Genomic DNA, 57,671 nt, shown 5'->3' with positions numbered 1-57,671 from the left:
AGATGATCGAAGGTGGTGCGTGACAAGTGAATTGGGAAGCTTTTCTTGCTCCGTATGTGCAAGTTGTTGAGGAATTAAAGGTAAAACTAAAAGGGATGCGGGCCCAATTTGAATTCGAATCCCGGCATTCGCCGATTGAATTCATTACTGGAAGGGTAAAACCTGTACCAAGCATCCTGGAAAAAGTTCACCGTAAAAAAACGGATTTGCCTCGTTTGGAAGATGAAATACAGGACATCGCCGGTGTCAGGGTGGTATGCCAGTTCGTTGATGATATCTATACCATTATCGATATGCTTCGAAGCAGGAATGATTTTTCGATAATCGAGGAGAAGGATTATATATCGGAGAAAAAAGATAGTGGTTACCGTTCGTATCACATGATCATTCGGTATCCGGTGGAGACCATTCATGGAGAAAAAATGGTAATGGCCGAGATCCAAATACGGACACTGGCCATGAATTTCTGGGCGACAAATGAGCATTCATTAAATTATAAATATGACGGGCAAATCCCGTCTGACATTAAAGCGCGACTTCAGGGAGCTGCTGAAGCAGCATTCAAACTGGATGAGGAAATGGCTAAAATAAAAGACGAAGTCCAGGAAGCACAGCGAATTTTCCATAAAAACAAAAGCAATCGCTAAAAGGAGGGCGAGAGCCGTCATGAAATTTGCAATCACTTCAAAAGGGGATACAAAATCTGAAGAATTAAAAGCTGTAATTAAGCAATACCTAGTTGATTTTGAACTGGTCTACGATGAAGAGGAACCAGATCTGGTCGTTTCTGTCGGGGGCGATGGAACGTTTCTGGAAGCATTTCATACATACATCAATCGCTTGGATAAAACGGCATTTATCGGGATACATACCGGCCATCTAGGCTTTTATGCTGACTGGGTTCCCGATGAAGTGGAAAAACTGATCATCGAAATAGCTAAAAATCCGTTCCAGGTAGTGGAATATCCACTGTTGGAAGTCACGATTTGCCCCAAAGAAGGTGGAGAAACCGACCGCTTCTTGGCGTTGAATGAATGCTCTATTAAAACAGCGGAAGGATCGGTTGTGTTGGATGTGGAAATCAAAGGGGAACACTTCGAAACATTCCGCGGGGACGGCCTGTGTATTTCTACTCCATCCGGGAGTACGGCATACAATAAAGCATTGGGCGGCGGTATTATCCATCCCTCATTGGAATCCATTCAAATAACTGAAATGGCATCGATCAATAACCGGGTGTTTCGTACGATTGGCTCTCCGCTGATCCTGCCAAAACACCATGCCTGTGATTTTCGGCCGATTTATGACAAAAGTTTTTTGATTACAATCGACCATATTACCAAAACGTATGCAAATGTCGAAAGGATTATTTGTAAAGTAGCGGAAGAGAAAATCCGTTTCGCCCGATTCCGTTCTTTCCCGTTTTGGAAAAGAGTACATGATTCCTTTGTTGCGGATGAACGATAATTTTAATGATGAAAAGGTGAGAAACTTGAATTGGAAAATAACAGCCGAGCATGAGGGCATGCTCATTAAAGAATACCTGCAACAAATTCAAGGCTTTTCACGGCGGATATTGCGATCCGTAAAGTTTAGCGGAGGTGCGATTTTGAAAAATGGACAGCCTGTAACTGTCCGGCAGGTTCTGGCTGCAGGGGATGAGCTTACAGTGGTGTTCCCGCCGGAAAAACGCGGCAGTCATTTGACAGGCGAAGACATCCCGCTTGATATTGTTCACGAGGATGAAGATATCATGGTCTTGAACAAGCCTGCAGGGATGGTTACGATCCCATCCATGCTGCATCCAACCGGAACTATGGCCAATGCGTTGATCGGTTATTATGAACGTCAGGGCCTTACCTATACGGTTCATGTTGTCACACGGCTGGACCGGGATACATCTGGGTTGTTGCTAGTGGCGAAGCATCGATTCAGCCACTCCCTACTGTTTGAAAAACAAAAGGAAGGTAACGTGAATCGAAGCTATTATGCGCTGGTAGAGGGGAAACTCAAAACAGATGTTGCGACAATCGAGGCTCCGATTGCCAAAAAAGAGACCTCGATGATTGAACGGGAGGTAGTCGCTGGCGGAAAGCGTGCCGTGACCCATTATCAGGTGATCCGGCAAACGGACGGTGGCAGCCTGGTCGATGTCCGACTGGAAACGGGAAGGACGCATCAAATCCGCGTGCACTTTTCCCATATCGGCCATCCTTTGATGGGGGATGATTTGTACGGCGGTCATAAAGATAAAATCGGGAGGCAGGCCCTTCATTGCAAGACGCTTGCCTTTCAGCACCCGGCTACGGGAGAATACCTGGAGTTTTATGCTCCCATGCCGGAGGATATGAAAAAACTTTTAGAAGAGTAATATAAGCCCTGGAACAAAGCACAGTGGCTAAAACAAAAACCAGACGGTGATTCGAAATACTCTACATCCGAACTCGTTTGGTTTTCTTTATATGCTGTTTCGTTTACTAGCGTATTTGCTAAAAACTGCGGGGAAGTTCCATTGCCTATTCAAAAAGCGTGTTACCCACCGCTTCGGTAGCATACTTCGCTTTCCGCGGGCGCGGCTTCAGCTAACTTGGTAAAGAAAGAACGCTTTACCAAGTGGATCTTCAGCTCGTGCTGTTCCCGCAGGAGTCTGCGTATGCTACCTACGCTAAGGAGCAGGCTGATTAACGGAATCGTAGACTTTTACCTTGAGAACCAACAAGCCATCTTACAAACGTTTGTCAGGAAATAGGTATTTCTTTACATAAAAGACAGTTGGAGTTCCGTCTTTTCACCTTGGACTTTCCGCTTGTTTTTCTAGCAATGTCATTTGATGATACGGTGCATGGAGTACGATGAATAAAAAAAGTCTAGTACACGCGTTTCTAAACAGAAAGCTGTTCCTAGCGAAGAAAATACCCGGAGACTCCCGCGGGAGGAAAGGCCTCGGTGAGATCCCGCAGAGCGTCAGCTCGAGGAAGCTCACCAGCCGCCCGCGGAAAGCGCAGGGTATTTTCGCAGCGTCGAACTCCAACTCAACAAATGTAAGAAGTTAGGAAGACAAAATCAAACTATGTCGCAATTAATCGAAGGAACGGAATTTTTCTTCCGCGAAGGGTTGTTGTGATGGTACGGACACGGTTTTTTCCTCAGGGAGTCTGAATGCAGTCAGCTTGTTGCCGAATACGCATCCGGTGTCAATGTTGATCGTACGGTTGACGATTCTCGGTTCCCGGACGGGCGTATGTCCGTAAACAATCCAATCCTCTCCCTGGTACTGCTGAGCCCAGTCACGTCTGACAGGACGGCCGTCTTCATGCGTTTCGCCCGTAATATCCCCATAAAGGACGAAGGTCTTTACTTTTTTGCCTGACTTACCGATCAAGTCCTGCCGGATGCCTGCATGGGCAACGACTGTACTGGCTTCCGGCAATTGCAAGTATAACGGAGCGGCTTCATACAAATCGATAAAATGGTGTCGCATTACTTTTTGCTGCTTGCTATCCAGCGATTTATATTCTGCCACAGTTGTTTCCAGTCCGTGTTGTTGTTTCACGTTGTTTCCTAAAAAATAACGGTAAAGCTTGTTGCAATGGTTTCCTGGTACATATTTTGCCGATTTCTTAACGCGAACCATTTCATAAACCAGCTTGATAACCGAAACCGAGTCTGGCCCGCGATCGGTCAAATCCCCGATAAACACTGGCACTCTTCCCTCAGGATGCACAGGAACGCCTTCTATCATCTTGTAGCCAAGCTCTTTGAATAAGTGCTGCAGTTCTTGATAGCAGCCATGGATATCGCCGATGATGTCCAATTTCACCATTATCTCTCCTGTTCCGAGTTTATTTATCCATAACGAAAAGGGCGGATGCTACCTTCTAGCATTCCACCCCGATGGTTAATCAAACATATATTGTTTTGTCCGCGATCGGATATTCAAGGCAAGCCCGATTGCGATCATATAGGTAAGCGTCGAGCTTCCCCCGTAGCTTAAGAACGGAAGCGGCAGGCCGGTGATCGGAAGGAGCTGGACCGACATCCCGATGTTTTGGAAGATTTGAAAAGCAAACATTCCGATCAAGCCGGTGATTATAAAGCTGCCATATTCATCATTGCTTTGCAAAGCGATGTAAATCAGCCGGTAAATCAATAAGAACAATAAAGTAATGACGATGCTGGCACCTACAAAGCCGAATTGTTCTGCGATGGCAGTGAAAATCATGTCCGTTTGCCGTTCTGGGACATCCACTTCGAAATCCTGCAGCCCTTTACCAGTCAGTTGGCCAGAACCTATAGCGAGCATCGCTTTTTTTAACTGGTATCCAGACTCTGCGTATTTTTCAGGGTCAAGCCATCCATAGAAACGGCTTTCTACGTGCTTGAAGACACTTTCTTCCAAAGTTGTTCCTACGGTGTCCGGAAACATGACCGACAAACCAATAACTGCCGCTATCAACATGAGCCCAAGCAGTGATACTGCCAGCAACACGCGCCAGCGGATGCCGGATACAAGCACCATACAGGCAACAATCGCGGCCAGTACAAGAAAACCGCCTAAATCAGGTTGTACGGCAATAAGCCCCATTGGAAGCAGACTGACTGCTGCTATTTTTGCTATTAGCCATAGGTCACTTTTATTGGTGCGTGTTTTGAATTTTTCATTATGGCTGACCATGACTTGCGCTAACGCGATGATTAAAAACACTTTGAAAAACTCCGCAGGCTGGATGGTCCCTATCCCTGGAAATATGAACCAGCTAGTCGCGTTATTGGCAGTATGGATAATTTGCGGCGGGAAACGGAAGAACAGCATCAGCAGCGTGACCATCCCTGCTCCATATAAATACCACGAAATATGGCGGAAGCGATCGTAATCGATCCACATGATCCCGCCCACTACTATGCCACCTGCGATGTACCAGGCTATCTGTTTTATAAAGTAGTTATCTTGCGCTTCACTGCCCAAGTACGGTTGCACAGAATACAGCGTAAAACAGCTGACGATTCCAAGCAAAAGCACGATAAATATCAATGTATAATCGATTGTAGAATTGTTGTTTGAATTCATAAGGTTCCCTTTCTTTCCTGACTGCTTACGGAGTTAAACAGTCAGCCATTTTACATCCGGTTCAAAGATTTCATTCAATATATTGAAACAATCAAGTCTTTCTTGTACATTTAGATGAGGTTTTCTGTCCAATGAGACATGCCTTAATGCAAAAAAGTATCTGTAATGGTTTTTTTTCGATAAAATATAGAATAAATTACTTTCTTGTTTATGGAAAGTAAAAAGAAGCCGAAGTCATACATAGTTCAGTTTACATCAAATTGGTTATAATTTTAAGCGTTGTTTTGGCATTCCAAACAAAAAATACGAAAACAACATCATATGTTCACGTTTCTGTCGTTGACAAAAAGTCGGCCGGCACTTACGATAATACTTTCTAAAGGTAAGGGGGTTGTATGGATGGAGCATTTAGATGAACAAGAAAGAGAACAATATTGGGAAAAAATACAGACTGCTTTATTCAACAAGCAAATCGACCAGTTTCGTGCAGAGTTTCTCGAGCTGCATCCTTACGATCAGGCAAAAATCTTCGAAACACAATCGGAGCAGGTGCGCCAACAGATTTATTCCTATCTGGCATCGGAAGAAATTGCCGAGGTAATGGAAAACATTGATATAGAAGAAATCGAGCCGTTTTTCACCGAAATGACAACTGCTTTTGCAGCGAATGTCCTCGCCGAAATGTCCACGGATGATGCGGTGGATATATTAAACCAGCTTGAAAAAAACAAGGTAGCAAGCTATTTGACGATAATGGACAAAGAAGCTGCTGAAGAAATCAAGCAGCTGCTGCATTACGAAGAAAAGACGGCAGGGAGCATCATGACGACGGAATTCGTTGTCCTTAATGCCAATCAGACCATCAAAGAGGCAATGAAGCATTTGCGCAAGGAAGCGCCAGATGCCGAAACGATTTACTATACCTATGTGATCGACGATCAAAAACGGCTTGTCGGTGTATTGTCGCTTCGTGACTTGATAATCGCAGAGGGAGATTGGCTCATTTCCGATGTCATGAGCGAAAGGGTGGTTTCTGTTCCTGTCGGAGAAGACCAGGAGGATATTGCACAAATGATGCGGGACTATGATTTCCTGGCGCTGCCGGTAGTCGATTTTCAGAACCATTTACTTGGAATCATCACGGTGGATGATATTATGGATGTCATGGAAGAAGAGGCAAGTGACGACTACTCCAAGCTTGCAGGTATTTCCGACGTAGACAGTCCGGACGACAGTGCACTTGCATCTGCGAAAAAACGTCTCCCCTGGTTAATTATCCTGCTGTTTCTCGGATTGCTGACGGCAAGTTTGATTGGCAGATTTGAAGAGACCCTCGACAAGGTAGCCATCTTGGCGATTTTTATTCCCTTGATTGGCGGTATGGCGGGGAATACTGGTACACAGGCTCTGGCAGTTGCCGTCCGAGGCATTGCCACTGGAGAATTTGAAAAACAGGGAAAGTGGAAAATGATTGCCCGTGAGGCCGGTACAGGACTGATTACCGGTTTATGTTGCGGGACAGTGATCACCCTGGTTGTTTATATCTGGCAGGGAGACATCTTCCTCGGCTTGTTAGTCGGAATTTCTATCATGGCCACGCTGATTGTGGCCACCATCGCCGGTTCTTTGATTCCTATCATGATGCACCGGCTCAATATTGACCCAGCAGTAGCTTCCGGGCCATTTATCACGACAATCAACGATATCATCTCGGTCTTGATATATTTTGGAATGGCTACAGCATTTATGAATTTACTAATACATGGTTAGGAGGTTGTAACACATGGAGCATGGAGAATCAGTAACCTCCCTGGTGATTGTCATTTTAGCGGCATTTTTCACCCCGATATTAATGCATCGCCTACGTTTGAAAGCCATTCCTGTAGTCGTAGCTGAAATCATCGTCGGGCTGATCATTGGACATAGCGGCTTTAACATTGTAGATGACAGCACCTGGCTGGAGACACTTTCCACGTTGGGATTCATTTTTCTCATGTTTTTAAGCGGTTTGGAAATAGACTTTACGATATTTGCTAAGAAGGGCAGAAACAAACGCAACAACAGCCAAGCAAATAAACAGCCTAGCGCTGTATGGATTGCCATCATCGTGTTCCTGGCCATATTGGCGTTTTCCCTTCTGTTGTCCTACTTGTTCGTGCTGGGCGGCTTTATCGACAATATGTTCTTGATGACATTGATCATTTCCACTATTTCACTCGGTGTTGTCGTTCCTACTTTGAAAGAAGCACAGGCAATGAAGACGACTGTCGGTCAGACAATCCTGTTGATTGCCGTGATCGCCGACCTTGTGACAATGATTTTATTGGCGGTGTTTGTTTCGTTTTATGGTGAAGAGGCAGGCAATATGTGGCTTCTGCTCATACTATTCGGTGCCGGGGTTTTGTTGTATTTTGTCGGCAAACGTTTCCGGAACCAGACATTTTTGGAGACGATGTCGAAAGGAACCATCCAAATCGGTACACGCGCCGTATTTACACTGATCATTTTCCTGGTTGCCTTGTCGGAAACAGTAGGTGCTGAAAACATCCTCGGAGCGTTTTTGGCCGGTGCTTTGGTTTCCTTGTTATCTCCCAATCAGGATTTAGTCCAAAAACTGGACAGCTTCGGTTATGGCTTTTTAATTCCGATATTTTTTGTCATGGTCGGTGTCGATATCGACTTATGGTCTTTGTTCAGCAATCCGAAAGTGCTGGCATTGATTCCGCTGCTATTTATCGCACTGCTGGTATCTAAATTGGTGCCAGTGCTGATTATGAGGAAGTGGTATGATTGGCGGACGGTTATTAGTTCCGGAATGATTCTGACGACAACCTTATCTTTGGTAATCGCTGCTGCCACGATTGGAGAAAGAATGGGCATCATCGACAACCAGATGGAAGGTGCATTGATTTTGGTGGCAGTTCTGACTTGTCTGGTAACTCCGCCGGTTTTCAAAAAATTATATGTGAATAATGTGGAACCGGAACATAAGCAAGTCGTTTCATTCATCGGCACGAACCAGGCAACATTGCCGGTTGTCCGTGAGTTGGATAACAATATGTTTGAAATCTATATGTACCATACGAAAATGGAAAAGCTCGATGAGAAAATCACCAGATCGATTTTCGATATCACCCAGTTGGACAGTTATGATATTGGGTTAATGGAAAAAAAGAACGTTTTCGATGTGGACATTCTGGTCGTATCCACCGGGAATGAAGAGAAGAATGCCGAAATTGCTTCCTATGCGAAAGAAAAGGGCGTCGAGCGTGTCATCGCCCGTGTGGAAAAACCTGGACTCGATAAAGAATTGAAAGAAATGGGAATCGATGTTTTCTCTGTATTGCTTTCCAGCAAGGCGTTGCTCAAAGCGTTGATCGTAGCGCCGAGCGTCGTGGATATTTTGACTGAACAGGAGAGCGCACTGTACGAAATTAATATGAATAACCCTGTGTATGATGAAACGCTAATCAGAGAGTTTCCGTTCACTGGCGATGTCATCATGGTGCGGATATTCCGAGGAAAAGACTCCATCGTCCCTCATGGGGATACGGAGCTGCGGTTGGGGGATCATCTTATCGTGACAGGTTCTTCTGAATATGTGGAAGAATTGCAGTCATTATTGGAATACGGCTTTTAAAAAAATCCTGTCCGGCATTTATGTCGGGCAGGATTATTGTATTTATAGAGAGAATGAAAAGAATGGATGGAAATGAAGAAAAGGAGTGGATGTTCATGCAAAGGATCATTCCGCATATCACCGTGGAAAATTGCAAAGAGGCGTTAATGTTTTATAAGCAGGTTTTCGGTGGAGAAATCAAAAATACACAACTGGCTGATGGGATAGAAATGTTTAACGGGCACGAAGGAAAGTACATACACGCCGAGCTGCACGTCGATGATCGGAATGTTTTTTACTTTGTCGATGTGTTCGGGGAAGCACCGGTCAAAGGAAATCAGATCGATATAAGCTTAGCGCTTGAAAGTGAGGATGAAATCCAGCATGTTTATCAGACTTTAGCCGACGAAGGTCAAGTTACCATGGAACTGCAGGATACATTCTGGAACGCTCGATATGCGAAAGTGATAGACAAGTATGGTGTACCTTGGGAATTGAACGTGCCAAAAGCATAGGCAGGGCTGATTTCGGTAAATCAGTTGTGTTTAGCGGAAAGTTTCGATAAGATAATAATAGTATCAGGTACTAATAACTAGTATTAAAAAGCAAGCAACCTCAAGGAGGAAAAAAGAATGAAGTTTTCACTGGAAGGCCGTACATATGTAGTGATGGGTGTGGCCAATAAAAGGAGTATTGCCTGGGGAATTGCAAGGTCCCTGCATGAAGCCGGGGCAAGACTGATTTTCACTTATGCCAATGAACGGTTTGAAAAGCCGGTAAAAGAGTTAGTATCCACATTGGAAGGACAGGATGCACTGTTTTATGAATGTGATGTCACCAATGATGAAGCGGTCAACGCCACGTTCCAGCAAATTGGTGAAGATGTCGGCACGATTCACGGACTAGCCCACTGTATTGCATTCGCTGATAAAGAAGATTTGAAGGGCGAGTTTGTCGAAACGAGCAGGGACGGCTTCTTGTTATCACAAAACATAAGTGCTTTTTCACTGGTCGCTGTTACAAGAGCTGCAGAAAAACTGATGACAGAGGGCGGAAGCATCGTGACCATGACGTATCTAGGTGGAGAACGTGTCGTGCAAAATTACAATGTCATGGGAGTCGCAAAGGCCAGTCTTGATGCGAGTGTGAAGTATTTGGCCAATGACTTAGGAAAGCGCAACATACGAGTCAATGCCATTTCTGCAGGTCCGATCCGCACCCTGTCAGCAAAAGGTATCGGCGAGTTCAACAGTGTACTGAAGCAAATCGAGGAAAAAGCTCCGTTGCGCCGGACAGTAACCCAGGAAGAAGTTGGCGATACGGCCTATTATCTGATGAGCGATCTTTCCCGGGGAGTGACTGGGGAAACTATCCATGTCGATTCCGGCTTTAGCATTCTCGGTATTTAAACAAAAAAATACAGAGTGAAAACCGCACGCCCATTGGTGTGCGGTTTTTGCAATAGCTCCTTTTTTATATTTGTGTGGCCTTGAAGGTTGGAGTGGACCTAAACTGCGGACTAACTGTAGCGGGGAGTTCCATTGCCTATTCAAAAAGCGTGTTACCCACCGCTTCGGTAGCATACTTCGCTTTCCGCGGGCACGGCTTCAGCTAACTTGGTAAAGAAAAGCGATTTACCAAGTGGATCTTCAGCTCGTGCTGTTCCCGCAGGAGTCTTCGTATGCTACCTACGCTAAGGAGCAGGCTGATTAACGGAATCGTAGACTTTTACCTTGAGAACCAACAAGCCATCTTACAAACGTTTGTCAGGAAATAGGTATTTCTTTTCATAAAAGACAGTTGGAGTTCCGTCTTTTTACCTTGGACTTTCCGCTTGTTTTTCTAGCAATGTTATTTGATGATACGGTGCATGGAGTACGATGAATAAAAAAAGTCTAGTACACGCGTTTCTAAACAGAAAGCTGTTCCTAGCGAAGAAAATACCCGGAGACTCCTCGAAAATACAAAACAATTTTCTTCGTGCGATGCATCGCTGCCGCAGCCTTCCTTGGGACTGCGATTACTCGTCCCACCGAAAACACCTGTCCTGCGGGAGGAAAGGCCTCGGTGAGATCCCGCAGAGCGTCAGCTCGAGGAAGCTCACCAGCCGCCCGCGGAAAGCGCAGGGTATTTTCCCAGCGTCGAACTCCAACTTAACAAAAGTAGGAAGTCAGGAAGACGCATTCAAACTATGTCGTAGTTTATACTTATTGCAACACAAGCAACTCCTTTTCCAATGATAGTGTTTATAAAAATAGGCACATCCCTAGGAAATACTCATATAATGTGGGGAAGAGTTTTGAAGAATGGGAGGAAGCCGTTTTTATGAAGGGAAACAAAAACACCGCCCGTGAACCGATGCTGTATATCACACAGCCCAAAATGGAAAAGCCAACTGCCTCCATGCAAACCGACTACCGTACACCGAGAAAAAAGAAACGGAAACCAGATCGTGGAAGCTCCATAAAGGAGAAAGAAATTAGGAAGCGAAGTAACGGGAAAGAATCGGAAGAGGAAGAGAAAGAAAATGCCTTGCAACAATCAGAGCATTCCCCTGCTGAAACGGAGGGCACAGCAAAAGAAAAGACAGAAGAAAATACAGAGCCGGCGGAAGTTTCAGGGAATGAACAAGAAGCGAAAGAAACAGCTATAACCCAAAGAACGAGCCGCAAACGGTTTCGGGACATGACAAACGAAGAGAAAATCGACTACTTTGTCGGACTGCCGAGGACGGTACCCCGCATGAAATGCGAAGTTGTCACAGATAAAGATACACATCGGGGAATCATCTACGACTATCAAGAAGGAACTGTGTACATGAAGACGATCAAGCGTCCGTTCAAAGCAAAAATCGATCAGGAAACAATCAAAAGTATTAAACTACTGGGATTTTAAGCAAGAAAAAGTCCGGCCGTCCATGGCCGGACTTCTTTCGATGAAATGTTTATTGCTGTGAAAATTACAGAGCACTGATGGCTGGCAGACAAGTAACATGGCAGAAGCAGTTCAAATCTACTGTGATGCAAATGCCAGTCACTTCTAGATGACTGGTGTCCTGGTCAACTGGAGATTTTGGATCGTCGTCATGATCGTTTGGCTCACGCAGCAATTCCAATACTGCACAACAGTCGTCGTCCACAGTTTTCACCCGGAAATAGAAACTGCTGGTTGCGTCGCCCAAGTCGTCGGATGGCACACCAAATCCTTTGAAAGGCTTGCAGCTTCCTTTGCAGTATAGAATAACTGGTACTGTGTCCAAACCATTGTTGCTAGGATCGTTACCGCCTAACAGGTCGCTGATGGATTGCTCACAGCTGGTGGTACAATCAGAAAGTACATCTGACTGCGCATCGGAGATTTCCCTCAGGATATCGCATACGCAGCTGCCAGTTTTATAATCACTTCCACAACTCATTCTATCTAACCCCTTTCCAATGATGATTGACTTTTGTCCTTAATAGAATATGTTCGCAAGGGGTTAGTGTGTGGGCAAATACCATATATATCGTTTTGCCTTTCAGGAATTTTTTTTCTGTACATCCCTGGGAACAGGGCGGATGTCTATACCCGAAATGAGACATTCACATAGGATAGTAGCGATCAATACTTTACTAAAAAGGAGCGCTCATTGGAGAACGCTCAGCTTTTCGTCCTCACCGCCTGTAGCCTTGTGGTGGTGACCGGGTAAGACGAAAGCTGGGATCAGCCTTTCCTTGCCAACTGAGCAGCATTAATAAGGGAGTGAAAGGAAATGTCAGAAAAGAAAAAGGTCATTTACGTGAAAGATTTGGTAATCAAAGCGGATAATGTCACTTTTGAACCGCCACGACAACCACGGCGACATGTGGATCCATTTTTCGGACCAAGAAGGGTAGAAGCGGAGGAAGTGGAAGAAAAGGAACAAGTAGAAGCAGTGGAAACGAAAGACGATGAACAAGAAGAGGCTCATCATGAAGAGGATGGGAGAAAAGGGTTCTCCTGGATTTAGTATCAGAGGGACAGCTGACTTGCTGTCTCTTTTTGCATCCAAACGATTTTTTCATAAAAGAGGTGAAGATATGGCTGACAAGTCCGACGTCTTTCCCCTAAAAAAGAATTTGCAAATAATCGAAAAGCATTTACACAAAAACGAAAAGTGGCTGCGCCTGCCGGAAAAGCACATTGCTGAATTGGAAAGCAAAGCCAGTGCCTGGAATACGCAATTCCAGAAAGAAATAGCTCAGCTGGAAGCCGTCATGAAGGAATTGGAAGGATTTATAAATAAGGAGTAAGCACTAGAATAATTTGTGGGAAAAGCGGGTATAGATGAATAATCAAAGGTAGGAAAAAGGGGTGAATTAGATGGGGTATATGCTGCCAGTCCCGCTTTATCAATATCAGGATTACCAAGAGCGTGTCACCAGAAGTGCACCTAGTCCGTTTTATATCGAAGGTGTTTATAAGGCTAACCTGGACACCAAGCACAAACAAATCGAAAAAGAAGAGGACAGTAATTCGGAAGCTGATCGTAAACCTAACGAAATGAAAAAATCTCTTTATACTCCAAGGACCGTCCATAAATCCTATTTAGCAGAAAAAGTTTACGCTGATGTGACAGGAAAAGGACGCCATTTTAGCGAAACCATATAACGAAAGCAGGCCCGCTGAATCGGCAGACGTAACTGCCGGCAAGGCGGGCTGTTCAATTAGTAGAAAAGGAGCAGGTATGATGGAATTTCAAACATTGAAAGAAGATACATGCTTTTATTTTCACGGTCCTGTCAATATTGGTTATTTACGGAACGGGGAGGAAGGTATGCTGATTGACGCGGGGATTGACGCATCCACCATGAAAAAGGTGTTGAAACGGTTGATGCAGGAGGAATTGCCCCTGACGCATTTGTTTATCACCCATGCTCATTCAGACCACTACGGAGGTGCCCACTATCTGCAGAATCAACGCACTGTGCATACAGCGGCACCCATTTTGGAAGAAGCGATTTTGCAATATCCAATCCTCGAACCGCTGTATTTGTTTGGTGGAAACGACCCGCTGTCCGAGCTGCGAAACAAGTTTTTGGAAGGTACTCCGATTAAAATAGACCAAACGATCGAGGAAGGGTTTTGCCAAATCGGCAGTTTTTCTATCGAAGCGATTCTTTTACCCGGTCACAGTTATCATCAACTCGGGCTCCTTTACCAGGAGATTTTCTATGCTGGGGATAGCTACTTTGGTGAAAAACAATTGGAAAAGCATGGAATACCTTATCTTACCGATGCACAGACTGCTATGGATAGCTTACATAAATTGCTGACAGTCACATGTCGGGGCTCGGTTCCCGGCCACGGTACTTTTGAAGAGAATTTCCAATCCACTGTTCAGGCGAATCTCGACTATCACAAGCAGCTGCTTGATTGGCTTGAGGAGGAAATCGGCAAAAAAAAGGATGGTATGACGCATGAAGATGTGATTGCATCGATGTGCGCCCATTATCAAGTCCGGACTCCTCAGTTATCACAATGGCTATTGTTCCGTACTGCTGTTACTGCTTATTTGATCGCACTTCTAAAGCAAAATCGGGTAACGAGCGAGATAAAGGATTACCGTTGGGTCTTCAAGATAATCAACTAAAATGGAAAACATACTCTATTCGGTACGTGTCAGTCCAGTCTAAGTTTATACAGGTCATCAATCTTGTCTCCTGTGCCAAGACAACGGCTCCGTCAAAAGTGATTGTATCCATGAACCGCCTCTCTTTCTCCTTCCTTACTCCGTCTAAAGTAATGGATTTTTATCCGAGCAGTTCCCCACGGAATAGAAAATCCAAATAACTGGAAAGCTTTAAGGACTAACTTGATCAATACGGTTGGACATGCAGCGGATGGCCCTCTTTCCATTCTGCAAAAAATACCTCTTTCGGTGACTGGACCTCTTGCTTGGAAAGTTCCGTATGCAGCCACTTTTCATCTAGGTCGGCTTCTGCTAGATTGTCATAAAGTATTTCACCGTCTGATATGAGGGTGAAGGCCAACAGTGGTTCCTCCGGCTGAAGATTCATATCCTGGCGTGTCGGGGGCTGGGCCTGGGACTTTTTCATGACTGAAATGGATCCATCTGTTTCCAGGATGGCAAAGGCTACCTCGTTAACAGAAAAAGCCCCCTTAGCACGCAGCAGATGCTGCAACTGGTTGATATCAAGTTTGCTTTTTTTCATTTGTTCACGTTGCAGATGCCCCTTGTTGATAATGATTGCCGGCATTCCTTCCAGCAGCCTGCGTGATTTTTTGAACTTTTGGGTCATAATCTCTGTCACATAGAGTAAAACGCCCCATAACAACACCGCGTAGCCGATTTCAAACAATCCTGCTTGATCATCGAACAAAGCATTTCCGACCAGTTCACCGAGAATGAGTGCAGCGATAAAATCGAAAGCAGTTAACTGGGTAATTTGGGTTTTGCCCAAAAATTTCGTAATCAAAAACAATGCGAAGAATCCAAAAATCGTCTCCACTAATATAGAAACGGCGTTATCCATTTTCACAACCCCCTTGCCATTCTTTTTTATCCTTGCCCATTACTTCTGGCTTCATACAAAAAACGGATGAATGACGTATCGGACTTTCGAGGGCTGAGGAGGGTGTAGGCAATAAAAAAACCTTGCCGGAAAGACAAGGTTTCGATTTTCTTCTTTATAATTCTTTTATCATGGTAACATGAGGGATCCCGGCGTCCATAAATTCCCCGGAAACGGTTTGATAACCGAGTGATTTATAAAACTCCTCCGCGTGCGTTTGGGCATTCAGTTTGGACTTTTGAAATCCGTTCTCCCGAATTGCAGCTTCCATTTCTTTGATTATCTGGGAACCGAAAGAACGGCCTCGATACTCCTTGAGAACACAAATTCTTTCCAGCTTTCCATACGAATCGACGAATCGGAGCCGGCTTGCTGCCACTGGCTTTTCATTTTCATAGCCGACAAAATGGACAGCTTTCTCTTCCAAATCATCGATTTCCAGTTCCGCAGGGACGTTTTGCTCCTCGACAAAAACAGTATTCCTTACTTGGTATGCTTGTTTTTGTTCTGCTTCTGTTGCTACTTGTTTGACTTGCATTGTTTAATTCTGCTCCTCGTCGAACGTAAAGGTTTCAAAAACAGTCCAGGCGCCATTTTCCAGCTGGTACATCAATTGAAAACGATCGACTGTCTGTTCCAGGTCGAAGTTTTGCATTTTTAAACTGCCGAATACATCCGAGTATTCATCATGCGAAAGCTTTTGGGCGATGGTTATATGCGGGACGAAAGTGTACGTTTTTTCTTGCGGCAAGTTACCGGTATGCAATCTTTCATTCAATTTAAGCAATTCGTCGACAGGTTCGACTTTTAAGTATATCGTGTTAGTCACGGGAGAAAAGGAGCTTACTTTGTGAATCTGCAACGGAAAGGGCTTGGTTTCCGCAGCCACTTTACGTAGTTCTCCCACTATCTGTTTTAAATCATCTTCATTGGCCTCGAACGGCTCTTTTAATGTAAGATGCGGCGGAATGAGTGCATAATGCGGATCATACCGCTTTCTGTATGAATTAGCCGTATCTTGAATTTTCTTCTCTGGGAAAATAGCAATACCATATCTCATGAATATTCCTCCTGTATGATTGGTTTACGTTAGGCAATATTGAATAGCTTGGTATTTTGATTGATCATGTAGCTAATTCCAATTCGGTTACCAACCATTATATCAAAAATTGGTAAAACGGGCGTAGCCAAAATTGATGAAAATGCACAAATTTAAAAAAACTCTGCTTGAAGGAATGTCTACGGGTGAACGTTTAAAATATCAACAGTAAGGTTGTTTTTTCGTCAGCCATTAAACATCGTGACAAGCGCCCGTTTCAAATCCTTTTGCCAGTACTTCCACGTATGATTTCCTTCCAGCTCGTGATATACATAGTTGGTATTCTGTCGTTCGATAAGATTACGAAGCTTTCGGTTCGGTTCCAAAAAATTTTTGCGATCCCCTGCTGTTGTCGGGACATCTGTCTCTTCGTCCCCGATTGTGTGATAAATGGCAAGGGTGTCGACCGACTTGGCGGATTGAACAGCATGGAAGACTTTTTCATCTACATAAGGCGACTGCATGATTACCTTTCCGAAAGTGTTCGGATATTTCAAAGCAGTCATCAAAGCCAATGTCCCAGCCAGTGAGTCGCCTATCAGTGCACGGCTGCCACCCACGTGATATGTCGGCAGTTCTTCATCTAACAGTGGAACCACCTCGTGTAGAAGGAACTGCATATAAGCGGTCTGCTTAGTTCCGTCTGGATGATATTTATCCTGGCGGTCGTATTTATCATTATAATGAATCCCTACAAAAACAGTATTTTCAATCTCTCCGTCGCTATGCAGCCGATCGCTCAATGTCGCTATCCGCCCGAGCTGAAAGTAATCATTTCCGTCCTGCATGATACAGACATGGTACTTGTACAAAGGAGAGAAAGACTCCGGCAGATACCATTTGATCGTCATGGTTTCATCTAAGTACGTGCTGTCGATTTGTCGATCAAGCATCTTTCCTTTTCTACCCATTGTGACTCACTCCTCTAAACATGCAGCGAAGAAGTATCCTATAAGATTCCCCCTGTCGCCCCCAACTAAACAAATCTAAGCCCAGTTTAACATAAAACCACCAAAAAAGAACATATGAGTGCAGGGAAGAGGACACGGGGACAGTCCCTCCGTGAATTAATTCACAATAAACAGCGATAACGAAAAGGTTCGGGGGACAGTCCCCAGTCACGCAGTCCCCAGTCACGATTTATCTTTGAATTTGCCGGGTATAGACTTGTAAAACCTTAAAAAGGAGGCGGACTTATATGGAAAGCAAAGTGATCGGCGGGGTTTTTAAAACACAGGAAGATGCCGTCAAAGCGATTAAAGAGCTACAGGAAAAAGGTTATAAAAAAGAAGATATATCTGTATTTGCCAAGGATAGCGATGATGCAGAAGCGATTGGCGATGAAACGGATACCAGTATAAGCAAAGACAAGAGTGGACGTGGCAAAAATGCCGGAAAAGGACTCGGTATCGGGATAGGTACCGGTGGCGTTCTCGGAGGGATTACCGGTTTGATAGCCGAAGTCGGTCTTTTGGCAATCCCTGGTGTCGGGGCAATCGCTGCCGCAGGGCCGATTGCTGCAGCATTGACGGGTGCAGGCATCGGAGCGGGCGGTGGCGGTATCGTCGGTGCGCTCGTGGGCGCAGGTATCCCGGAAGAACATGCCAAGGAATATGAACGCCATCTGAAAAACGGAAATATCGTTGTTTTAGTCGAGACAGGGGAAAATGATCGAGAAGTTTATAAAACCTTCCTGGCCAATAAAACGGAAAACCATACCATTTATCCAGACGAAGTAGTGGTTAACGAACCGAGAAGCCATCAGCAACCATAATGAGGAAAAAGGAAAAAGGGGGAAAAGGGGGACAGTCCCTCTGGGGAAATATACCCAGAGGGACTGTCCCCCCTAACATTTAATGTGCCATTTTGACAATGGGTTTTACAGTGGTGCCTTGTTTTGAATCAGCAAAAGCTTGATTGATGTCTTTTAGTTCATAGAAATCGATGAGCTTATCGAATGGGAACTGTCCATTTTTGTAATACTCTATCAACTTAGGAATGAACAGTTGGGGGATAGCATTTCCTTCAATGGCTCCCACAAGCCCTTTACCCAATGCCATGATATCTTCAAAAACGTTGAACTCCGTTTCCTGAGTGACTCCTACAACTGCAGAAATCCCCAATGGCTTCAATGCTTGTAAGGATTGGCGTGCCAAAGCAGGTACGCTGGTCGTTTCAACCGCATAGTTCGTGCCCCCGCCGGTCAGCTTGCGGATTTCCTCTACTGTATCGACTTCTTTGCCATTAAGGACGTGGCTGGCCCCCAATTCTCTCGCCAATTCTAAGCGGCTATCATGCACATCGATTGCGATGATTTGGGAACAGCCGACAATTTTAGCTGCCATCACAGCACTAAGACCGACAGCTCCGCAGCCGAAAATAGCAATGGTTTCACCAAATTTCGGCTGTAACTTGTTCAATACAGTACCGCTCCCGGTTTGTATGCCGCAGCCGAGCGGTCCGAGCAAAGCAAGGTCGACATCTTTATCTACCTTCACCACATTTCGTTCGTTGGCGATGGCAAAAGTTCCAAAAGAGGATTGGCCGAAAAAGCTGGAAACAGACTCTCCGTCCTGCTTAATCCGAGTGGTGTTGTCATTCATTTTCCCACCAAAATTCAAATCGTTAAAGTACAGGCAATAAGCCGGATGGCCGGATAAACAGTTCTCACAATGCCCACAAGATGAAAAGGACAGTACAACGTGATCTCCTTTTTCGACCGTATGGACATTGGAACCGACTTTCTCAATAATACCGGAGCCTTCATGACCGAGAACTGCCGGTAGCGGGACAGGGACCTCCTGATCCCTGGCGACCGCATCCGTATGACAAACCCCGGAAGCAACCACTTTAACCAAGACTTCATTGTCGGTTGGTTCCGCCAATTCCACTTCTTCTATTTGAAAATCTTCCCCTTTACCATGAATTACAGCAGCTTTCACTTTCATGCCCATTCTCCTTTTATCGTCATTTCCTTGTAGCTTTCCCAAAAAAAATGAAGATAAACCACGAGCGGGGTCAGTCCCTCTGTGAATAATTCACATAGGGACTGACCCCAAAATGTCTCGAAAAGCAATACCAATCAACTCACATGATTTGTCTGTTTTCATCCATACTAACACCGGAGGTATCCATATGAAAACGTTTCTTGTATCTATTTTATTAACGTCGATTATACCGATTCAGGAGCATCCGTCCGATCCGCCAAAGCACCCGGTCCTGCCAGAAGTACAACAACCGCCGGCGTTCACGGTCACCCATGAAGGTAAAACCATCCATCAGATAACAGGTAAAGATGTGAGTCTTCCTTATATAGATGGAGTGTGGCTTGATATGGCAAAATACAATCAATTCCAGGAAGAAGTCGCTTCACAGGTATATCGTGAACCAGTCAATGCCAAAATTGATGAAAATGGACAAATAAAGCCGGCAAAACCTGGCCGTGAACTTGATCGGGAACAGTTCAACCACCAATTTGCGAGCTACTTTTATGGGGGTGAAGCTTCCAAGGTGGAGACACCGCTCCGGGTCGTCCACCCACGTGTCGATGAAGAATTGCTTGCTTCTATCCGTGAGCGAAAAATCGGCCAGTATGTCACTTATTATAATGAAAGCAATAAAGAACGATCAAAAAACGTAGCATTAGCTGCCGAGGCAATTGACAACCATGTCGTGTTTCCAAACGAAACCTTCTCTTTTAATGGTGTAGTAGGAAAACGTACGAAGGAAAAGGGCTACCTGCCGGCCCCGGTGATTGTAAAAGGGGAATTGGCGGAAGATATCGGCGGGGGAATCTGCCAAATTTCCTCCACTCTGTATAACGCAGTCGACCAGGCAGGCGTGAAAATAATTGAAAGATATTCCCACAGTCGCCGCGTTCCTTATGTACCGCCCGGAAGAGACGCTACAGTCAGTTGGTATGGGCCGGATTTCACCTTCGAAAATGATTATAACCAACCTATATTAATTCGCGCAAAAGCAGTAAATGGGAGAGTATTGATCAATATCTTTTCATCGGAAACCATTAAAAATCAGAAACGTGAAGTACCGGAAGCGGATGCGGAACCACCAAAAGAGGTGCCTGCTGATTAGAGGGGCTCAATCGGTTCCATGCACCCCGAGATCATCAAGCAAAATTTTCAACTCTTCCGCTGCCCGGTCCGTACCTTTGTAATAATCCTCGATGCTGCAGTTTTGTAAGTATTGGTAGCGATCAATAATATCATCGAGCGCCACTCGTTCTTCATCGGCTGCATTCAAGTAATAGGGAGCCAGGGCGGCACATAAAACGGTGAACGCGCCCTGGCTGTTTTCTATATAATCGACCGTAATAATCCCGGCCATCGAATTTTTCTTTTTGATATTCAATGCCCGCTTTGCAGCAATTTCAAGCTTGATCGCGATTTGTTGACTGAACACACAAACAGTCCCTTCTTTTCCGGTTTCATTTATACCATCTTACCAGAAGAGAAAGCGCTTTAAAAAGATAAAGCCCTTTTTTGTAGATATACCATGTTATAATAAGCGTAAAAGACGGCAGGGAGATTAGAAAAGATGAACATTGTGTTTGATTTGGATGGAACAATTTGTTTCAAAGGAAACCCCGTATCAGAAACCATTCTGCAAGTGTTGGAACAGGCCCAGGAACAGGGCAACAAGATTATTTTTGCGTCGGCCCGCCCGATCCGGGACATGTTGCCAGTTCTTGATTCTCGATTTCATGCATATCCCATGATAGGAGGAAATGGATCACTGACTTCCGAACGGGGAATTCTTACGAACAAGACAGCCTTTTCGCTTCACCAAAGAGAAATCATAAACCATTTACTCGAAAGTCAAAATGCAGCATATTTAGTTGATGGAGAGTGGGACTATTCCTATACAGGGCCTGCAGACCATCCCATTTTAAGCAAAGTAGACCCAGGCAATTTAGCAAAAAATATACCGATAGAACAGCATCCTTCCATTGTAAAAGCACTTATTCTATTTGCCGATGATATGGATCTGTTTCCCAGGGAGCTGGAAGAAATAGATGTTGTGATCCACCGCCATTCAGAAGAAAATGTGTTGGATATCAGTCCGGAAAATGTTGATAAACATACAGCGTTAAAGATGCTAGGGATAGATGAATATATCGCATTCGGAAACGATGCGAATGATATCCAGATGTTCAAGAATGCACGACACAGCGTGATGGTCGGCCATCATGACGGGCTTGCTCCTTTTGCTTCGGAAGAAATCACGTTAGAGGGAGACTTTGAAGCGGTGATTGCCGAACGTATTGCTCAACTAGGAACTGTCCGCGAAGGAAGCAAGATGTAGAAAAGGATGCACAGTCATCTTTGTTCCGTTTATGTGGTTAGGTAACAGCAGAATGCAGTTTACGACGACCACATAGGGAAACGCTTTAAAGATGCCCGGTAAGTAGGCAGTACGAAAAAATCTATCATGTTTTTGCCAGAAAATCAGCCGAATAATAATTTCCGTCCCCAATTCAGGTTGGGTCATTTTTTTATCTCTTCTGAAAAAAAGAACCCTTATCTATCAAGGGTTCTTAGGGTATGATTCCGATTGGGCTCGAACCAACGACCTCCACCCTGTCAAGGTGGCGCTCTCCCAGCTGAGCTACGGAATCACAATATAATATTTTAAGGACAACTATTACTATAATAGTAACTCTTCTATTTGTCAATACTATTCTATAAGCACCGGCTTAATCTATCAGAAGTTATTTGTAGTTGGATGATGGTATATATCTTTAAAATTGTGGATGAATGTCTTCAAGCAATCGAATAAAACAAAGTATAAATTGATTCAGTAAAACGGCGCCATCAAGTTGGGTATAGCCGGTATGAAAGTGTTCTCCTTTTTGTTGCAGAAATGCTCATGATCTTCTTCTGTCCATAATTCGCTAGTTGCAATCTAATCTTTCAGGTTTGGTTTTCCATCTTTTATTTGCAGTTCGTCCAAAAAAGTTCACAATATCCATGGTCTTAATTTGCTCTAATTGTTTATTTTCAAATAAAGGAAAGTTACATAGGACGGAAAGGTTGTCTAGCTGCCAAAGATATAACGATAAAAAGTATCAGGAAGCGAGAGGCATCAATAGGTGCTTCTTTCCAAAGGAGAGGAGATATGTGAAGGTGTTTGTGTAGATCCGTCACGATTAGGTTTACTTGATGAAAACAAGTAAGATTTTATTTTTCTGAACGGTGCCAAGGCTTTCCATGTTTCTAGATTTGATAAAAAGTGCGCACATTTTGGATGTTTCTAGGTTGATAGATTCGAAGTAATAGCTGAAGATTCAACTGTCGAAAAAGCAGCTAAAGAAGCCCGTTAAAGAAGAATCGACGAAATTCGATAAACGAGGCGTATTCTCCTATCCAAAATATTGAGCTGCGGTTTAGTATTTATCGAACCAGAAGAAATAGAAGAGGAAAACAGTGGTAATATTTCATTTCCTGCAAAGCAGGGGCGGCGGTTTGGAACCCACGAAGCCTTCGCTCTGCCTAACGGTTGTTGTAGTCTACAGATTGGAGATAGACAATCTTCTCCGCTGCTTTATCATTGGGGAGGCTGTTCATCGTCTTGGTGCGTTTTTAATTTCTTTGATTGTCCGTTCGATGATGTTAGTGGTATAAATCATCCGCTGGATGGTAGCTGGATAGTCCAGAAATGTCAATAAGTCATTTTAAGTACTTTTCTTATTGACCAGGCAGCCTGGAAGACGGCGAACTTTTCATTCGCTTCTTTTCGGATGTTGGCTTTGTAAATTGCTTTAAGTTCTTGGCTACTGCAGATTGGTCTTTCTTGCGGACACCATTCTGAGTATTAAGTCCTTTATGGACGACACACCGCTGGACGTCTGCTTTGGTATAGACGGCTTTCATTATCTCTTAGAGGCCGGGAAGTCCATCAAATATTCCAAGCATGACTTCTTCCAGGCCACGGACTTTAAGAACCAACAGAATTTCTTTCCAGCCACAGGAACTCTCCTGGCCGCCGATATAGAAACCGAGGATAATCTGGTAACCATCTTCCGATACACCAATGGCGATACAAACAACTTCATTGGCGACATCGTCACGACGGAGCTTCAGGTACAGAACAGAATAGCGTTTTTGCAGCGCCCGTTTCTGCCAGGTTTCGACATTTTCCATCACCACGGCAGTAATCCGGCTAATGGTGATGAGAAATAGCCGTGGTCTAGGATACGTTCCAGAAAATGGCCGACCTCACGGGTGCTCATCCCTTTTTGATACATGGTTCAGAGTTCAGGAAGTTTATGGGTGAAAAAGCTGTCCATTTCCTTTTTCATAATCGTTCCCAGCTTTTCTTTTACAAATCCACGCACCATTTGAGGTTGTTTTGTTCTATACGAGTACACATAGCTAGGGGATCTCCTTAAGTTGGTTTCGTCTTTAACCCCGAGGATACCCTGCCTATTTTTTTTGATTCAAATAATTTACACAAACTATCATACGTCATCCTCTTAATGATACATATTAGTTGGTTTGAGCAAACAATCAAAATCACTTAATTATAAAAAAATATTTCTCGCCGATGTATTTATAAACTTTATAATTATGGTAAAATAATCCTATAAAAGATGATCTGCGAAGGAGAATAACTTATGGGGAAAATAGTAACTTTCATAAATATGAAAGGTGGAGTGGGTAAGACGACAACTGCTGTAAATGTAGGTTATACTATTGCAAAACAATATAATAAGAGAGTACTTTTAATTGATATGGATCCTCAAATGAATGCAACACAATATACTCTTAATAACGCTCAAGTGAGGGATATTCTGACTAAACCTAGTAACACGGTTTATGGAATTCTTTCTCCAACTAATGATTACCCGAAAATTTTAGGAGAATTGAAAAAGGAGGAGAAACTTAGTCCTAAAGATTACATATACAATATAAGAGTGAATTTTGATATCATTCCTTCTCATTTGGAATTAATGAGCTTAAATCTCAATGAGCGGCCACTAAAGTTAAAGAAGTTTATAGAGAACGAACTAAAGGACTCTTATGATGTTATCATATTGGATTGTCCTCCAACAATTTCCGGATATACTAAGTTATCCTTGCTTAGTTCAGACAGCTATATTGTACCGATGAAGACTGATTATCTATCTTTCTTTGGATTGCCACTATTAGAAAATTATATTAGTACTTTAAAAGCTGATTATGAAAAAGACTTAGAGTTTATGGGAATTGTACTTACTATGGTTAGAACTGACTGGCGAATATACAATGATGTAAAGGCTTTAATTAAAAAAGAGCCAAGATGGAAAAATAAATTATTTAAGGCGGAGATGAGAAATAGAACTATGATTGAAAATGCATTATCTCCTGAAAATAAAAATGATAATAAAAATTACATCTTGGAGTTGGATGAAGTAAAGGATCAGATTATAAATATTACACAAGAATTTATGATTAAGGGGCGATTATAATGAGAGAAGAAACTAGAAGTATAATTTATATGGCACTAGATCTGCTCGATTCTATCCAATCTTCCTCTTCTAATATTACAAGCGATGCATTTATTAAGATAAATAATGATGTATATGACAACGTGAAAAAAGAATTATTTGATTTGGTATTAGGATCTAATACGGGTAAAATAAATAATGAAAATTTTATGGATGAGCGAGAAGAACTAATAGGAGTATTACCGCTTTTTTTGATTGATAAAGAAAAATTTCCGTCTAATAACGATATTATTAAGTTGGCGGAGAATTCTTTAAATATATTCGGATTAAGTAAACGGAAAAGAAGTAGGAACGAACTTATTGGTATAATTGTAACCGAAGTTGCTAAAAAGAAAGATTCTGAATTAGATTTATTTTTAAAAGCTTGGAAAAAATTCACACAGTCAGATAGTAATAATATTGAGAAAAATAAGATCAAGTTCAAAAATATAGATGAGAAATCTGAGAACTTTGTTGACACTTGGTTAGAATTCTTTCATGTTCATAAAGGGAGATTTTAATGTCAATAGATGCACATATTAATTCACAGTTAGAAGCTATATCAACTCATCTAAAAGATAAGTATAATATAGAAACAAATGACTTATATAACTTTAATGAATATTGCAGAAATGCAATGAGAACAATTATTTCTCTAAAGGTTTGGGCTAAGAAGCTTAAAGAAAGAGAATTAATTTTAAATGGTGCAATACAATACTTGGATGAAATAATATCGAATTTAAATCAGACCCTAATACTAGGATTGTTAGGCTTTAAAAGCCCCAGTTATTCTATGATTAGAAGATCACTAGAAAATGCTATTAGTTTTATATATTACAAAGACCATTCGATAGAATATGCTAAAAAGCAAGTAGATACAAACTTTAAAAATCTCTCTGTTAAAGATATGAGTGATTATATAAAACAATATCCATACCATTATTTCATTACAGATATAGATAGTTTATCTGTGGTAGAGTTTGTGCAGCAAGTGATGGGACTATGGAAAACACAGTACCAACAGCTATCAAAATTTGTACATGGTTCAAATGAGAACTATTTAGAATTAAACGAGTTTCTTGATAAGATTGAGCCAAGTGATGAGAATTTAGAGAGCCTAACCACTTACATAAAGAAATTCGGAAGTATCATTAATACATTAAATATAATTTTCTTCTGTAATGTTTATGAAGAGGAATTTGATGAGGATGAAAAGCAGTTTATTCGAAGAGCTATAACACAAGATAGTTACAAGAAAAAAATCCAATCATTATTTGGATTGATATGATTTCACATTGTATGAATAATGAGTGATAAAGAATTAAATAGAATTCAATTCTTTTACGCAATTCAAACAGTAATTGAGATTTTTGCTGTATTGGTTCTGTTTATGAAAGAGCTGATACAGTGTAATTAAGTGCCAATTGCTAACTGAGATTGGTTTTAACGGAATTAATGGACTATCATAGACAGTAAACCCCCTTTAAATTTACTCCTGCTATAAAATTGACAGGGTGGAGGTTTGGTTCAATCCCAATCGGAATCATAGCAGATTAAAAGTCTAAATCCTCTATTAAATAGAGGATTTAGACTTTTTTATCATTCTTTTAAAATTCCTATTTTTAGCATTCCTCCATTGATGGACTTTGTGTTACAATCGTAAAGCGTTTGTAATAAAAATGAAATGATGAGGGTGGATACATAGAGACAACATATATTCATAAAGTTAGCGATGCTGGAAAGCCTGTTCACGGAAAAGATGTTCCTAGATTAGGAATAAACTTGCAAGGAAGAGACAGCGCGCGCATGTTCCTTGCATAAGAAAAAGGGAGTTATATTTTAAAAAGTAAGGGGTCAATAAAAATGAAAAAGTTTATTATCATGATGTTTTTTGCACTAGTACTGCTCGCTGCTTGTTCTTCAGAGAGCGGAGACGAAGGAAAGAGCGAAGAGGCGTCAGCCAACACAGAAGAAACGGATAAAGATAACAGTGAGTCAGTTAATGTCGACAAAGGTTTGCTGAATGTGGAAATCACCCTTCCCGCTTCGATGGTAGAGGGAGAAAGCATCGAGGATTTGGAAACAGAAGCAAAAGAAGATGGAATTAAAAAAGTTACAAAAAACGACGATGGATCAGTTACTTATAAAATGTCTAAGTCGACGCATAAAGAATTGATGGCCGAAATGGAAGAGAGCCTCAAGGACAGTATTGAAGAAACGAAAAACAGCGAAGATTATGTTTCTATTAAAGATATTAAGCATAATAATGATTTTTCTGCCTTCACCATGATTGTTAATAAATCTGATTATGAAAACAGTATGGATGGATTTGCAACCATGTCCCTTGGAATGGCAGGGATGATGTATCAGTTGTTTGATGGAGCCGATCCAGATGAATATTCCGTTACCATTGCTGTCCAAGATGAAGAATCCGGGGATAAGTTCGACGAAGTGGTTTATCCTGATGCACTGGAAGATATGGAGACAGAGTAATACAACATTCAAGAATCAATTTGCTGAATTAGTAAATTGGTGATTCATGATTAGGGGAAAATGGAGGCATATTAGTGAAAAAGTTGGCTTGGATTGCAATCACCGCAATAATGTTATTGATCATATCGGCATGTGGAAATGCAGATAGTACGTCTGGAACAGAAGATCCAAAAGGCGAAGCCGCAGCGAGCGATCAAGAAGAAGTATCGAATCAGGATGCAGCTGAAGATGAAGACGCTGATGAGGAAACAAGTGAAAAATCCTCAGAAGGAGAGGACATTCCCAAAGTAGAGAAAGATGAGAATGGAAATTACATTTTGACAACGGTCGGACAAACGATTGACGAACCAGATACTGGTACAATCGAATTGATGAAGATCAAGGATGTTAATGAAACGGTGGATATCAGTCCAATCAAAGTCACGGTGAAAGATATCAAATTGTTTCAAATAACAGATGTTCAGGAAACGATGATAGATTACTTATCGATGTACGGTTTAGAAAACACTGCTCCAGAAAAGTTGAATTATATTCAAATTGCTTATAAAAGTGAGAACACAGAAGACAAGGATATCGATTGGTATGGCATTCAAAATGTCGTTTTATCCAATGGGGAGCAATTGGATGCGATGATGAATGACTTTATTTCCGATGATCATGATATGGACACTATCTACTATGGCAATGTGAAAAAAGATGGAACAGTAGGACTGCTGTATAAAGGAAATCCAGAAGAAGTCGAGTCGGTGAAAATAATCTTCGGTGAATCCATGGATGCAGAATCGTATGAAACGCTAACGGAAAAACAACAAGTGGAATATGAACTATAAAAAGAAAATCCCCGATTTAAACCGGGGATTTTTTTATTTTAAAGTGTATTACGAAGTTATTTGGAATCAAATCATCGTTGTAAACAATTTGTTTGTCATTCTTATTAGCAGAAAAGTAAACTCAAAAGAGAGCGGGATTTCACGTGCACGTGAAATCCCGCTCTCTTTTATTGAACGCAAAAAATCCAATGATATCACAAAAGCCATTGAATCCTCTTAGCTTTTATGGTAACTTATATAAGTATGTATTGTTGTGTATATTCATTAAAATACTCTACCTCTATTTTAATTATACAACTCACACAATGCATTAGTCAACCCTTTTATAAAAAATTAAGGAGTGTTGCTATGGGATTGGATTTTCAGCAGGAGCAGATACGTTTAGCCAAAGTCCAAAAGACGCTTTCAGAGGAAGCTGACAGACTCGAAACAGAAACATCCAGGCGAAAACAAGAGGTTGTTCATATCAGGAAACACTTCTGGGATGAAGTGAAAGTGAACACCGAGACCTTTGATGATTACCTGGAAACCATCATTGGCTTGAGGCAAGAGGCACAGGCCTTGTCGGTAACCCAGAGTATCCATCGGCATGCTTCCAAGCGGTTGTCGACGCTGCGCCGTATGCAGGACATTCCCTACTTTGGCCGTATTGATTTTAAAGAAGAAGGGTCTTCTGAGGTGGAAGAGATTTATATCGGTATTTCCTCGCTTAGAGACGATAGCGGCGAAAACTTTTTGATTTACGACTGGAGGGCGCCGGTTGCAAGTGTTTACTACGATTATCAGCCTGGCCCGGCGAAATATCGAGCCCCCGAAGGAGATGTCCGGGGGGAATTGAAGAAAAAATGGCAATACCTTATTCGTCGGGGTGTTCTTGAATCACTATTCGATACGGGTCTTACCATAGGGGATGAGATTTTACAGGAGGTTCTGGGCCAAGGTACTGATAAACAAATGCACAATATAGTAGCGACCATTCAACAGGAGCAGAACTATATAATCCGCCATGACCAAGGAAGACTGCTCGTTGTTCATGGGCCGGCTGGAAGCGGCAAGACATCTGCCGCCATGCAACGGATTGCTTATTTGCTCTATAAATATCGAGATCGTTTACATGCTGATCAAATCATTCTTTTTTCACCTAATGCGATGTTCAGCAGTTATGTGTCCAGTGTGTTGCCGGAACTTGGGGAAGAAAATATGCAACAAGTTACCTTCCAGGAATATCTGAATCACCGTTTGAGTGAACAGTTTCAAGTAGAAAATCCCTATGACCAATTAGAATATGTTTTGACGGCTGATCATACTTCTTCTTACCAGACAAGGCTCGCGGGTATTCGTTTGAAAGGATCTGCAAGCTTTGTCGAGGCGGTCCAAACGTACAGCCATTCTCTGGAACGGACTGGGCTGCTCTTTCTGGATATTGCCTTCAGAGGGGAAACAATCATTACTGCACGACAAATAGAAGAAAGATTTTATAATGAGGACACTTCTCTTCGTATTCCTAACAGACTTGAAAAATTGAAGGATTGGCTGATGAAAAAAATAAAAGAAACTCAAAAGGCCGAAAGGAAAAAGCCGTGGGTGCAGGAAGAAATCGAACTACTAAGCGACGAAGAGTACCAGGAGGCACGAACTTTCTTAGCGGAAAAACAAGGGTTAAAACGAGAAGCGGTCGACCACTATGAGGTCGATCCAGAAGCACTTGCAAGGTTGATGGTTCACCAAAAGTGGAAACCGCTGCGAAAAAAAGTCAGCTCGTACCATTTCATTGACTTTAAAGGAATTTACAGGCAGCTTTTTGCAGATTCCGATCAATTCTTTGAAGGAGCAAATTTAGCGGAGTGGTCGACTATTTGCAAGGTTACACGGGAAATGCTGGATGAAGACAAACTATTTTATGAAGATGCCACGCCATTTCTATTTCTAAAAGAGTTGATTCAGGGCTTTCAGACGAACAGCTCGATCAAACATCTCGTCGTTGATGAGGCTCAGGATTATACCCCTTTTCAATTTGAGTTTCTGAAGCGTTTATTCCCCGCAGCAAGGATGACAGTGCTTGGCGACTTTAATCAGGCCATATTCGCTCATGCCGATGGAAGGGTTGATTTCGACATGCTTACCCGCCTTTTCGGTCCGGACAAAACAGAATTGGTGAATATAGCGAGGAGTTACCGATCTACCAAGCCGATTATTGAATGTACACGGAAAATTGTTCCGAACGGTGGGGAGATAATTCCTTTTGAACGTGCTGGGGAACGACCTTGTTTCAAACGAGTAGAAAATCGAGTAGAACTGCTTACCTGTATTGCCTCCCAAATAACTGCGTTGCAAAGGAAGGGATATAAAAGTATTTCCATCATATGCAAATCGGCTGAGGAAAGCGCAAAAGCATATGAATCCTTGTCAACCATCGAAGGGATCAAGCTGTTGAAGAGTAATTCGGCGACATATGAGCAAGGAGTCGTTGTGCTGCCGGCATATTTGTCCAAGGGAGTCGAATTCGATGCTGTCATTATTTATGATGCTTCGGAGGATGTCTATGGAGATGAGAGCTTGCGGAGAATATTTTACACGGCTTGTACAAGAGCTATGCATTATTTGCAGTTTTATAGTGTCGGGCAACCGAGCCCTTTTTTACGAAGTGTATTGCGGGATGGTTACATTCACGTTGTCTCGCCGGATAACGAAACGACGTTTGAAATCATAGATGAGGAATAGGGATTGACACGGAAAAAGAAAAACGCTTGGACGAGAAACAGGAAAAACGCTTGGACGAGAAACAGAGGAGGTAATGTGATGGATGCTTATGTTTTGAGATTTCAAGACATCGACAACACCAAACGAAAGATGGTCGGTGGCAAAGCGATGAACGTGGCCAAATGCTCGAAACTGGAAGGGATACACGTACCGGAAGGATTTTGCGTAACCACCGAAGCTTTTAAAAAAGTTTTTAGGGAAAATCAGACGTTTCATCAATTGCTGAATCAATTAGCAGCTCGGAACATGGAGGAACGAGAAGAAATCAGGAAAATCAGCCAGGAAATCCGCGAGCTGATTGAAGGAATCGAAATCGAGAAGAGGATCGAAAAGGATATTGTTGAATGTCTCGTATCTTTGGGTGTTGAACAAGCATATGCAGTGCGGTCCAGTGCCACTGCTGAAGATTTGCCAGACGCTTCTTTTGCAGGTCAACAAGAAACGTATCTAAATATAAAAGGACAAGAATCCATATTGCATTATATCAGAAAATGTTGGGCTTCCCTGTTCACGGAGCGTGCTGTCATTTATCGTATGCAGAATGGTTTCGGGCACGGCCAAGTGTATTTATCCGTTATCATTCAGCAAATGGTTTTTCCACAGTCTTCAGGGATATTATTTACTGCTGATCCTGTCACCTCCAATCGAAAACTGGTATCGATCGATGCCGGTTTTGGACTGGGGGAGGGGCTTGTCTCTGGTTTCGTGTCGGCGGACAATTATAAAGTGCGGGAAGGGGAGATTGTGGAGAAGAAGATTTCTAACAAAAAGTTGGCTATATACGCACGGAAAGAAGGTGGAACACAGCGAAGGGAAGTGGAATCTCCACGACAAAATCTCTCCACTCTGACAGATGAGCAGGTTTTAAAACTTGAAAAAATCGGCAGAAAGCTTGAGGCGTATTTTGGGTGTCCTCAGGATATCGAATGGTGTTTTGCTGACGATACACTCTACATCCTTCAAAGCAGACCGATAACGACTTTATACCCTATTCCCGAAACAGGTGATCAAAAGAATCATGTCTTTCTATCTGTCGGCCATCAACAAATGATGACCGATGCGATGAAACCGTTAGGGATCTCTTTGTTTCTGCTGACGACGAATGCCCCCATGTTCGAGGCGGGCGGAAGACTGTTTGTTGATTGCACACAGTCCTTGGCTACACCTTCCCAAAGAGAAACATTGCTGAACACCATAGGACAATCCGAGCCACTTACAAAAGATGCCCTCAAAAAGGTGGTGGAACGGGAAGGGTTTATCCAATCTAAGCCAAACGATCAACAAGAAAAAAGGCCGGAAAGCAGCAATGCGCAGGCGAACTTCGAGGACGATCCTTCTCTCGTTCCTGATTTGATTGAGCGGCATCGAAAGTCAATAGAAACGTTAAAGCAAACAATCCAAACGAAAACAGGAGCTGATTTATTCCGGTTTATTTTAGAGGATATCCAGCAACTAAAGAAAAATCTATTTGACCCTGAAGGATTGCGTGTGATCAATGGGGCGATGAATGCTTCCGCGTGGCTTAACGAAAAAATGAACGAGTGGTTGGGCGAAAAGAGCGTAGCAGATACGCTTTCTTTATCTGTACCAAACAATGTCACTTCAGAAATGGGACTGGAGCTGATGGAGGTCGCAGACGTTATCCGTCCTTATCCGGAAATCATCCGGTATCTGGAGGATGTAAAAGACGATAGCTTTTTAGATGAACTGGCTACGTTTGATGGGGGGCAGGAAGCCAAAGATGCCATCAATGCTTACCTCGACAAGTATGGAATGCGATGTCCCGGTGAAATCGATATAACGAAAACGCGTTGGCGTGAAAAACCATCCATCCTCATTCCGATGATCCTCAGTAATATTCGTAACTTTGAACATGGCGCTGGCACAAGGAAATTCGAGCAAGGACGACAGTTGGCTTTGAAAAAAGAACAAGAGCTGCTAGATCGATTAAAACAATTACCTGATGGTGAACGAAAAGCTGAAAAGACAAAACAAATGATCGACCACCTTCGAAGTTTCATCGGCTACCGGGAATATCCCAAATATGGGATGATAAGTCGCTACTATGTGTATAAGCGGGCTTTATGGAAAGAATCCGGACAGCTTGTCGCAGCCAATATCATTCATGAAAAAGAAGACATTTTCTATCTTTATTTTGAAGAACTGCTCGAAGCAGCGACCACACGTCATTTGGATTACCGACTCATCATCCAACGCAAAAAAGACTACCAACGGTATAAAAAACTAACCCCGCCACGCGTGCTCACTTCCGAGGGAGAAGTCATCGCAGGTGAATATGAAAGAGAAAATCTTCCTGATCAAGCCTTGCCGGGCTTACCGGTTTCTTCCGGAGTAGTAGAAGGGAGAGCGCGGGTCATCATGGATATGGAAGAGGCAGAGTTGGAAGATGGTGATATTTTGATCACTGCTTATACAGATCCGAGCTGGACACCTTTATTTGTAACGATAAAAGCTCTCGTCACCGAAGTTGGTGGACTGATGACCCACGGAGCGGTGATTGCAAGGGAATATGGCTTGCCGGCAGTCGTCGGAGTGGAAGACGCTACGAAGCTGGTTCAGGATGGACAAAGAATCAGGGTGAACGGCACGGAAGGATATATGGAAATTCTATGATTCCTATTATCAACTGATAGCAGGGCATTAGGTATTATATACTGGTGCCTTTTGCATGAAAATGATAAGAGACCAACAAAACTAATAAAAATGGACATCAAGCAGTGTTCTCTTTTTTGAGTAATGCTTTTTAACTAAATAAGAGAATACTGCTTTTTTAACAAGAAGGGAGATTTTTAACTTAGCGTAACGGATGTTATTAGAAAAACTTATATATAATTTCACATAAGCTCCTATCTTTTCTAGTTGCCAAGAAACAAGCTTAGGAAAAGGATTTGTGTACAATTAAATTTATGAATTTTTCACTTGTCTGTGTAAATAATGTAATCTGAATCAGGTAATAGGACTTTACTGCTATGAATCAGTAGCTCATTTGCTTTTCTTACGTCATTAGCTGAATAATTTAATGAGTACTGGCGTATTGAGTATTCACTGTATATATCTCTTATAGGAGGAGTGTTATCATATGTAGTTATCCATTTGAATTTATCAAGGGTATCAATTTTTTTACCTAAGGAAACATGGTCATCATGTAAATAATAATTGGTATAAAGGTTTTTACCTTGAGTATAGTAGGGAGGATCAAAAAAAATAAAAGTGTTTAATTTGTCCATGCCTAGGATGTCACTTTGTATAAATTCTTCAGCGTCTTTATTGGATAACTTGATTTTTTCTTTGTAAGAAGATATCTTTAACACTTTTTTAATTAAGTTTTTCTTTGTAAATCTACAATCAATTTTATCCTTACTTTCTTGTCTTTTCCCCCCTATAGGTCCACCTGTAATTATCCCTGATACATTAGTACGGTTCAAAAAAAATGTGGCAAAACCAACTTCTAATAAACTATGATTTTTGGTATTTGCAATAATTTCTTTTTTTTCTCTCCAAGTATTCAAATTTATTGAAGTCTCCTCAATCAATTTAATAAAGTCATGAGTATGATTCAGAATTGAGTACCATATGGAATAGATATTTGGGTCATAATCGTTAATATGGATTTCACTGACCTTCCCTTTATATAAAAGAGCTAAAGCTAAGCCTGCGCCTCCTGCAAATGGTTCAACATATATGGGGGGAGAAGGGAAATTATTATAATCTAAAAGATCTATGATGAATTTTTTTAATTGTGTTTTCCCTCCTGGATAACGGAGGGGAGAGTCAGTAACAGGCAAATTTAAAAACCTCCCTTCAAAATTAAGTATTAGATGAGATATAGTTGAAATAATTAATGTTTTAATTACTATCCCGTAAGCTTCTTTGTTTCAAATAATCTATAGAAATTTTTAAGTTATATTCAAATGTAGTTACTTCATCCTCGTAATCGTTCATCCAATAGCTAATTATTTCTGTTTGGTTGAAAATATTAATGTGTTTATTAAACCACTCCTTGAAATGTTCTCTTTGTTTTTTAGACGAACCATCAAGTCGATCTTCTAAATCCTTTATTAAATTATCCCTTACTAATTGAGTGTGTACAAATTCCTGGTTATTTTTCCAATAATTATGTTCGATATTTTCAACTAGTTTTTTGAGGTAGTTATAAATGAGTTTTTCTGGAGAATGATTACCTGGCAAAGGACAAATGTTAGGATGTTTATCTATTAGGGATTGATAGTGTCCACCTTTCACATCACCGTCGGGCATTATAATTACACTCTGAAAGTAAGAATCTTTATCAGGAAGCTTTAACAATGTATCACAACTAATTTGGGCAGAGATTTTTTGTAAATTAACATCTTCCAGTCTATCAATGTTAAGGTTCTTAATTACGGACTTAAATAGATAAAGAGCTTCAGGGTCCTCAAAATATACCTTAATATCTTGGAAGTTATCTTTATACTTATTAAATCGTAAAAACATATCATTTTTTATTTTTAAATAATTAGGATTTTTCATAATCCTAGGATTTATCGTATCTTGTAAGTATATTACATTATAATAAAGCTTTCCATCAGCTGGATTTTGCTTCGTCTGAAGTTGTTTAGAAAGAATTTCTTTTAGTATTGTTAAGGAGTGAGAGGTCATTATAATCTGCAAGTTAAATTTCTTTGCTTCGCTATCCAATATGCTCAGTAATTTTTCTTGAGCTGATGGGTGGAGGCAAGCATCTATTTCATCAATTACTAGTATTCCTCCCTTATACTCTTTCCCATCAGCTTCCATTTCTCTTTTCAGCTTTCTAAATGAAAGTACGGCTGATAAAATGGAACTAAGGCTATCTTGACCTAATGATACGGTTTGGAAAGGATAATCCTCGAAGTCTGGCCCTATAGATCTTTTAGTGGTATGTTTTAAAGTTTGCTTTGGAATCTTTTCATTACCCATTTTTTCATTACCTATTATTTCCCTATAAGCATAATTCATAAAAGAAATATCATCTTCGTGCACTGAATTGCTCGTTTGAAGTGAATATAGCTTATCATCTGTTTCTCCTATGGGGATAACACGACTCATTCCGACATAAAGAGTTGGAATATTTACCTTAGCACTTTCTCCAATGTCCTTGAAATTTTCACTTGTTAATTTACCATTTTCATCTGAATTTCTTGGTACTACTTTTAATCTTCCTCCATGATTTGATATGTTACCTTTCTTAAAAAGTAACTCATCCTCGTATGTATATTTCATCAAAAAAGAATACTTTTTGCTATTATCAGTGTGATAATCACTGCTAGTATCTAAGTGGAAAATTTCCTGGAATTTGCTTTGAAAAGTTTTATCAAAATAACTTTTGTATTTTTTTAATTCTGAGCCATTAGCAATTAAACCAAGAATAGTCGATTTACCTATGCCATTATGACCAGCAATAACTGTTATTCTTTCGGCGATCTCTATTCTTATATTTTTCAGTTTCCTAAACTTATCTATATAAATAGAATTTAATTTATTTCTCATTACAAAGGAACCCCCATAATACTTTAATATCTTAAACATAAGAATACGCGAACAAATGATTATATTTTACTAGACATTTATATTTTATCATTGATTAGAAAATCCTGCATTATATGACAAATTATTTATTTTCGGGATCAAAATATGAGTAATTTCATTGCCAGAAAACTCAACGATGTTAAGATAGAAAAATAAAATCAACAATGCTATAATTTCTAAAATTGTTTGTATATTTATCTTTAATTATGTCTTTGAGAAAATCTTATCCACTATATGAAGCCAAAAGTTGTTTTTTGATAGATGACATCAATGATTCACAAGTGGAGAAAGAAAAGATGGAAAGAACTAAGGTGAACAAGTGTTATTAGAATGGATTTTATTTTTTATAGTATTGAACATAGGAAATCAATAAAGAAGTACAAGGTAAACAAAAACTAAAATGATAATTGAAATCGCTTAACTTTATTATTGACACCCTCAAAAAAGAGTGGTAAATTAAACGTGTAAACGCAAACAATATCATAAACAATTTAGGAATGTTACCTATCTTGGGCATAACCTGAATCGATTTGAGCGACGCATCGCTATGTGTCTGTTCAAAACGGTTCAGGTTTTTTATTTGCAAAATTATGAGGGAAAGACAGGGGGAATCACGATGAAATACAATCAATTGGCGAAAGACATAATCGAAAATGTCGGCGGAAAAGAAAACGTTAACAGTGTCGTTCATTGTATCACACGCCTTCGCTTCAAATTGAAAGATGAAGGAAAAGCGAATACAGAAACGTTGAAAAACATGGATGGCGTTGTGACAGTTCGAAAAAGCGGCGGGCAGTATCAGGTCGTCATCGGAAATCACGTAGCGGATGTTTATCAAGCTGTAGTCGAAGAAGGCGGTTTCCAGGCACAAAAAGAAGTAACCGGTGAGGAAGAGGAAGAGAAAGGAAGTCTGTTCAACCGGTTTATCGATATGATTTCCGGCATTTTCACCCCGATACTGGGAGTATTGGCGGCTTCTGGTATGATCAAAGGGTTCAATGCTCTGTTTGTGGCACTTGGCTGGCTGAACGAGGAAGGCGGAACCTACCAAATTTTGAATGCCATCGGAGACGGTTTGTTTTATTTCTTACCGATCCTACTAGGCTATACAGCGATGAAAAAATTCGGCGGTACACCGTTCTTGGGAATGGTTATCGCGATGGCACTGGTTTATCCCGATTTGGAAGGAATTCCGGCTTCGGGTGACCCTTTATACACATTGTTTTCGGGAACCATGTTTGAATCACCCGTGTATATTGAATTTTTTGGTATTCCGGTCATTTTGATGACCTACTCGATGTCGGTTATCCCGATCATTGTCTCGGCATTCTTTGCGGTTAAGGTGGAACGTTTCCTTAAGAAAATTGTACCGTCCGTTGTAAAAATGTTTTTGGTTCCAATGTTTACTTTATTGATTATTATCCCTTTGACTTTTATTATAATCGGTCCGATTGCGACCTGGGCAAGTCAGTTGATCGGTCAGGCAACCATTTGGGCTTATGATCTTAGTCCAGTTATTGCGGGAATTTTCCTTGGGGGTTTCTGGCTGGTGTTTGTCATGTTCGGTCTGCATTGGGGACTCGTTCCAATCGCGATGAACAATATTGCCGTAGGCGGCATCGACCCGATTTTGGCATTGATTTTTGTCCATTCCTTCGCACTTGCAGCAGCGATATTCGCTGTTTGGCTACGAACAAAAAACCAAAATACGAAGACATTAAGTGTACCGGCCATTATTTCTGCTATCTTCGGAGTAACAGAGCCGGGGATGTATGGTATCGCACTTCCGCTTAAGAAACCGTTTATTTTTACGATTATTTCCTCGGCAATAGGCGGAGGAATCCTGGGGATGTTTGGTACCCAAGCTTATGTCATGGGCGGACTGGGAGTGTTCCAGTATCCTTCCTTTATTCATCCGGAAGAAGGACTCAACACAGCGGCCATAGGTGCATTGGGTGCAGTAGGAGTCGGCGCGGTTTTGGCTTTCGTTTTAACTTACTTCTTCGGCAGCGTCAACAAAATAGAAGAAAGCACAGCAGGATTGGAGAACACGGCGTCTTCCGGTGATTCTTCCCGGGGAGAGATAGCCGCAGGGGAAGAAAAAGTGAACGACGAAACGATTTTCAGCCCTCTAAATGGAGAGGTAAGAAACCTGGCTGATATTGAGGATACAGCTTTCGCATCTGGCTCGTTAGGAGAAGGGATTGCGATTGAACCGTCAGAAGGAAAAGTTTATGCGCCAGTTTCCGGTACCATTTCCGCTTTATTTCCAAGCAATCATGCCATTGGCATCCTGTCTGACCAGGGTGCAGAGGTGTTGATTCACATCGGAATGGATACGGTACAGTTGAATGGAAAACACTTTGAAGCTCATATTGAACAGGGAAGCCGTGTGGAATTAGGTCAACTCTTGATCGAATTCGATTTGGATGCCATAAGGGAAGACGGCTTTTCCTTGACCACCCCTGTAGTGGTTCCGAATTGTGATCATTATGAAATCAAAATGACGAGTGAACAAGAAGTAAAGGCTCAAGATGTATTATTTGAAGCAAAAGCGAGATAAAGTAATACTGTAGCGGAGGCTGGTAAAAATGGCCGGTCTCCCCTCTTACTGATAAGGTGATATGGGGATTGACCACTACAGTCATTATTTTTGATAAATGAAAAATTGGAGGAATAAACAATGGCAAAACGTTTTCCAGAAGGATTTCTATGGGGCGGCGCAACAGCTGCCAATCAAATTGAAGGCGGTTTTCATGAAGGTAATAAAGGAATGAATATTGCCGATGTACTACCAGGTGGTAAAGAAAGATTATCGCTAATAAGCAATCCGGGTTTCGATTTCGAGATTGATCCAGAAAAGTTTTACCCGAATCATGAAGCCATCGACTTTTATCACCGCTACAAAGAGGATATCGCCTTGTTTGCGGAAATGGGCTTCAAAGTGTTCCGTATGTCGATAGCATGGACACGCATTTTTCCTAACGGCGACGAGCTCGAGCCGAATGAAGAGGGTCTTGCCTTTTACGATCGAGTATTCGATGAATTACACAAGCATGGCATTGAGCCGGTGGTGACGATTTCCCATTACGAAATGCCGGTCCATTTGGTGAAAGAATATGGCGGATGGAGAAGCAGGGAAGTGGTCACCTTTTTTGAAAGATACGTAAAAGCAATCTTCAACCGCTATCAAGGCAAAGTGAAGTATTGGATGACTTTTAACGAAATCAACAGCGGTTTGATGATGCCGATCATGGGGCTCGGTTTCTCGATTCAAAAGGAAGAGGACAAGTATCAGCCGACCTTCCAGGCGTTTCATCATCAATTCGTTGCCAGTGCCAAAGCGGTCAAATTGTGTCATGAAATGATGCCGGATGCGGAAATAGGCTGCATGATTATTTTCGCTCCCGTATATGCTTACGACAGTAATCCCGAGAACGCCATGCATGCGCTCCAGGAAGAAGAACTGTTTAACTATTTCTGTGCAGATGTACAAGTAAGAGGAGAATATCCGGCCTTTATCAACCGCTATTTCAAAGAACATGGGATTGAATTAGAAATGGAAGAAGGCGATCTCGACATCATCAAAGAAGGTACTGTAGACTATATTGGATTCAGTTACTATATGTCCCGTACTGAAAAGAAAGACAAATCCGACTTGGATGGAATCCAGGGCAACATTATGCAAGGGGTGAAGAACCCATTCTTGAAAGCCAGTGACTGGGGCTGGGAAATTGACCCGATAGGTTTGCGTATTTCCTTGAACAAACTTTACGGAAGGTATGAAGTTCCTTTGTTTATTGTGGAAAATGGCTTAGGCGCTTATGACAAAGTAGAAGAGGATGGTTCAATTAACGATGATTATCGGATTGAGTACCTCCGCGAACATATTGAACAAATGGGCGAAGCAATCGAAGACGGTGTGGACCTGATGGGATACACAAGCTGGGGCTGTATTGATCTGGTTAGTGCATCGTCTGGCGAATATTCGAAGCGTTATGGATTTATCTATGTAGACAAGCATGATGATGGCAGCGGTACGTTAGAAAGGAAGCGGAAGAAGTCCTTTTATTGGTACAAAGATGTCATCAACTCGGATGGGGAAAAGTTGTAAAAAGAGTCTATAGATTAAAAATCGACTCCTGTTCGATTAGGATGTTTGGGAGGAGTAATTCATTGGCAAGCCACGTTTGATAACGTATCAAGCGTGGCTTCCTTTATATCAAGGAGTTTAGTACTCTCTGAATCAATAAAAGGGTGAAAAAACGATCTTTGCTCTAAATGCAGGAGCAGACAAACAAGTTGTGCAACGAGTAAAAAAGATATAGAGAAAATAAACAAACTATTATGCAGCCAATAAGATAACAACAAAGGTAACAATGGCCATCACATCGATGTTATAATGAATTTATCCGGAAGTTCTACACCCCGCTTAATTATAATTATCCACTATAATTTTCTATTTACACACCACAAAGAGCCTGTGATTACTTAATAATTTAATAACCTGGAGTTCCTGCTGTCATTGCAGGAGTGTTAATGGGACTAGGTACAGCTTATTTGTCTTAGGTTAACAGAGGATAAGGTATCTGTATCTTTCGCAGTCACACACCAATGTAGATGTATGGACAATAATCTCATCGGGAAGGAACAATGAAATGCTATTTAAGTTATTGAGTACGCCACTTAAAATAATTACAACCATCTTGATAGCCACTGTGATTTTTATTTTTTACTTATCTTTATGGGGTTCGCATAATCAAAATCCTTTCGCCATCACCAATTGGATTATTGTTGCTTTGTTTTTGGTGAATGGAATACATGTCTTCAATAAAAAAAGAAGCTGGGGAATCTGGTTAATTGCAGGTGCGATTATTATTGCGGCAATTTCCTGGGTGCAAACTCTGTATTTATAGGTGAAAAGGATACTCAATCTAGGGCTACATCGGGAAAACTTACAGGGGGAATCTGTCTTCCTCCGTACTTTGAATTTACCGGGAGTGATGCAATAAAGAAGCTGCGTTTTGAAGAGACTTCAAGCGTGGCCTCCTTTATATCAAGGAGTCAATGTGATTTTTTCCGATTTTTCTCCCCAGTCAATCTCAAATGCAACTGCTTCTGCCTCTGATTGCGCACAACCTTCACACATACTGCCGCTTCCTTCAATTAATCCGTTTTCGTTTAATGTGTCTTCACCTTTTGTCCTGCCGGCATCATAATCAAAAGTATATGAAATCCTTTCTTCCGGTAACGGTTCCTCTCCTTTATAGGAGATACTAAATGAGGTTTCCTGCTTGTTTTCTTCAGTTTGATAGGTTTCATATCTGACCTGCCAGTTTTCGCTTTCTCCTGTGTACAACTTATAAGTTTGATTCTCATTATCGCAAGCTGTAAAGGTAAACACGATTAAAAAAGATAAAAGCAAGCGTTTATTCAATAGAAACACTCCTAATCAGGTGTGAGCTTTTGAAGAATGAAAAAGTGGATTTTTCTTTCATTTTAACACATGGGAACTTGGCCAAGATTACCAAATAAAACGGTTAAAAGAAAAGTCCGCAGTGAAACACCCGATTCCGCTGTGGACCTTCCTGGACATTGAGATCACACTCTATTTTTCTTTTACTCTGGAAACCGTCAATCCATCTCCTATCGGAATGAGCAAGGACTCCAGTTGTGGATGATTGGCCGCAAGTTCGTTGAAATGTCTCATATCCTCTGTATAACGCTTTTTCTTCGAGGTGTCATCTACTACACTACCTCCAGCCAAAACATTGTCAGACACAATCAATGCGCCTGGTTCAGCCAGCTTGATACAATGGTCCAAGTAATGCTTGTAGTTTTCCTTATCCGCATCAATAAAGAAAAAATCGAATTGTCGTTGATTTTCTTCCAATTTCTCCAGGCTTTTCCGGGCTGGTCCCGTGAGATAAGTGACCTGGTTGCCAAATCCAGCTTTAGCCAAATTGTTTTCTGCCAATTTTGCGTACTTTTCCTCGAGCTCCAGGGAAGTCAATTTTCCGCTACTTCCGAAACCTCTTGCCAGACATATGCCACTGTAACCACCAAGTGCGCCTATTTCCAAGACACTTTGCGCACCGGTAATGGAAACGAGCATGGTCAGCAGTTTTCCAGAAGACGGGGAAACAGATATCGATGGCATGCCGTTAGCCTTAATGGACGCTGTTACCTCCTCGAGAAGTTCGTCTTTATGGACGAAAACGCGATCAATATATTCATTCATCTGTTTCACAATCAATCTACACTCCTATCCTCTTCGTTTTAACCATTATACTACAGTTGCCTTTTCCTAACCCGTGTTTCCACTTGGATGTTTGCCCCTCGGCTACTTTGTAGTACCCATTTATGAATGAAGGCAGCAATCGAAAAAAACATTGTTAAACTGGTCTTGATTATCGCTTCTGTACATCTTATTTATTCAGTCAACGACGTGAATGACAGGCCTTGCTCTTTGAATCCCTATCCGCGTTTCTTTAGTCCTGGATCCTTCAAGTAAGAGGAATAGACTCGTCCAGTCTCGATTCCTGGCCATCGAAGTCTTAAGTCCATCCCTCCGCATAGACAGTATCTTAAGTTTGAGGGACTTCTGACAAAATCTATTTGGCCCATCCCTTTAGTAGAAGTGCACATTTTCTTTCGACAAGATACTTGTCTAGGACAAACTGTTATTTCTTTCATACAATGTACTATCACGAGAAGGAAGGAGGGAATAGAATGGGACGTTATCACCATGATGAACGGAAAAATGCCGTTTCACCGAGCGAAACCTCTCCTGCAGGGGATGAGATGGTTGTTCATCCGACAGAAAGAGTAGTCAATACAAGAACAAGACAGCGTGTTGTAAAGAATGTCCATCCAACCGAAGTAGAAAACGTCAACAGAACCGTTGTCAGAAACGAAAATTATTACCCGGTCAGAAATTATCAAAGAAACGAAACCGTGGTAGAGGATTATGATTGTGGCAGTGACCTGAACAATCCTCAATGCAGACGGGTCAGTCCTGCTTCGGATAATAATGATCATGGACGCGGCAGATGTGGCTGCCGCCACCATAGGCGAAGTTGGATTTAAACCGAAGCACCCTTTATGGGTGCTTTTTCCTAATTCTAGTTAAGGATTAAGGATAGTTTTATCATATGAGGAGGATGAGCATGACAAAAATATTCATCGATCCGGGTCATGGCGGCAGTGACCCTGGCGCTACCGGTAACGGGTTGCAAGAGAAACATCTCACTTTAGCGATTGCCCTGAAAATACGTGATATTTTGAACAGTGAGTATGAAGGACACACGGTCATGTTGTCGCGCACGACTGATCAAGATGTTTCTTTAACCCAGAGGACCAACATGGCGAATAATTGGGGAGCCGACTACCTTGTATCGGTTCATATCAATGCCGGTGGGGGGACGGGATTTGAATCATACACGTATAATGGAAGTTATTCCGGTAAAGCGGAAACAAACCGGCTGAGGGGAATTGTTCATGATGCAGTTGTCGACCAAACGGGGTATAGAGACCGCGGTAAAAAAGAAGCAAACTTCCACATGCTGCGGGAGTCAGCCATGCCGGCAGTATTGACGGAAAATGGTTTTATTGACAATTCGTCCGATGCAGCAAATCTTAAATCCAATGCATTTCTTACCCGGATTGCCCGCGGACACGTAGCAGGACTCGCGAATGCATTCGGGTTGATCCCTAAAAGTAGTGGAGGAGATAGCGGGACGAAGAAATATGTGGAGATTATTGTAGATTCCTTATGGACTTACAATACGGCAGATTGGGATGATAAGGCTGTTGTCGTAAATAGAGGCGAAGTTTTTACCGTTATCCGGGACAGGTTCCCCGTTGGCGGTGGTTATATGTACCAGATCAAAAGCGGGTTGTATATTACAGCCAATCCTTCCTACGTTCGTTATTATACGAGGTAAAAAAATAAATACAAAAACGAGGGAGGCAGTTGGAGGATGCCTCCCTCGTTACCATGCATACTATACGGATTGACTGTCATCGATCGCAGTTTTGTCATCATAGGTCTTTACATTGAGCTTGCCTAAAATGCGTGAAGTCAATGTGCCGGATACCATCGCGCCGTTCACGTTCAAGGCGGTTCGGCCCATATCGATGAACGCTTCGATCGAGATCAACAGCCCAGCTAATGCTACTGGCATATTCAAGGAAGATAACACGATCAATGCTGCGAAGGTTGCGCCGCCTCCTACCCCAGCAATGCCGAAAGAACTGATTCCGATGATGATGACCAATTGTAAAATGAATAATGGGTCAAGTGGATCGATTCCGACAGTCGGAGCGATCATAACCGCCAGCATGGCTGGATAAATTCCCGCACATCCGTTTTGTCCCATGGTCGCTCCGAATGAAGCAGAAATATTCGCTATTCCCTGGTCAACACCAAGAGAGTTTTTCTGTGCCGAAATATTTAATGGGATTGTTCCGGCACTGGAACGGGAAGTAAAGGCAAAGCCTAATACCGGAATCACTTTCCGTAAAAACGTCATCGGATTCAATCCAAATACCCCTACCAACACCAAATGGATCACAAACATGGTCAGCAGTGCGGCATAGGATGCCAATACGAATTTACCCAGTTCGACAATGCCGTCGAAATCGGTAGTAGCAACTGTATTTGCCATCAAAGCTAAAATTCCGTACGGTGTTAAACGCAAAATCAACGTGACGATCCTCATGACTACAGCATAGACGGCATTTACCATTTTGGTAAACATTTCGGCTTGTTCAGGGTTTTTCCGTCTTAAGCCAAGGACAGCGATTCCGACGATGACCGAAAAAATGACGACCGCGATGACGGAGGTCGAACGCTGTCCGGTCATATCCAAGAAGATATTGGACGGAATGAAATTCAATATCTTTTGGGGTGTAGATTGGGTTTCCACTACGTCGTCCAAGGTAGCCTCCAGAGAAGAACCTCGATCCTGTTCGGCTTGACCTGCTTCGATTTGTTCGGCATTAAGATCGAAAATAGTGGCAGAAGCAATTCCGACTAAAGCCGCTACCATGGTTGTCGTAATCAGAATACCGATAATCCAAGCAGACATTTTTCCCAGTTCTGCTGATTTATCCAGATTAATAATCGATTGAATGATCGATACCAGCACGAGCGGAATTACAATCATCATTAAAAAGTTGACATAGCCGCGGCCGACGATACTGTACCAATCCGCAGTCGTGGCAAGCACTTCAGAGCCACTTCCATAGACCCATTGTAGGATGGCACCCAGGACGATCCCCATCCCTAATCCCGTAAACACCCGTTTTGTAAAGGAAACGTGTTTGCGTTGCATGGTAATTAAAATACCGATAATGGCCAGTAATACAATGATATTCGTTAAAATAAATAAAATATCCATCCATAATCCCCCTGTCTTGTGTTCTTGTTAGCATATGTAGCTACCGATCATCCTGCTCTCTTTCTAACACAAATAAATCCTATAAAAATAGTATGCTTTCAAAATTTATATTATCATCAATATCCGTGTCAAGTTATTTGGTTAACATTGGAAAAGCGCATCAACTACCTTCGGGAAGACACCATGGAACAGGTGAAAGCATCGTATTTTTTCTGAATCTTTCGTTTTTCCAGAAAAAAGGCGTATAATGGAAGGAATAACAAAAGGGGGAGGAAAAACAGATGACCAAGAAAATCGATAAAGTGTTGGTGGAAGCTTTTTCAAAAAAGCTCCATGACTATCCGCAAAACCAGGTGATTAAAGACGCGATTATGAAAAACGGTATCCAGGCTTCCGTTCAAAACAATGATTCCGTTGTATCGATGAATCACGTGTTTTCGGAAGAAATCAAAACGGGGAAAGTGACCAACCAGAAGCAAAGCGGACGCTGCTGGATGTTTGCGGCTTTGAACACATTTACACACAAATTGAACGATTTGTTTAATCTGAAGGACTTTGAGCTTTCGCAAAATTATACGAATTTCTGGGATAAGTTTGAGAAGGCGAATTATTTTTTGGAAAACATTCTCGATACAGTGGAGGAGCCACTTGATGGAAGGTTGGTTTCCTGGCTGTTGGAAACACCGCAGCAGGATGGCGGGCAATGGGATATGTTCGTATCCTTGATTGATAAATATGGGGTGGTCCCGAAACAGGTAATGCCGGAAACCTTTCACAGCAGCAATTCAGCTCAATTGAATCAGTTGTTGGACGCCACTTTGCGGAAGGACGCGGCCGAGTTGCGCAGACTTCATGGAGAAGGCAAACCGGAAGCGGAGCTGCAGCAAGTAAAAGAGGGTATGCTATCGGACATTTATACCTTGCTTGTTTATACCCTTGGTGAGCCTCCTCAGACATTTGACTTTGAATTCAGGGATGAAGATCATGCCTTCCATAGGGAAGAAAGCATCACACCTCACGCATTCTTCGAAAAATATATCGGGATAAATCTTCATGATTATGTAAGTGTCATCAATGCACCGACAGGAGATAAGCCATATGGGCAAACCTATACCGTCGACCGGCTGGGCAACGTGGTCGATGGCACACCGATCCGTTATTTGAATGTTGAAATGGAAACATTGAAAGATCTCGCCGTCAAGCAAATAAAGGATAATGAAAGTGTCTGGTTCGGCTGTGATGTCGGTCAGGACTCCAATCGAAAAGACGGAATCATGGACACCGCTCTGTTTGATTATGAGCAGGCATTCGGCTTCTCCCCAGGGATGTCGAAAGCGGATCGGCTTGACTTTAAAGACGGCCTTTTGACACATGCCATGGTGTTGACCGGGGTCAATCTTGTCGATAATAAACCAAATCGATGGAAGGTCGAGAATAGTTGGGGAGAAAAAGTAGGCGACAAGGGTTACTTCGTGATGAGTGATGAATGGATGAACGAATACACTTATCAGGTAGTCGTACACAAAAAATACTTATCAGAAGAGCTGAAGCAGGCCTGGGAACAGGAGCCAGTAGTATTGAAGCCATGGGATCCCATGGGGTCGCTCGCTATTATGAAGTAAAAGAAAATTGCCCGGGAAAAAGCCTGGTCTTCCAAGCCATACCGGGCGAAGTCTAAATGCTATTCGAATTCGCCCGGTTTTTTTGTTTGTAGGTTGGGTTTCGTTCCCTTACAATGTGGTAATAACCGGCCCTTCCTTTGTGAGGATGATCGTATGTTCGTATTGAGCAACAAAGCTTTCGTCGGTCAGGAAGGTCCATCCATCGTCAGATTGGAAAACCTCCTCTTCCAATGTAGAGATGAAAGGTTCGAAGGCAATTACCATCCCATCTTTTAACATTTCGTCGTCCCAAGGAGAGTGGAAATTGAAAATATGTTCCGGTTCCTCGTGAATGGAGGTTCCGATACCATGTCCGGTAAGGTTTTTTATGACTGTTAAGCCATGCTGTTTTGCTACATTGTGTACAGTTTTTCCAAGCACGCTTTTTTTCGAACCTGGTTTTGCATGCTTAAGCCCAGCATCGAATGCTTCTTTAGCCACGTCACATATTTTCTGTAAAACCGCCTCTCCATTCCCAACAACAAAAGATATTCCGGTATCAGCGAAATAGCCATTTTTCGAACCTGAAACATCGACATTGACGAGATCCCCTTCTTGAATAACCCGATTCGTCGGAATCCCGTGTGCTACTTCTTCATTTATACTAATACACGTATATCCAGGGAAATCGTATTCTCCTTTCGGGGCAGAATGAGCTCCTGCTTTTTCAAAAAGTTCCCCCGCGATTTCATCGAGTTCTTTTGTAGTGATTCCTGGTTTGGTGCATTGGACTAACTCATCTCGTATCGATCCACAAATTTTGCCGATTTCTCTTAAGCCCTTAAAATCTTCTTCAGTCTTCGCGATCATTGGATCTCCTCACTTTATATTAGTATTCCATTCAGATTCTCGCATAAACGGAGTGTCTTTTTCTACAACAAAAGCTTCATCGAAAAGCCAGGCACCCAGGAGAATGCCATTCGTTAAAGCTTTTCCCTTTCACCTTGATGAAAGGGAAAAGGCTAAATTTCAGTATACCAGTGAAATATATGGACAATACCGAAAAGAAGGCAATAGCTTTTATAAAAACCAATATAGTCTTTTAGTAAATCAGGGTGTGAGCATGACACCCTGCGTTATTCTTATTCAATATGCTGTAGCTCCTCGTTCAGCTTTCTGGATTGATTTTTGAAATAAAGGTAAAAACAAATCCATATCACCGCATATAAAGCCAGCGTTATTACCAGGAATAACAGGATACTCGATGTTCCGGCCGGAATCCAGCCAATTTGATAGGCAAGTACAAAGTAAGCAACCATGGCCGTAACGAAGTGAAGTCCGGTCTGCTGAAAAAGCGATAAAGACCTGATTTCAAAGTAAAGCGGGGTAACAGAAAACAACCATCCACAAAATATGGAACCGAGTGAATTTTTCAGGAAAAGGCCCCCGTCGAGCACCTTTTCATCTCCGAAATATACTAGAGAATTAGTAGCCAATACAGCAATAAATGCACCAAAAAAGATGCCAATCAAGCTTCTGAATAAAAAGGTTTTCACTTTTTATCCCTCCTGTTCATTTTTAAAATAGATCGGATATTACTGACATAATGCCGTGAAGCATATTCCTTCGCTCCGGATTTGAAGTGGACACAGAGTGTGCCGTTGAAGGATGGTTCGAAGTGGCTGATTTCAAAAAGATTTGCGATAACCGACTTGGAAATCCGAATAAACCGGTCCTTAGGAAGAGTTTGCTCCAGTTCATATAATTTTTCTTTAACTTTGAACATTCCTGCTGGGGTTGCAGCCAGGACTGTATCCCGTTCTGATTGAAAATAATAAACATCTTCAGGTTTCAAGATGTGTTGTTCATCCCCATTTTTACCGATAATAAAATTTGTTTTTTTATTCTCCAGGAAATCGAGGATTTGTTTAATCGAATCGTCGATTTCCTTGCATTGGATCGTGACAGTTGTACTTTCATGGTGACGATCCACATCCAATAACACCTTCACCATTTCCCCTCCTTTTGTTCGATTTGTTAAATCCAGTATAGAGTGGCTTTCCTTTCTTGTCATCATGATGGAGACAAAACGTCAACTCGAAAAGATAAGATGCAATTCTTCATCTACAACCTGCATCGCGGCATCCAGCGAAAAAATTCCTATGTATCCACAAACCAAATAAAAGAGACTGTTCGGCTGAAACAGTCTCCCCTAACTTGTTTTTAGTAATAGTAGCCGCCTCCATACGGAGGATATCCGTAATATGGCGGATAAAGCAGTGAGCTTCCCAGAAGTCCGCCCACCACACCACCAAGGAACGGATAGCCGAAGCCTCCATAAAACGGTCTAGGTCCGAAGAAAGGTCTTGGACCAAAGAATGGGCGCGGGCCAAAGAACGGACGCGGACCGTAAAAGGGCCTGCCGCGTTCCTCTGTAAAATATTCCTGTGGGGTTAGGGCAGGGTATTCCTGAATTTCGTTGTTCATCCTATTTCTCCCCTCCTTATCAGTTCTAATTCATTCTATTGAGGAGAGGGGAGTTTGTAGCCTGTTTATCCAACAAAGAGCATAAGATGGGCATTTATCCATACATTCATTTTTCCTGACTGACCGCTTCTTTCAACCTGTCGATAGATTGGGCCAATGCAGTTATCCGTTTCTCGAACCGGAACAAAAGATATAATACCATGACCACCGGAAATCCAAGATCGCTTACAAGTGTCACTAATGAAGGGACAAGCGTCGAATCCATCCTTCCTCCTCCTCTCTTTTCTCTTTAAATTTAAAAAGAGAAGGATTTATAGCAAAAGTAAACCAGAACAAGATAGTTATATTTACACTAGAAACTGGAACAAATATTGCGATATAATGACAAAAAAGCGAACAAATGTTCTTATTTTTGTGTGAATTAGTTTATTTTTATCCTGTTTCATGCTCTTTACATAGTAGGAGGGATGCATCTATGGAATATGAGCGCTTCTCGAACAATCAGCATGATAGCGTAGAAGAGTTTTTTGAAAGATATCATGCCTTTGCAAGGCAGCCGGTGGTCAAGTCGTTTTTTTTGAACGAGGAAAACAAACAGCTATTGGAAAAAGCACTGGTGGAGAAAACAGAAGAAAGCCGCAGAAGATTGGACGAAAAATTCCGTGATTTTTATCGTCGGGCAAAATGGACCAAGTATTTTTCTAATTTGATCTATTTTAATTCGATCAACTTTGATAAGCGAACACGTACGTATTATGAAAAGTATTTAACGATACTCAATCAGCCGTTGTCCGACAAGGAAACGGATTCGGAAGATGAATGGATCGACATCATTTCCAAGGAAACAACTGATCCTGTAGAAGAGATCGTAAAAGATAGTGAAAGATTGGAAGATCATATACAGGATGAAAAGTTGTATGATGCCATTCAGCAATTAAGCAAGCTTCAAAAAGAGGTGCTCGCACTTATATATGTGGACCAATTAAAAATCAAAGAAGTTGCTGCTATAAGGAAAACCTCCTCCCAAAATATATCGAAAATTCACAGGCAGGCAATCGCGAAGTTGAAAAAATATTATAAGGAAAGGTGACAAGATGAAACAAGAACACGATTTAATTACCGAGTTCATTACCCACATGGAACCAAAAATAAAAAAATCTATCAAATATACTTCTTTTCAGGAAAGAGACGATTTGGAGCAGGAAATCAAATTAAAAATGGTCGAGACGGTATCCAGAGGAGTCATCAAAGAAACACCCGGTTTCTGGGAGTTCAAACAATCATTCGATTAGGGGATGGGGTGCAGATCAGTTTTGGAAATTTGGAGGGTTTGTTTAATTCAGGGATTTGTAGACAGAGTAGATTTAGACTTTTACTTATGATAATTTTGACAATGAGGTGTACACACCTGAGCATGTATGAGAAGTTCTATTTTTCAAAAGGAGTTGTACGAAGACATGTCAAACAGAACGGGAATACTAGGGTTGCTTGCTTTTTTCTTATTCTTTTTGGCTGCATGCAGTGATACTTCCGGTGATTCAGCGGCAGAACAGCAGCCAGCAGCAAGTGAGGAATCAACCTCAGAAGATGGAGAAGGAGTTTCAGACGCTCCGGAAAAGCAAAAGAAGACTGATGAGAAGGAAGCCCAAACCTCTGTAAAAGAAAGTGAAAGCCAAGTGGGGCAAGAGTCGAATGATTCTGGAGATGATCCATCCGATACAACGGCTGACAATAAAGAGACTTCCGGGACCACCGATGAAGAGAGTGATCCTGCCATTGCCGATGGAGAAGCTGCAATTTCTTATTTAAAGCAGCAATTGGAAATGAAAAACAATGAAGATATTGTCTTTGATGACTTGGGCGGAGAACTGAAAGAAGACGAAGCAGGATCTTACTATACCATTACGCTGACCTCGAAGGCCATTGAACAGGATGGCGGTTCGGGAACTCTGGGTGTCTATAAAGTCTATAAGAATGGTGAGTACGAGATGAAAGGCTAGAAAACTATTGACGAGAGGTAGGTGTGATGACTTTAAAATTTTCCGGTAAGGAATAAGCAGATGGTAATCAGAAATAAAATAGAATAGAAGAAAATATAGCAGGGCAAAGGGGAGAGAAACCGATTGACGGATAAGTTTATTGCTTTTGATGTGGGCGGGACAAAAGTGAAGCATTCGGTTATGCATGGAGACGGCACCTTAGTTGAAAAGGGGCGATACGATACACCGGTTTCTGATTTAGGGGATTTTTTGAGGGAAATGGAACTTGTCATCCAGCAGTATCGTTCTCGTCATACGGTTGATGGGATAGCCATCAGTATGCCGGGTCCGATTGATCCTGTAACCGGGTATTTAGATTCTGACACCGCGGGCAATGTGGTTTGCATAAGAAGAAGAAGCATTAAATCGTTGTTGGCAGAGAGGATCGATTTGCCGGTAGAGGTGGAAAACGACGGGAATTGTGCTGCTTTGGCCGAACAGCTAAACGGAAATGCTCAAGGCGTCAGAGATTTTGTTTGTGTGACAATCGGGACCGGGATTGGCGGGGGAATCGTGGTTGACGGGAAAGTTTTGCGCGGAAAATCATTCAGGGGTGGTGAATTCGGTTTCATGATAACGAATAGGTCACTTCCTGACAAAGCGATTTGGCATCGCAATGGTGCGACCGGAAGTCTGATTCAGGATTACAGACAGTTCATGGGGCTTAATCCGAATGAAAAAGTGGAAGGTGAAGCGATTTTTCAACAGGCAGAGCAGGATGGTCAATTGGCTGCTTTGTTGGACGATTGGTTGACCAGTATCAGTTGCGGACTGTACAACTTGGCTGTTACGTTAAATCCGGAAATTATCCTGGTCGGGGGCGGCGTTAGCGCACAAACCGACCTGTTGCAAAAGATAGAAACGAAGCTGGGACAGTTGGAGTTTTGGAAGGATTTCCATGTCCCGATTGCTGTTTGTAAACATAAAAACGATGCTGGCATGATCGGGGCTGTACAACATTTTTTGAACAGACAAGGTCTTTCCAAATATTCAAGTGATCTTTGAAAAAATATTTTCATGGTACCTGAGAACTACCGATCCTTTCGAATGGCGAGAAGGATTGGTAGAAACAATGTCCCTTCTGAAGTAGGAAAAAGTGCTGCTCTAAACGAACAGCACTTTTCTCTTACTTCACTGAAACAGTCATTGCCAAGGCATCCAATGGAACCCGATCAGTTTTCAGTCGATAAATCTTATCCTGTTCCTGCCAGCGGATATCGACATGCACCTGTTTGCCTCCTTGAGGATAATCTACCAACACTGCGCCTGTTTTGTCTGGTGCCGGCAGCATATGATTTTCCAGGTACTCCACCATTTTCTTTGCAATACTGGGCTGATCCATTTCATCCTGGGTAAGGGAACTAATACTGAAAAGCCAATTTCCTTCTTGCCAGCTGAAGTATTGATGTCCCGCAGCACCTTCACCATATCCGGTGATCCCATGCCCAAGGTCCGTAGCCCCTTCACTATAGGAGGGGACTTCTTTGCCACTTTGGAATTCGTTCATCGCACTGCTGGCATCTTCTGCTGAATCATATAAAGTCCCGGAAAAAGTGGCTATCTCTTCTCCAGAGGAACTTTGGTAGCTTACTGTATAAGCTGAATCCGAGTTTTTCTCTATATTTGCCTCAACATTTTCCTCAGTCGGAAAACTTGTCGGCAGTTTGACCGCTGACTGTTGCATTTTTAATTGTTCCCTAACAGAAGAAGTTTCTCCGTTGCTTGTTTCCTCATTCTCTTCCGTTTCGGCCTCTGAGCTGTTATCTTCCTGGCTGCCATTGTTTTCAGCTGTTGTCCCGCTGTCTGCCTCTGCATCTTGGTTATCGGAAACTTGTGATGTCTCAGAGTCAGCCGGCTGATCGTTATCCGCATTATTATCAGATGTACAACCAGCTGCAACTAGAAAACTCCCTAACACATACGGCAGGATAATGGATTTTTTCATTGTCATTTTTAATACCTTCTTTGCTTTTTTACTAGTGTTCCCAGATAGATGATCAATAAATCACGACCATCTACCGATGAATAAAGGAAACTCCCTGAAAAACGGGAGATTGAAAAACTTAAAGGATAGTTTTATCCGTTAACAGGCAGGGTATCCCTTCTGATAAAGCGGTTAAAGGAGGGACAAAGTTTGAAAGCATATATACGATTTTTCGGCATGGTGTTAACTTCCACTGTTGTCATGTTTATCTTTAAATATTTTAGTACTTATCGGTTGGATCATGTGTTTTTCAGCGAGACAAGGGTCTATATGGCAATTATGATGGGGGCAGCCATGACGATGATTATGCTGCTTTTTATGTTTCGCATGCTCAAAAACAGAAAGGTCAATATCGGTATTGCAGCGGGAAGTATTGTAGTGTTTTTCTTATCATTATTCCTGCTCCGCAGTCAGACTTTGGTCGATGATACAGATTATATGGAAGCAATGATCCCACACCATTCAATCGCCATATTGACCAGTGAACGTGCTCAAATAACGGATCCGAGAGTCCGGAAGCTTGCCGATGAAATCATCAAGGCACAACGTAGAGAAATAAGCGAGATGAAAAAACTGATTGAAGATCTTAAGGATTAATTATGTAGGATGATGAACGAAAGGCCAGTCTATTGTGACTGGTCTTTTTAGATAGAACGAGAGAAGTCTTCCTGATTTACAATTGTTTCAAAGGGATCAAAACGATCCTTGCTTGTGCTTATCATCCCTCTCCTCTAGTTTCTCATTCTCTGTATATTAAGCGAAAAAAGAAAATATCTATTTAAAGAAGGGTTGTTAAAAAGGTAATGATTCCCTTGGCGGTATAAATTGTTCCATGATAGGAGGATTGAGGTGAGGATAAACATAGAAAATTACGGAGCGGTAGGTGACGGACAGACAAAGGATGCGGTCGTGATTCAAGCTGCATTGGATGAAGCAAAATGGAGAGAAAAGGGTGTGACGGTAATCATCCCGGCGGGGACATACCGCTTGGAAAAAACCTTGTACGTGTCTTCCAATACGCATATCATTGCCGCTCCCAATGCCAGACTGGTGAGGGATCATGACGGTTACCTGGTTACCAATGGCCGTCCAAAAGAGTCATTTAAGGGATATGATGGCCACTCGAACATCACCATTGAAGGTGGTATTTGGGATTTTAATGGAGTGGAACGCCGAAAAATGCATAACTGTTTTGCAATCGGTCATGGAGAAAACATAACATTGGAACGGATGGAAATCAGGGATGTAGCCGGAGCGCATGCAGTAGAAATTTGCGGCTGCCGAAACATCTGGATTAAAGGTTGTAGATTTCTAGGTTTCATCGACACGGGTGGACGCGCGTTCTCGGAGGCTGTCCAAATTGATTTGATGAAAGCTGTTTGGGTATTCAGCGCATTCGGAACCTACGATCAAACTCCGTGTAAAAATATATGGATTATGGATTGTTATTTCGGTTCATCTGGAACTAAAGGGAGTCAGGCTTGGCCGCGTGGGATTGGAAGTCACTCGTCCACGATCGGAGTATGGCATGAAAATATCATGATAAGCGGTAACTTGTTCGAGGCTCTTCCGAAGCAGGCTGTGCGTGGCTATAGTTGGAGAAACGTTCAGGTTCGGGATAACCAGCTAATAGATTGTGGAGCTGGTATCGAAATGGCATCTCCTCCTGTAACAGATGTAAAGGATACAAAAAATATTTTCGGAAAACAAACAGGAAAAAGTCAACCTTGCGAATACGTGGAGATTGTCAACAACATCATTACCGGGGGACTTACTTATCATCATGGCATCCACATCATTGGTGAAAAGACCGGAGTCCAGCAAAATGTCTTGGTTACCGGGAATATCATAGCGGATGCAGTAGAGCAAAGTGGTTTCGCGGGTATTAATGTACGATACGGGGACACCGTGAAAATAAGCAATAATCTGGTGAGAAATGTGAAGGGTACCGCCGTTATGGTGGGAAGAGGAAAAAACCATAGTATCAATGGAAATACGATTTCATATACGGGCGGAGAGGGCATAGCAGTTAATGACTCGATGGAAATGGTCGATATCAAAAATAATTCCATCCAATATGTCCAAGGAAATGGGGTTTTGATAACAGGAAAGACAAAAATAGCTGTCATTCTCGCTAATACGATTCATGGAGTAAGCGGAGGGAAGAAGGATAAAGTGTATCCCATCTCTATCAACCAGGCAGATCATGTAACAATCAGTGTTAACACCTATGTAAATGCAACGGGAGAGGCTCAAGCTTCCTATCCATTATATATTTCTTCCTCCTGCAGTCATGTCATGCAATATGGAAACCATTTTCCAAGTATAGCCGAAAATGCTTCTGAGTAGGTTGCCGTTTTGAATGGTTGTATGTTTCTGCGATTTGTACATCTTCATGAAAATTATGTTGAACCTCCAGCTGCGTGAGGATTTATAATCAGTATATAAAAGTCATAGCAGGAGGGAAAATGATGGGGAAGAAAAAATTTTCGATTGGTGAGTTTTCGTCCAGGTCGGGGGTATCCGTCCGAACATTGCATTATTATGATGAAATTGGTCTGTTACAGCCGGAAAAACACCCGACTTCGGGTCATCGCATCTATTCCGAGGAAGACGTGCATATCCTGCAAAAAATCATTAGCCTTAAATTTTTGGGCTACAACCTTGATAAAATCAAGAAGATGGTAAAAGAACCTAGTTTTTCGATAGACTTGGCAGATACGCTGAACCTCCATATGAAAGCTTTGGAAACAGAAAAGGAAAAGATGGAGAAATCATTGCTGGCAATCCGCCGGGTGACGACATTGCTTGAAGAAGAAGGAGAAGTAGACAGCACCGTCTTAATGAGCCTGATAGGGAATATCCAAACAGAAAAAGAACAGATGGAGTGGATGGAAAATCATTTGCCGCAAAATGTAATCGATGAGTTGGATAATAAGTCAGAAGAGGAAAGAATAGCATTGGATAAAACCTATATCCGCTTGGCAAAGCAACTAAAGGAACTTTACCATCTGCCAGTCGACGATCCGAAAGTCCAGCAATTCGTGGAAGTGTATTTGCAAGAAACTTTTCAATTCTTGGGTGAAGATCTTGTTCAAACATTAGGGGAAGTGGATGTGCCGGAAACGGAAATCGAAAAATTTGAACAGATGAATCCTTCTCCATTTTCAAAAGAAGAAGAGGAATGGCTGAATCTTGCCATCGAGTATTATATGAAACAAACGGAAATGCTGACAGAAGGATAGGTGTCCATACTCCCCATGGTAAGTAACCTTCAGGTAACCATCTTAACCGAAGAGGCGGTCTTCCCAATCTTTTTTTGCAACAGTGCGGTTTCATTCCGTAAGTTGTGAAGAAGGCGAGGGAAGATTTTGATGAGTAAAAAATCGCAGTTTTCGTTTCGTCAGAAACACACTTCATCGGCCTAATGTCTTTTATTTGTGACTTGAGATAGACTTCTTTTTATTCTGAATTGGCTACGGCAAGATATTACGCTTTCCGACGGCTACTACTTCCTCAGAATACACCAACCGCTCATTTGCGGGGGTTTCAGCCATTGGCATTGCATCAATGGGTCACCCTCCCTTATTAGTTAAAATTTTACATTGTGGTCTTGATGTAAGATAAAAAAAGAGAATCCGGTCTTAAAGTAGACCTAGTTCCCATTATTTTACATGTAT

At 42.0% G+C, this 57,671-nt stretch carries 55 protein-coding genes, 1 tRNA gene and 1 pseudogene; 35 read left to right on the top strand and 22 right to left on the bottom strand.

Annotation, left to right across the window (positions count from 1 at the left end; translation table 11 throughout):
• The first annotated feature begins 26 nt into the window (after window positions 1–26).
• The 3 genes from yjbM to ABVF09_RS15650 are packed head-to-tail and all read left to right on the top strand — an operon-like array spanning window position 27 to window position 2,371.
• Complete coding sequence (gene yjbM, locus ABVF09_RS15660; RefSeq protein WP_026571098.1) at window positions 27–647, top strand: GTP diphosphokinase; 621 nt, start codon at window positions 27–29, stop codon at window positions 645–647.
• A gap of 19 nt (window positions 648–666) precedes the next feature.
• Window positions 667–1,467 (top strand): NAD kinase, encoded by an 801-nt coding sequence (locus ABVF09_RS15655; protein WP_026571097.1) that lies wholly within the window; start codon window positions 667–669, stop codon window positions 1,465–1,467.
• Entirely contained in the window at window positions 1,439–2,371 is a 933-nt protein-coding gene (locus ABVF09_RS15650; RefSeq protein WP_321172305.1) for an RluA family pseudouridine synthase, read from the top strand. Before ABVF09_RS15655 ends, ABVF09_RS15650 begins: the two co-directional genes overlap by 29 nt.
• A gap of 708 nt (window positions 2,372–3,079) precedes the next feature.
• On the opposite strand, the gene prpE is transcribed toward ABVF09_RS15650, so the two are convergent.
• Window positions 3,080–3,820, bottom strand: a complete 741-nt coding sequence (gene prpE / locus ABVF09_RS15645) for a bis(5'-nucleosyl)-tetraphosphatase PrpE (RefSeq protein WP_371069615.1) — start codon at window positions 3,818–3,820, stop codon at window positions 3,080–3,082.
• Window positions 3,821–3,898: 78 nt separating this feature from the next.
• Entirely contained in the window at window positions 3,899–5,068 is a 1,170-nt protein-coding gene (locus ABVF09_RS15640; RefSeq protein WP_371069614.1) for an FtsW/RodA/SpoVE family cell cycle protein, read from the bottom strand.
• Window positions 5,069–5,467: 399 nt separating this feature from the next.
• On the opposite strand from ABVF09_RS15640, the gene mgtE reads away from it, so the two are divergent.
• From mgtE to ABVF09_RS15615, 5 genes are all read left to right on the top strand, one after another.
• Entirely contained in the window at window positions 5,468–6,838 is a 1,371-nt protein-coding gene (mgtE, locus tag ABVF09_RS15635; protein ID WP_026571093.1) for a magnesium transporter, read from the top strand.
• Between the two features lie 13 nt (window positions 6,839–6,851).
• On the top strand, window positions 6,852–8,708 hold the full coding sequence (locus ABVF09_RS15630) for a monovalent cation:proton antiporter family protein (RefSeq protein ID WP_026771732.1): 1,857 nt from the start codon (window positions 6,852–6,854) through the stop codon (window positions 8,706–8,708).
• Window positions 8,709–8,803: 95 nt separating this feature from the next.
• Entirely contained in the window at window positions 8,804–9,202 is a 399-nt protein-coding gene (locus ABVF09_RS15625) for a VOC family protein (RefSeq protein ID WP_026771731.1), read from the top strand.
• A 117-nt stretch (window positions 9,203–9,319) separates the two neighbouring features.
• Window positions 9,320–10,096 carry an enoyl-ACP reductase FabI gene (gene fabI, locus ABVF09_RS15620; RefSeq protein ID WP_026571090.1) on the top strand — a complete coding sequence of 259 codons (777 nt, stop codon included), beginning with the start codon at window positions 9,320–9,322 and terminating at the stop codon, window positions 10,094–10,096.
• Window positions 10,097–11,012: 916 nt separating this feature from the next.
• The gene (locus ABVF09_RS15615; protein ID WP_026771730.1) at window positions 11,013–11,582 is read left to right on the top strand and encodes a CotO family spore coat protein; all 570 of its coding nucleotides are present in this window, start codon (window positions 11,013–11,015) and stop codon (window positions 11,580–11,582) included.
• 64 nt (window positions 11,583–11,646) lie between these two features.
• Here the strand turns inward: ABVF09_RS15615 and ABVF09_RS15610 are convergent, their stop codons facing one another.
• On the bottom strand, window positions 11,647–12,102 hold the full coding sequence (locus ABVF09_RS15610) for a CotY/CotZ family spore coat protein (RefSeq protein WP_026571088.1): 456 nt from the start codon (window positions 12,100–12,102) through the stop codon (window positions 11,647–11,649).
• Between the two features lie 336 nt (window positions 12,103–12,438).
• Between ABVF09_RS15610 and ABVF09_RS15605 the strand changes: the two genes are divergently transcribed.
• The 4 genes from ABVF09_RS15605 (at window position 12,439) to ABVF09_RS15590 (ending at window position 14,298) form a co-directional block, all read left to right on the top strand.
• Entirely contained in the window at window positions 12,439–12,675 is a 237-nt protein-coding gene (locus ABVF09_RS15605; RefSeq protein WP_026571087.1) for a hypothetical protein, read from the top strand.
• Window positions 12,638–12,958: a hypothetical protein gene (locus tag ABVF09_RS15600; protein WP_235162459.1), complete on the top strand. Its 321-nt coding sequence runs from the start codon at window positions 12,638–12,640 to the stop codon at window positions 12,956–12,958. The genes ABVF09_RS15605 and ABVF09_RS15600 overlap by 38 nt, the downstream gene beginning before the upstream one ends.
• 70 nt (window positions 12,959–13,028) lie before the next feature.
• Window positions 13,029–13,316, top strand: coding sequence for a hypothetical protein (locus ABVF09_RS15595; protein WP_026771729.1), 288 nt, complete (start codon window positions 13,029–13,031; stop codon window positions 13,314–13,316).
• Between the two features lie 79 nt (window positions 13,317–13,395).
• The gene (locus ABVF09_RS15590; protein ID WP_026771728.1) at window positions 13,396–14,298 is read left to right on the top strand and encodes an MBL fold metallo-hydrolase; all 903 of its coding nucleotides are present in this window, start codon (window positions 13,396–13,398) and stop codon (window positions 14,296–14,298) included.
• Window positions 14,299–14,524: 226 nt separating this feature from the next.
• Here the strand turns inward: ABVF09_RS15590 and ABVF09_RS15585 are convergent, their stop codons facing one another.
• From ABVF09_RS15585 to ABVF09_RS15570, 4 genes are all read right to left on the bottom strand, one after another.
• Window positions 14,525–15,202 carry a DUF421 domain-containing protein gene (locus tag ABVF09_RS15585; RefSeq protein WP_026571083.1) on the bottom strand — a complete coding sequence of 226 codons (678 nt, stop codon included), beginning with the start codon at window positions 15,200–15,202 and terminating at the stop codon, window positions 14,525–14,527.
• Window positions 15,203–15,356: 154 nt separating this feature from the next.
• On the bottom strand, window positions 15,357–15,779 hold the full coding sequence (locus ABVF09_RS15580) for a GNAT family N-acetyltransferase (protein WP_026571082.1): 423 nt from the start codon (window positions 15,777–15,779) through the stop codon (window positions 15,357–15,359).
• Between the two features lie 3 nt (window positions 15,780–15,782).
• Window positions 15,783–16,301: a YjcG family protein gene (locus ABVF09_RS15575; protein ID WP_026571081.1), complete on the bottom strand. Its 519-nt coding sequence runs from the start codon at window positions 16,299–16,301 to the stop codon at window positions 15,783–15,785.
• A gap of 224 nt (window positions 16,302–16,525) precedes the next feature.
• Window positions 16,526–17,251, bottom strand: a complete 726-nt coding sequence (locus ABVF09_RS15570) for an alpha/beta hydrolase (RefSeq protein ID WP_371069613.1) — start codon at window positions 17,249–17,251, stop codon at window positions 16,526–16,528.
• 287 nt (window positions 17,252–17,538) lie between these two features.
• Here ABVF09_RS15570 and ABVF09_RS15565 point away from each other — a divergent pair, with 287 nt between their 5' ends.
• Window positions 17,539–18,114, top strand: a complete 576-nt coding sequence (locus tag ABVF09_RS15565; protein WP_153462269.1) for a general stress protein — start codon at window positions 17,539–17,541, stop codon at window positions 18,112–18,114.
• Window positions 18,115–18,193: 79 nt separating this feature from the next.
• Here ABVF09_RS15565 and ABVF09_RS15560 read toward each other — a convergent pair whose 3' ends face one another.
• Window positions 18,194–19,288, bottom strand: a complete 1,095-nt coding sequence (locus ABVF09_RS15560; protein ID WP_371069612.1) for an NAD(P)-dependent alcohol dehydrogenase — start codon at window positions 19,286–19,288, stop codon at window positions 18,194–18,196.
• Window positions 19,289–19,475: 187 nt separating this feature from the next.
• Here ABVF09_RS15560 and ABVF09_RS15555 point away from each other — a divergent pair, with 187 nt between their 5' ends.
• Window positions 19,476–20,432 carry a VanW family protein gene (locus tag ABVF09_RS15555; protein ID WP_371069611.1) on the top strand — a complete coding sequence of 319 codons (957 nt, stop codon included), beginning with the start codon at window positions 19,476–19,478 and terminating at the stop codon, window positions 20,430–20,432.
• A gap of 6 nt (window positions 20,433–20,438) precedes the next feature.
• Here ABVF09_RS15555 and ABVF09_RS15550 read toward each other — a convergent pair whose 3' ends face one another.
• On the bottom strand, window positions 20,439–20,759 hold the full coding sequence (locus tag ABVF09_RS15550) for a hypothetical protein (protein WP_026571076.1): 321 nt from the start codon (window positions 20,757–20,759) through the stop codon (window positions 20,439–20,441).
• 135 nt (window positions 20,760–20,894) lie between these two features.
• Between ABVF09_RS15550 and ABVF09_RS15545 the strand changes: the two genes are divergently transcribed.
• Window positions 20,895–21,662: an HAD-IIB family hydrolase gene (locus ABVF09_RS15545; protein WP_371069610.1), complete on the top strand. Its 768-nt coding sequence runs from the start codon at window positions 20,895–20,897 to the stop codon at window positions 21,660–21,662.
• Between the two features lie 240 nt (window positions 21,663–21,902).
• Here ABVF09_RS15545 and ABVF09_RS15540 read toward each other — a convergent pair.
• Both ABVF09_RS15540 and ABVF09_RS15535 read right to left on the bottom strand, forming a co-directional pair.
• A tRNA-Val gene (locus ABVF09_RS15540) sits at window positions 21,903–21,975 on the bottom strand.
• A gap of 877 nt (window positions 21,976–22,852) precedes the next feature.
• A pseudogene (locus tag ABVF09_RS15535) lies at window positions 22,853–23,604 on the bottom strand (IS256 family transposase); the annotation flags it as partial.
• A 369-nt stretch (window positions 23,605–23,973) separates the two neighbouring features.
• Here ABVF09_RS15535 and ABVF09_RS15530 point away from each other — a divergent pair.
• The 7 genes from ABVF09_RS15530 (at window position 23,974) to ppsA (ending at window position 33,542) form a co-directional block, all read left to right on the top strand.
• Window positions 23,974–24,807 carry a ParA family protein gene (locus ABVF09_RS15530; protein WP_371069609.1) on the top strand — a complete coding sequence of 278 codons (834 nt, stop codon included), beginning with the start codon at window positions 23,974–23,976 and terminating at the stop codon, window positions 24,805–24,807.
• The gene (locus ABVF09_RS15525; RefSeq protein ID WP_371069608.1) at window positions 24,807–25,346 is read left to right on the top strand and encodes a hypothetical protein; all 540 of its coding nucleotides are present in this window, start codon (window positions 24,807–24,809) and stop codon (window positions 25,344–25,346) included. Before ABVF09_RS15530 ends, ABVF09_RS15525 begins: the two co-directional genes overlap by 1 nt.
• Window positions 25,346–26,113 (top strand): hypothetical protein, encoded by a 768-nt coding sequence (locus tag ABVF09_RS15520; protein ID WP_371069607.1) that lies wholly within the window; start codon window positions 25,346–25,348, stop codon window positions 26,111–26,113. Before ABVF09_RS15525 ends, ABVF09_RS15520 begins: the two co-directional genes overlap by 1 nt.
• A 575-nt stretch (window positions 26,114–26,688) precedes the next feature.
• Entirely contained in the window at window positions 26,689–27,318 is a 630-nt protein-coding gene (locus ABVF09_RS15515) for a hypothetical protein (RefSeq protein WP_371069606.1), read from the top strand.
• A gap of 74 nt (window positions 27,319–27,392) precedes the next feature.
• A complete protein-coding gene (locus tag ABVF09_RS15510; protein ID WP_371069605.1) occupies window positions 27,393–28,148 on the top strand; it encodes a hypothetical protein in 756 nt (251 codons plus the stop codon).
• Between the two features lie 348 nt (window positions 28,149–28,496).
• Window positions 28,497–30,869: an RNA polymerase recycling motor HelD gene (gene helD, locus ABVF09_RS15505; protein WP_371069604.1), complete on the top strand. Its 2,373-nt coding sequence runs from the start codon at window positions 28,497–28,499 to the stop codon at window positions 30,867–30,869.
• A gap of 78 nt (window positions 30,870–30,947) precedes the next feature.
• A complete protein-coding gene (ppsA, locus tag ABVF09_RS15500) occupies window positions 30,948–33,542 on the top strand; it encodes a phosphoenolpyruvate synthase (protein ID WP_371069603.1) in 2,595 nt (864 codons plus the stop codon).
• 302 nt (window positions 33,543–33,844) lie between these two features.
• Here the strand turns inward: ppsA and ABVF09_RS15495 are convergent, their stop codons facing one another.
• Window positions 33,845–34,714 (bottom strand): DNA adenine methylase, encoded by an 870-nt coding sequence (locus ABVF09_RS15495; RefSeq protein ID WP_371069602.1) that lies wholly within the window; start codon window positions 34,712–34,714, stop codon window positions 33,845–33,847.
• A gap of 61 nt (window positions 34,715–34,775) precedes the next feature.
• Entirely contained in the window at window positions 34,776–36,437 is a 1,662-nt protein-coding gene (locus ABVF09_RS15490) for an AAA family ATPase (protein ID WP_371069601.1), read from the bottom strand.
• A gap of 655 nt (window positions 36,438–37,092) precedes the next feature.
• On the opposite strand from ABVF09_RS15490, the gene ABVF09_RS15485 reads away from it, so the two are divergent.
• The 3 genes from ABVF09_RS15485 to ABVF09_RS15475 all read left to right on the top strand — a co-directional run bounded on the left by ABVF09_RS15485 (window position 37,093) and on the right by ABVF09_RS15475 (window position 41,392).
• On the top strand, window positions 37,093–39,039 hold the full coding sequence (locus ABVF09_RS15485) for a beta-glucoside-specific PTS transporter subunit IIABC (protein ID WP_026771720.1): 1,947 nt from the start codon (window positions 37,093–37,095) through the stop codon (window positions 39,037–39,039).
• 120 nt (window positions 39,040–39,159) lie between these two features.
• Window positions 39,160–40,590: a glycoside hydrolase family 1 protein gene (locus ABVF09_RS15480; protein ID WP_153462253.1), complete on the top strand. Its 1,431-nt coding sequence runs from the start codon at window positions 39,160–39,162 to the stop codon at window positions 40,588–40,590.
• Window positions 40,591–41,134: 544 nt separating this feature from the next.
• On the top strand, window positions 41,135–41,392 hold the full coding sequence (locus ABVF09_RS15475) for a hypothetical protein (protein ID WP_153462251.1): 258 nt from the start codon (window positions 41,135–41,137) through the stop codon (window positions 41,390–41,392).
• A gap of 140 nt (window positions 41,393–41,532) precedes the next feature.
• Here ABVF09_RS15475 and ABVF09_RS15470 read toward each other — a convergent pair whose 3' ends face one another.
• On the bottom strand, window positions 41,533–41,913 hold the full coding sequence (locus ABVF09_RS15470; protein WP_153462250.1) for a hypothetical protein: 381 nt from the start codon (window positions 41,911–41,913) through the stop codon (window positions 41,533–41,535).
• Between the two features lie 171 nt (window positions 41,914–42,084).
• The gene (locus tag ABVF09_RS15465; protein WP_153462412.1) at window positions 42,085–42,726 is read right to left on the bottom strand and encodes an O-methyltransferase; all 642 of its coding nucleotides are present in this window, start codon (window positions 42,724–42,726) and stop codon (window positions 42,085–42,087) included.
• 482 nt (window positions 42,727–43,208) lie between these two features.
• Here ABVF09_RS15465 and ABVF09_RS15460 point away from each other — a divergent pair, with 482 nt between their 5' ends.
• Both ABVF09_RS15460 and ABVF09_RS15455 read left to right on the top strand, forming a co-directional pair.
• Window positions 43,209–43,565, top strand: a complete 357-nt coding sequence (locus tag ABVF09_RS15460) for a CotD family spore coat protein (RefSeq protein ID WP_153462248.1) — start codon at window positions 43,209–43,211, stop codon at window positions 43,563–43,565.
• Window positions 43,566–43,645: 80 nt separating this feature from the next.
• Window positions 43,646–44,422 (top strand): N-acetylmuramoyl-L-alanine amidase, encoded by a 777-nt coding sequence (locus tag ABVF09_RS15455; RefSeq protein ID WP_026571616.1) that lies wholly within the window; start codon window positions 43,646–43,648, stop codon window positions 44,420–44,422.
• 60 nt (window positions 44,423–44,482) lie between these two features.
• On the opposite strand, the gene ABVF09_RS15450 is transcribed toward ABVF09_RS15455, so the two are convergent.
• Window positions 44,483–45,880: an L-cystine transporter gene (locus tag ABVF09_RS15450; RefSeq protein ID WP_026571615.1), complete on the bottom strand. Its 1,398-nt coding sequence runs from the start codon at window positions 45,878–45,880 to the stop codon at window positions 44,483–44,485.
• Window positions 45,881–46,161: 281 nt separating this feature from the next.
• On the opposite strand from ABVF09_RS15450, the gene ABVF09_RS15445 reads away from it, so the two are divergent.
• Window positions 46,162–47,502: a C1 family peptidase gene (locus ABVF09_RS15445; protein WP_026571614.1), complete on the top strand. Its 1,341-nt coding sequence runs from the start codon at window positions 46,162–46,164 to the stop codon at window positions 47,500–47,502.
• 108 nt (window positions 47,503–47,610) lie between these two features.
• Here the strand turns inward: ABVF09_RS15445 and map are convergent, their stop codons facing one another.
• From map to ABVF09_RS15420, 5 genes are all read right to left on the bottom strand, one after another.
• The gene (gene map / locus ABVF09_RS15440; protein WP_153462245.1) at window positions 47,611–48,351 is read right to left on the bottom strand and encodes a type I methionyl aminopeptidase; all 741 of its coding nucleotides are present in this window, start codon (window positions 48,349–48,351) and stop codon (window positions 47,611–47,613) included.
• A gap of 272 nt (window positions 48,352–48,623) precedes the next feature.
• Window positions 48,624–49,037, bottom strand: coding sequence for a DUF3021 domain-containing protein (locus tag ABVF09_RS15435; protein ID WP_026771713.1), 414 nt, complete (start codon window positions 49,035–49,037; stop codon window positions 48,624–48,626).
• On the bottom strand, window positions 49,034–49,492 hold the full coding sequence (locus ABVF09_RS15430) for a LytTR family DNA-binding domain-containing protein (protein WP_371069600.1): 459 nt from the start codon (window positions 49,490–49,492) through the stop codon (window positions 49,034–49,036). The genes ABVF09_RS15435 and ABVF09_RS15430 overlap by 4 nt, the downstream gene beginning before the upstream one ends.
• A gap of 212 nt (window positions 49,493–49,704) precedes the next feature.
• Window positions 49,705–49,968, bottom strand: a complete 264-nt coding sequence (locus ABVF09_RS15425) for a hypothetical protein (protein ID WP_237648600.1) — start codon at window positions 49,966–49,968, stop codon at window positions 49,705–49,707.
• Window positions 49,969–50,074: 106 nt separating this feature from the next.
• Window positions 50,075–50,233 carry a YvrJ family protein gene (locus ABVF09_RS15420; protein WP_081704568.1) on the bottom strand — a complete coding sequence of 53 codons (159 nt, stop codon included), beginning with the start codon at window positions 50,231–50,233 and terminating at the stop codon, window positions 50,075–50,077.
• Between the two features lie 210 nt (window positions 50,234–50,443).
• Between ABVF09_RS15420 and ABVF09_RS15415 the strand changes: the two genes are divergently transcribed.
• The 4 genes from ABVF09_RS15415 (at window position 50,444) to ABVF09_RS15400 (ending at window position 53,012) form a co-directional block, all read left to right on the top strand.
• Window positions 50,444–51,058, top strand: coding sequence for a sigma-70 family RNA polymerase sigma factor (locus ABVF09_RS15415; protein WP_026571609.1), 615 nt, complete (start codon window positions 50,444–50,446; stop codon window positions 51,056–51,058).
• 4 nt (window positions 51,059–51,062) lie between these two features.
• Window positions 51,063–51,260, top strand: a complete 198-nt coding sequence (locus ABVF09_RS15410) for a hypothetical protein (RefSeq protein WP_026571608.1) — start codon at window positions 51,063–51,065, stop codon at window positions 51,258–51,260.
• A 165-nt stretch (window positions 51,261–51,425) separates the two neighbouring features.
• Complete coding sequence (locus ABVF09_RS15405; RefSeq protein ID WP_371069599.1) at window positions 51,426–51,968, top strand: nucleotide exchange factor GrpE; 543 nt, start codon at window positions 51,426–51,428, stop codon at window positions 51,966–51,968.
• 123 nt (window positions 51,969–52,091) lie between these two features.
• Entirely contained in the window at window positions 52,092–53,012 is a 921-nt protein-coding gene (locus tag ABVF09_RS15400; protein WP_153462239.1) for an ROK family protein, read from the top strand.
• Window positions 53,013–53,133: 121 nt separating this feature from the next.
• Here ABVF09_RS15400 and ABVF09_RS15395 read toward each other — a convergent pair whose 3' ends face one another.
• Window positions 53,134–53,958, bottom strand: coding sequence for a hypothetical protein (locus ABVF09_RS15395; protein ID WP_371069598.1), 825 nt, complete (start codon window positions 53,956–53,958; stop codon window positions 53,134–53,136).
• Window positions 53,959–54,141: 183 nt separating this feature from the next.
• Between ABVF09_RS15395 and ABVF09_RS15390 the strand changes: the two genes are divergently transcribed.
• The 3 genes from ABVF09_RS15390 (at window position 54,142) to ABVF09_RS15380 (ending at window position 57,236) form a co-directional block, all read left to right on the top strand.
• Entirely contained in the window at window positions 54,142–54,588 is a 447-nt protein-coding gene (locus tag ABVF09_RS15390) for a DUF305 domain-containing protein (protein ID WP_026571605.1), read from the top strand.
• A gap of 252 nt (window positions 54,589–54,840) precedes the next feature.
• Window positions 54,841–56,340, top strand: a complete 1,500-nt coding sequence (locus tag ABVF09_RS15385) for a right-handed parallel beta-helix repeat-containing protein (RefSeq protein ID WP_371069597.1) — start codon at window positions 54,841–54,843, stop codon at window positions 56,338–56,340.
• Between the two features lie 119 nt (window positions 56,341–56,459).
• The gene (locus tag ABVF09_RS15380; protein WP_371069596.1) at window positions 56,460–57,236 is read left to right on the top strand and encodes a MerR family transcriptional regulator; all 777 of its coding nucleotides are present in this window, start codon (window positions 56,460–56,462) and stop codon (window positions 57,234–57,236) included.
• The last annotated feature ends 435 nt before the right edge of the window (window positions 57,237–57,671 follow it).

The sequence above is a fragment of the Sediminibacillus sp. JSM 1682029 genome, from assembly GCF_041366435.1.
Lineage (GTDB): Bacteria > Bacillota > Bacilli > Bacillales > Amphibacillaceae > Sediminibacillus > Sediminibacillus terrae.
The sequence above is the reverse complement of the archived record's forward strand: the minus strand, read 5'-3'. Positions and strand labels throughout refer to the sequence as shown.

Coding starts and splice junctions, on each gene's coding strand:
- ABVF09_RS15655 (WP_026571097.1), top strand. CDS start 667: ATGAAATTTGCAATCACTTCAAAAGGGGATACAAAATCTGAAGAATTA.
- ABVF09_RS15650 (WP_321172305.1), top strand. CDS start 1,439: ATGATTCCTTTGTTGCGGATGAACGATAATTTTAATGATGAAAAGGTG.
- ABVF09_RS15640 (WP_371069614.1), bottom strand. CDS start 5,068: ATGAATTCAAACAACAATTCTACAATCGATTATACATTGATATTTATC.
- mgtE (WP_026571093.1), top strand. CDS start 5,468: ATGGAGCATTTAGATGAACAAGAAAGAGAACAATATTGGGAAAAAATA.
- ABVF09_RS15630 (WP_026771732.1), top strand. CDS start 6,852: ATGGAGCATGGAGAATCAGTAACCTCCCTGGTGATTGTCATTTTAGCG.
- ABVF09_RS15625 (WP_026771731.1), top strand. CDS start 8,804: ATGCAAAGGATCATTCCGCATATCACCGTGGAAAATTGCAAAGAGGCG.
- fabI (WP_026571090.1), top strand. CDS start 9,320: ATGAAGTTTTCACTGGAAGGCCGTACATATGTAGTGATGGGTGTGGCC.
- ABVF09_RS15615 (WP_026771730.1), top strand. CDS start 11,013: ATGAAGGGAAACAAAAACACCGCCCGTGAACCGATGCTGTATATCACA.
- ABVF09_RS15610 (WP_026571088.1), bottom strand. CDS start 12,102: ATGAGTTGTGGAAGTGATTATAAAACTGGCAGCTGCGTATGCGATATC.
- ABVF09_RS15605 (WP_026571087.1), top strand. CDS start 12,439: ATGTCAGAAAAGAAAAAGGTCATTTACGTGAAAGATTTGGTAATCAAA.
- ABVF09_RS15600 (WP_235162459.1), top strand. CDS start 12,638: ATGAAGAGGATGGGAGAAAAGGGTTCTCCTGGATTTAGTATCAGAGGG.
- ABVF09_RS15595 (WP_026771729.1), top strand. CDS start 13,029: ATGGGGTATATGCTGCCAGTCCCGCTTTATCAATATCAGGATTACCAA.
- ABVF09_RS15590 (WP_026771728.1), top strand. CDS start 13,396: ATGGAATTTCAAACATTGAAAGAAGATACATGCTTTTATTTTCACGGT.
- ABVF09_RS15585 (WP_026571083.1), bottom strand. CDS start 15,202: ATGGATAACGCCGTTTCTATATTAGTGGAGACGATTTTTGGATTCTTC.
- ABVF09_RS15580 (WP_026571082.1), bottom strand. CDS start 15,779: ATGCAAGTCAAACAAGTAGCAACAGAAGCAGAACAAAAACAAGCATAC.
- ABVF09_RS15575 (WP_026571081.1), bottom strand. CDS start 16,301: ATGAGATATGGTATTGCTATTTTCCCAGAGAAGAAAATTCAAGATACG.
- ABVF09_RS15570 (WP_371069613.1), bottom strand. CDS start 17,251: ATGGGTAGAAAAGGAAAGATGCTTGATCGACAAATCGACAGCACGTAC.
- ABVF09_RS15565 (WP_153462269.1), top strand. CDS start 17,539: ATGGAAAGCAAAGTGATCGGCGGGGTTTTTAAAACACAGGAAGATGCC.
- ABVF09_RS15560 (WP_371069612.1), bottom strand. CDS start 19,288: ATGAAAGTGAAAGCTGCTGTAATTCATGGTAAAGGGGAAGATTTTCAA.
- ABVF09_RS15555 (WP_371069611.1), top strand. CDS start 19,476: ATGAAAACGTTTCTTGTATCTATTTTATTAACGTCGATTATACCGATT.
- ABVF09_RS15545 (WP_371069610.1), top strand. CDS start 20,895: ATGAACATTGTGTTTGATTTGGATGGAACAATTTGTTTCAAAGGAAAC.
- ABVF09_RS15530 (WP_371069609.1), top strand. CDS start 23,974: ATGGGGAAAATAGTAACTTTCATAAATATGAAAGGTGGAGTGGGTAAG.
- ABVF09_RS15525 (WP_371069608.1), top strand. CDS start 24,807: ATGAGAGAAGAAACTAGAAGTATAATTTATATGGCACTAGATCTGCTC.
- ABVF09_RS15520 (WP_371069607.1), top strand. CDS start 25,346: ATGTCAATAGATGCACATATTAATTCACAGTTAGAAGCTATATCAACT.
- ABVF09_RS15515 (WP_371069606.1), top strand. CDS start 26,689: ATGAAAAAGTTTATTATCATGATGTTTTTTGCACTAGTACTGCTCGCT.
- helD (WP_371069604.1), top strand. CDS start 28,497: ATGGGATTGGATTTTCAGCAGGAGCAGATACGTTTAGCCAAAGTCCAA.
- ppsA (WP_371069603.1), top strand. CDS start 30,948: ATGGATGCTTATGTTTTGAGATTTCAAGACATCGACAACACCAAACGA.
- ABVF09_RS15490 (WP_371069601.1), bottom strand. CDS start 36,437: ATGAGAAATAAATTAAATTCTATTTATATAGATAAGTTTAGGAAACTG.
- ABVF09_RS15485 (WP_026771720.1), top strand. CDS start 37,093: ATGAAATACAATCAATTGGCGAAAGACATAATCGAAAATGTCGGCGGA.
- ABVF09_RS15480 (WP_153462253.1), top strand. CDS start 39,160: ATGGCAAAACGTTTTCCAGAAGGATTTCTATGGGGCGGCGCAACAGCT.
- ABVF09_RS15475 (WP_153462251.1), top strand. CDS start 41,135: ATGCTATTTAAGTTATTGAGTACGCCACTTAAAATAATTACAACCATC.
- ABVF09_RS15460 (WP_153462248.1), top strand. CDS start 43,209: ATGGGACGTTATCACCATGATGAACGGAAAAATGCCGTTTCACCGAGC.
- ABVF09_RS15455 (WP_026571616.1), top strand. CDS start 43,646: ATGACAAAAATATTCATCGATCCGGGTCATGGCGGCAGTGACCCTGGC.
- ABVF09_RS15450 (WP_026571615.1), bottom strand. CDS start 45,880: ATGGATATTTTATTTATTTTAACGAATATCATTGTATTACTGGCCATT.
- ABVF09_RS15445 (WP_026571614.1), top strand. CDS start 46,162: ATGACCAAGAAAATCGATAAAGTGTTGGTGGAAGCTTTTTCAAAAAAG.
- map (WP_153462245.1), bottom strand. CDS start 48,351: ATGATCGCGAAGACTGAAGAAGATTTTAAGGGCTTAAGAGAAATCGGC.
- ABVF09_RS15425 (WP_237648600.1), bottom strand. CDS start 49,968: ATGAACAACGAAATTCAGGAATACCCTGCCCTAACCCCACAGGAATAT.
- ABVF09_RS15420 (WP_081704568.1), bottom strand. CDS start 50,233: ATGGATTCGACGCTTGTCCCTTCATTAGTGACACTTGTAAGCGATCTT.
- ABVF09_RS15415 (WP_026571609.1), top strand. CDS start 50,444: ATGGAATATGAGCGCTTCTCGAACAATCAGCATGATAGCGTAGAAGAG.
- ABVF09_RS15410 (WP_026571608.1), top strand. CDS start 51,063: ATGAAACAAGAACACGATTTAATTACCGAGTTCATTACCCACATGGAA.
- ABVF09_RS15405 (WP_371069599.1), top strand. CDS start 51,426: ATGTCAAACAGAACGGGAATACTAGGGTTGCTTGCTTTTTTCTTATTC.
- ABVF09_RS15395 (WP_371069598.1), bottom strand. CDS start 53,958: ATGACAATGAAAAAATCCATTATCCTGCCGTATGTGTTAGGGAGTTTT.
- ABVF09_RS15380 (WP_371069596.1), top strand. CDS start 56,460: ATGATGGGGAAGAAAAAATTTTCGATTGGTGAGTTTTCGTCCAGGTCG.